This is a genomic window from Streptomyces bambusae, from assembly GCF_020532645.1.
GTDB lineage: Bacteria > Actinomycetota > Actinomycetes > Streptomycetales > Streptomycetaceae > Streptomyces > Streptomyces bambusae.
Genome location: NZ_JAJAUZ010000022.1, coordinates 1 through 57671, shown reverse-complemented (window position 1 = coordinate 57671; position 57671 = coordinate 1). Strand labels below are relative to the sequence as shown.

At 72.9% G+C, this 57671-nt stretch carries 46 protein-coding genes, 1 pseudogene and 3 riboswitches; of the genes and pseudogenes, 22 read left to right on the top strand and 25 right to left on the bottom strand.

Annotated elements, in window-relative coordinates; translation table 11 throughout:
- Positions 1 to 131: 131 nt before the first annotated feature.
- Both LG634_RS17480 and LG634_RS17475 read right to left on the bottom strand, forming a co-directional pair.
- Positions 132 to 3518 carry a S8 family peptidase gene (locus LG634_RS17480; protein WP_308072533.1) on the bottom strand — a complete coding sequence of 1129 codons (3387 nt, stop codon included), beginning with the start codon at positions 3516 to 3518 and terminating at the stop codon, positions 132 to 134.
- 131 nt (positions 3519 to 3649) lie between these two features.
- Positions 3650 to 4654, bottom strand: coding sequence for a GlxA family transcriptional regulator (locus LG634_RS17475; RefSeq protein ID WP_226734767.1), 1005 nt, complete (start codon positions 4652 to 4654; stop codon positions 3650 to 3652).
- Positions 4655 to 4819: 165 nt separating this feature from the next.
- Here LG634_RS17475 and LG634_RS17470 point away from each other — a divergent pair, with 165 nt between their 5' ends.
- Positions 4820 to 5743, top strand: a complete 924-nt coding sequence (locus LG634_RS17470) for an NADP-dependent oxidoreductase (RefSeq protein ID WP_226734766.1) — start codon at positions 4820 to 4822, stop codon at positions 5741 to 5743.
- A 74-nt stretch (positions 5744 to 5817) separates the two neighbouring features.
- On the opposite strand, the gene mnmA is transcribed toward LG634_RS17470, so the two are convergent.
- Positions 5818 to 6945 carry a tRNA 2-thiouridine(34) synthase MnmA gene (mnmA, locus tag LG634_RS17465; protein WP_226734765.1) on the bottom strand — a complete coding sequence of 376 codons (1128 nt, stop codon included), beginning with the start codon at positions 6943 to 6945 and terminating at the stop codon, positions 5818 to 5820.
- 115 nt (positions 6946 to 7060) lie between these two features.
- Here mnmA and LG634_RS17460 point away from each other — a divergent pair, with 115 nt between their 5' ends.
- The gene (locus tag LG634_RS17460; RefSeq protein WP_372482438.1) at positions 7061 to 7648 is read left to right on the top strand and encodes an N-acetylmuramoyl-L-alanine amidase; all 588 of its coding nucleotides are present in this window, start codon (positions 7061 to 7063) and stop codon (positions 7646 to 7648) included.
- A gap of 40 nt (positions 7649 to 7688) precedes the next feature.
- Here LG634_RS17460 and LG634_RS17455 read toward each other — a convergent pair whose 3' ends face one another.
- From LG634_RS17455 to LG634_RS17420, 8 genes are all read right to left on the bottom strand, one after another.
- On the bottom strand, positions 7689 to 8852 hold the full coding sequence (locus LG634_RS17455) for a cysteine desulfurase family protein (protein ID WP_226734763.1): 1164 nt from the start codon (positions 8850 to 8852) through the stop codon (positions 7689 to 7691).
- Between the two features lie 118 nt (positions 8853 to 8970).
- The gene (locus tag LG634_RS17450; protein WP_226734762.1) at positions 8971 to 9825 is read right to left on the bottom strand and encodes a thioesterase family protein; all 855 of its coding nucleotides are present in this window, start codon (positions 9823 to 9825) and stop codon (positions 8971 to 8973) included.
- Positions 9826 to 9915: 90 nt separating this feature from the next.
- A complete protein-coding gene (locus LG634_RS17445) occupies positions 9916 to 10572 on the bottom strand; it encodes a trimeric intracellular cation channel family protein (RefSeq protein ID WP_226734761.1) in 657 nt (218 codons plus the stop codon).
- Positions 10573 to 10672: 100 nt separating this feature from the next.
- Complete coding sequence (locus tag LG634_RS17440; protein WP_226734760.1) at positions 10673 to 11797, bottom strand: ABC transporter ATP-binding protein; 1125 nt, start codon at positions 11795 to 11797, stop codon at positions 10673 to 10675.
- Positions 11794 to 12891 carry an ABC transporter ATP-binding protein gene (locus LG634_RS17435; RefSeq protein WP_226734759.1) on the bottom strand — a complete coding sequence of 366 codons (1098 nt, stop codon included), beginning with the start codon at positions 12889 to 12891 and terminating at the stop codon, positions 11794 to 11796. The genes LG634_RS17440 and LG634_RS17435 overlap by 4 nt, the downstream gene beginning before the upstream one ends.
- Complete coding sequence (locus LG634_RS17430) at positions 12888 to 13886, bottom strand: ABC transporter permease (RefSeq protein ID WP_226734758.1); 999 nt, start codon at positions 13884 to 13886, stop codon at positions 12888 to 12890. The genes LG634_RS17435 and LG634_RS17430 overlap by 4 nt, the downstream gene beginning before the upstream one ends.
- Before the next feature lie 125 nt (positions 13887 to 14011).
- Positions 14012 to 15790, bottom strand: coding sequence for an ABC transporter substrate-binding protein (locus LG634_RS17425; protein WP_226734757.1), 1779 nt, complete (start codon positions 15788 to 15790; stop codon positions 14012 to 14014).
- A 65-nt stretch (positions 15791 to 15855) separates the two neighbouring features.
- Positions 15856 to 16851, bottom strand: a complete 996-nt coding sequence (locus LG634_RS17420; protein ID WP_226734756.1) for an ABC transporter permease — start codon at positions 16849 to 16851, stop codon at positions 15856 to 15858.
- Between the two features lie 653 nt (positions 16852 to 17504).
- Here LG634_RS17420 and LG634_RS17415 point away from each other — a divergent pair.
- A complete protein-coding gene (locus LG634_RS17415; RefSeq protein ID WP_226734755.1) occupies positions 17505 to 18485 on the top strand; it encodes an ArsR/SmtB family transcription factor in 981 nt (326 codons plus the stop codon).
- A 40-nt stretch (positions 18486 to 18525) separates the two neighbouring features.
- On the opposite strand, the gene LG634_RS17410 is transcribed toward LG634_RS17415, so the two are convergent.
- From LG634_RS17410 to LG634_RS17400, 3 genes are all read right to left on the bottom strand, one after another.
- A complete protein-coding gene (locus LG634_RS17410; protein ID WP_226734754.1) occupies positions 18526 to 19266 on the bottom strand; it encodes an enhanced serine sensitivity protein SseB C-terminal domain-containing protein in 741 nt (246 codons plus the stop codon).
- 98 nt (positions 19267 to 19364) lie between these two features.
- On the bottom strand, positions 19365 to 20132 hold the full coding sequence (locus LG634_RS17405; RefSeq protein ID WP_226734814.1) for an enhanced serine sensitivity protein SseB: 768 nt from the start codon (positions 20130 to 20132) through the stop codon (positions 19365 to 19367).
- Positions 20133 to 20222: 90 nt separating this feature from the next.
- Positions 20223 to 20930, bottom strand: a complete 708-nt coding sequence (locus LG634_RS17400; protein ID WP_226734753.1) for an AAA family ATPase — start codon at positions 20928 to 20930, stop codon at positions 20223 to 20225.
- 147 nt (positions 20931 to 21077) lie between these two features.
- Positions 21078 to 21189: riboswitch (glycine riboswitch) on the top strand.
- Positions 21190 to 21312, top strand: a riboswitch (glycine riboswitch).
- A 44-nt stretch (positions 21313 to 21356) separates the two neighbouring features.
- Between LG634_RS17400 and gcvT the strand changes: the two genes are divergently transcribed.
- The 10 genes from gcvT to LG634_RS17350 all read left to right on the top strand — a co-directional run bounded on the left by gcvT (position 21357) and on the right by LG634_RS17350 (position 30118).
- Entirely contained in the window at positions 21357 to 22472 is a 1116-nt protein-coding gene (gene gcvT / locus LG634_RS17395; protein WP_226734752.1) for a glycine cleavage system aminomethyltransferase GcvT, read from the top strand.
- 79 nt (positions 22473 to 22551) lie between these two features.
- A complete protein-coding gene (gene gcvH, locus LG634_RS17390; RefSeq protein WP_226734751.1) occupies positions 22552 to 22926 on the top strand; it encodes a glycine cleavage system protein GcvH in 375 nt (124 codons plus the stop codon).
- 19 nt (positions 22927 to 22945) lie between these two features.
- On the top strand, positions 22946 to 24202 hold the full coding sequence (gene glyA / locus LG634_RS17385) for a serine hydroxymethyltransferase (RefSeq protein WP_226734750.1): 1257 nt from the start codon (positions 22946 to 22948) through the stop codon (positions 24200 to 24202).
- Between the two features lie 276 nt (positions 24203 to 24478).
- Positions 24479 to 25861, top strand: coding sequence for an L-serine ammonia-lyase (locus LG634_RS17380; protein WP_226734749.1), 1383 nt, complete (start codon positions 24479 to 24481; stop codon positions 25859 to 25861).
- 132 nt (positions 25862 to 25993) lie between these two features.
- A complete protein-coding gene (locus tag LG634_RS17375) occupies positions 25994 to 26536 on the top strand; it encodes an AMIN-like domain-containing (lipo)protein (protein WP_226734748.1) in 543 nt (180 codons plus the stop codon).
- Positions 26537 to 26653: 117 nt separating this feature from the next.
- Positions 26654 to 26847: riboswitch (cobalamin riboswitch) on the top strand.
- A 30-nt stretch (positions 26848 to 26877) separates the two neighbouring features.
- Entirely contained in the window at positions 26878 to 27579 is a 702-nt protein-coding gene (locus LG634_RS17370; RefSeq protein ID WP_226734747.1) for an energy-coupling factor ABC transporter permease, read from the top strand.
- Positions 27576 to 27923: an energy-coupling factor ABC transporter substrate-binding protein gene (locus tag LG634_RS17365; protein WP_226734746.1), complete on the top strand. Its 348-nt coding sequence runs from the start codon at positions 27576 to 27578 to the stop codon at positions 27921 to 27923. The genes LG634_RS17370 and LG634_RS17365 overlap by 4 nt, the downstream gene beginning before the upstream one ends.
- A 3-nt stretch (positions 27924 to 27926) precedes the next feature.
- Positions 27927 to 28676, top strand: a complete 750-nt coding sequence (gene cbiQ, locus LG634_RS17360) for a cobalt ECF transporter T component CbiQ (protein WP_226734745.1) — start codon at positions 27927 to 27929, stop codon at positions 28674 to 28676.
- Complete coding sequence (locus LG634_RS17355) at positions 28667 to 29506, top strand: ATP-binding cassette domain-containing protein (RefSeq protein WP_226734813.1); 840 nt, start codon at positions 28667 to 28669, stop codon at positions 29504 to 29506. The genes cbiQ and LG634_RS17355 overlap by 10 nt, the downstream gene beginning before the upstream one ends.
- Before the next feature lie 42 nt (positions 29507 to 29548).
- A complete protein-coding gene (locus LG634_RS17350; RefSeq protein WP_226734744.1) occupies positions 29549 to 30118 on the top strand; it encodes a PadR family transcriptional regulator in 570 nt (189 codons plus the stop codon).
- A 58-nt stretch (positions 30119 to 30176) separates the two neighbouring features.
- Here LG634_RS17350 and LG634_RS17345 read toward each other — a convergent pair whose 3' ends face one another.
- Entirely contained in the window at positions 30177 to 30389 is a 213-nt protein-coding gene (locus tag LG634_RS17345) for an EF-hand domain-containing protein (protein WP_226734743.1), read from the bottom strand.
- 256 nt (positions 30390 to 30645) lie between these two features.
- Here LG634_RS17345 and LG634_RS17340 point away from each other — a divergent pair, with 256 nt between their 5' ends.
- Both LG634_RS17340 and LG634_RS17335 read left to right on the top strand, forming a co-directional pair.
- A complete protein-coding gene (locus LG634_RS17340) occupies positions 30646 to 31443 on the top strand; it encodes a tRNA-dependent cyclodipeptide synthase (protein WP_226734742.1) in 798 nt (265 codons plus the stop codon).
- Entirely contained in the window at positions 31424 to 32656 is a 1233-nt protein-coding gene (locus LG634_RS17335) for a cytochrome P450 (protein WP_226734741.1), read from the top strand. The genes LG634_RS17340 and LG634_RS17335 overlap by 20 nt, the downstream gene beginning before the upstream one ends.
- 77 nt (positions 32657 to 32733) lie before the next feature.
- Here LG634_RS17335 and LG634_RS17330 read toward each other — a convergent pair whose 3' ends face one another.
- The 8 genes from LG634_RS17330 to LG634_RS17295 all read right to left on the bottom strand — a co-directional run bounded on the left by LG634_RS17330 (position 32734) and on the right by LG634_RS17295 (position 42857).
- Entirely contained in the window at positions 32734 to 33927 is a 1194-nt protein-coding gene (locus LG634_RS17330) for a YncE family protein (protein ID WP_226734740.1), read from the bottom strand.
- A complete protein-coding gene (locus LG634_RS17325; protein WP_226734739.1) occupies positions 33924 to 34709 on the bottom strand; it encodes a polysaccharide deacetylase family protein in 786 nt (261 codons plus the stop codon). Before LG634_RS17325 ends, LG634_RS17330 begins: the two co-directional genes overlap by 4 nt.
- 398 nt (positions 34710 to 35107) lie before the next feature.
- Complete coding sequence (locus tag LG634_RS17320; protein ID WP_264203239.1) at positions 35108 to 35719, bottom strand: ATP-binding protein; 612 nt, start codon at positions 35717 to 35719, stop codon at positions 35108 to 35110.
- 142 nt (positions 35720 to 35861) lie between these two features.
- Complete coding sequence (locus LG634_RS17315; RefSeq protein ID WP_226734738.1) at positions 35862 to 36629, bottom strand: enoyl-CoA hydratase/isomerase family protein; 768 nt, start codon at positions 36627 to 36629, stop codon at positions 35862 to 35864.
- A gap of 89 nt (positions 36630 to 36718) precedes the next feature.
- On the bottom strand, positions 36719 to 37960 hold the full coding sequence (locus LG634_RS17310; protein ID WP_226734737.1) for a L,D-transpeptidase: 1242 nt from the start codon (positions 37958 to 37960) through the stop codon (positions 36719 to 36721).
- Between the two features lie 133 nt (positions 37961 to 38093).
- Positions 38094 to 38831 carry a L,D-transpeptidase family protein gene (locus LG634_RS17305; RefSeq protein ID WP_226734736.1) on the bottom strand — a complete coding sequence of 246 codons (738 nt, stop codon included), beginning with the start codon at positions 38829 to 38831 and terminating at the stop codon, positions 38094 to 38096.
- Positions 38832 to 38961: 130 nt separating this feature from the next.
- On the bottom strand, positions 38962 to 41478 hold the full coding sequence (locus LG634_RS17300; RefSeq protein WP_226734735.1) for a SpaA isopeptide-forming pilin-related protein: 2517 nt from the start codon (positions 41476 to 41478) through the stop codon (positions 38962 to 38964).
- Between the two features lie 158 nt (positions 41479 to 41636).
- Positions 41637 to 42857: a L,D-transpeptidase gene (locus LG634_RS17295; RefSeq protein WP_226734734.1), complete on the bottom strand. Its 1221-nt coding sequence runs from the start codon at positions 42855 to 42857 to the stop codon at positions 41637 to 41639.
- 152 nt (positions 42858 to 43009) lie between these two features.
- Between LG634_RS17295 and glgX the strand changes: the two genes are divergently transcribed.
- Positions 43010 to 45289, top strand: coding sequence for a glycogen debranching protein GlgX (gene glgX, locus LG634_RS17290; protein ID WP_226734733.1), 2280 nt, complete (start codon positions 43010 to 43012; stop codon positions 45287 to 45289).
- Positions 45290 to 45333: 44 nt separating this feature from the next.
- Here the strand turns inward: glgX and LG634_RS17285 are convergent, their stop codons facing one another.
- A complete protein-coding gene (locus LG634_RS17285; protein ID WP_226734732.1) occupies positions 45334 to 46578 on the bottom strand; it encodes a hypothetical protein in 1245 nt (414 codons plus the stop codon).
- A gap of 128 nt (positions 46579 to 46706) precedes the next feature.
- On the opposite strand from LG634_RS17285, the pseudogene LG634_RS38465 reads away from it, so the two are divergent.
- The 3 genes and pseudogenes from LG634_RS38465 to LG634_RS17265 form a co-directional block, all read left to right on the top strand.
- A pseudogene (locus tag LG634_RS38465) lies at positions 46707 to 50279 on the top strand (ABC transporter ATP-binding protein); the annotation flags it as partial.
- 419 nt (positions 50280 to 50698) lie between these two features.
- Positions 50699 to 51739, top strand: coding sequence for an RICIN domain-containing protein (locus LG634_RS17270; RefSeq protein ID WP_226734729.1), 1041 nt, complete (start codon positions 50699 to 50701; stop codon positions 51737 to 51739).
- A 97-nt stretch (positions 51740 to 51836) separates the two neighbouring features.
- Complete coding sequence (locus tag LG634_RS17265) at positions 51837 to 52559, top strand: CDP-alcohol phosphatidyltransferase family protein (RefSeq protein WP_226734728.1); 723 nt, start codon at positions 51837 to 51839, stop codon at positions 52557 to 52559.
- On the opposite strand, the gene LG634_RS17260 is transcribed toward LG634_RS17265, so the two are convergent.
- Complete coding sequence (locus LG634_RS17260; RefSeq protein WP_226734727.1) at positions 52540 to 53022, bottom strand: FAD synthase family protein; 483 nt, start codon at positions 53020 to 53022, stop codon at positions 52540 to 52542. The genes LG634_RS17265 and LG634_RS17260 overlap by 20 nt on opposite strands.
- A gap of 168 nt (positions 53023 to 53190) precedes the next feature.
- Here LG634_RS17260 and LG634_RS17255 point away from each other — a divergent pair, with 168 nt between their 5' ends.
- The 3 genes from LG634_RS17255 to LG634_RS17245 are packed head-to-tail and all read left to right on the top strand — an operon-like array spanning position 53191 to position 57433.
- Positions 53191 to 54399, top strand: coding sequence for a glycosyltransferase (locus LG634_RS17255; RefSeq protein WP_226734811.1), 1209 nt, complete (start codon positions 53191 to 53193; stop codon positions 54397 to 54399).
- The gene (locus LG634_RS17250; RefSeq protein WP_226734726.1) at positions 54396 to 56141 is read left to right on the top strand and encodes a lipopolysaccharide biosynthesis protein; all 1746 of its coding nucleotides are present in this window, start codon (positions 54396 to 54398) and stop codon (positions 56139 to 56141) included. Before LG634_RS17255 ends, LG634_RS17250 begins: the two co-directional genes overlap by 4 nt.
- Positions 56138 to 57433 carry an MATE family efflux transporter gene (locus LG634_RS17245; protein ID WP_226734725.1) on the top strand — a complete coding sequence of 432 codons (1296 nt, stop codon included), beginning with the start codon at positions 56138 to 56140 and terminating at the stop codon, positions 57431 to 57433. The genes LG634_RS17250 and LG634_RS17245 overlap by 4 nt, the downstream gene beginning before the upstream one ends.
- Positions 57434 to 57671 lie beyond the last annotated feature (238 nt).

Sequence of the window (57671 nt, the reverse complement as noted above, 5' to 3'; positions counted from 1 at the left end):
GATCCTGCCGGGGCGGGCCGGGGCGGTCGATTACTCCGGAGGTCATGGCCGGTGGCCGGCCCCGGCCGGCGGCGGACGTGGCGGAGCCCGCCGGAGCCCTGCTCCGGCGGGCCCGCGGGGTGCGGGAGGGGTCAGCCCGCGCAGTAGGCGTTGACGATGGTCACGTCGCCCTTGTTGCCGTTCCTGTCCTCGACCACGGCGCGCAGCGAGACCGCCTTGCCCTTGGCCGGGTTCTTCACGGACACCCTGCCGTCCTTCACGGTCAGCTTCTTCCAGGTGTAGCCGCCGTCCGTGGAGGCGTACACCGCGAGGGACTTCAGGCCCTTCCCGCCGGCCGGGCCCTGCACGGTCAGCGGGATGGCGACGGTGCGGCCGGCCGGGGAGGTGCCGTCCAGGGCGACCTCCGGGGCGAAGCGGACCACGGAGACCGGCAGCGGCGTCTCCTTGGTGGTCTTCGCCGAGCGGAACCACCAGGCGGCCTTGATCCGGGTGGAGACCATGGACAGCGCGGGGCTGCGGTCCACGGTGGTGGTCAGCTTGTACGCGGCGTCACCGGCCGGGACCTTGAACGAGCCGCCGGTCAGAGGGTCGTTGTTGCGCCCGACGGGCACGCCGTTGCGGTACAGGACCGTGTCGGCCTTGGTGACCTCGCTGCCGCCGAGGTGGCCGGCGCCGTCCGCGAAGAGCGGCAGGGAGGCGACGATCTCGTCGCGGACCCGGTTGATGCCGAACCCGCCCCCGACGAGGGGGCCGAACACCGCGGTGTTGAACGTCTCCCGGTACGTCTTCCCGCTCTGGTAGACCCGCGGCGCGATGGTCTGGTACGAGGCCTCCACCAGCGGGAAGCCCTCGGCGTCCTTGCCCCCGCTCTGGTCGAAGTAGGTGTCCCACTTCACGCCGTCCTGCGCGGACAGGTGCAGGGTGGTGGTCCCGGGCAGCGGGCGCGGGACCGAGGCCGAGGTGGCTCCGGCGGCCTGCGGCAGCCAGCCGAGGGAGGTGAGCACGCCCTGCTTTCCGGTGGCCGCGACGCCCTGGGCTACCTTGACGGTGGCCAGTTCGGCGGCCTTCAGGTGCTTGGTGTAGCCGTCCGCGAGCCGCCTGACCGGGCCGCCGAGCACCACGTGGTACTCGTCGGCCGCGCCCCGCATCCAGTGCCCGTCGAACTGCTGCGAGAGGCTCCCGGCCGGTACGTCGGGGCCCTGCTGGGTCATGCGGAAGTTCCGGTACGAGTCCAGCCACCAGCCGAACGACATCCAGCCGCCGCTCGTGGTCACGGTGTAGCCGGGCGCCGCGAAGGCGGACACGGCGTCGGCCGCGGGGACGGTGATGTCCACGGGCTTGGCGGTCCGGGCGTCCACGGTCAGGGTCGTGTTGCGGCTGATGTCGAGCCGGGGCCGGGCGATCCAGTCGATGCCGGGCTGGGCGGCTTCCGGGTCGTCGATCGCGGCGGAGTTCATCAGGTAGCCGCCGCGGGGGACGCGGAGGGTGCCGGTGCCGGACGGGTCGTAGATGCCGTAGCGGCGGTCGGCGGCGGGGCCGGACACGCCGATCAGGGTGGTGTCGGCGTACTTCGCGGGCTTGCCGTCGCGGCCGATGTGCTTGACCGTCACGTCGTACGACTCGACCTCGCGGTCCACGGCGGCCGCGGTGCGCACGCTCTGGCCGCCGCCGGTGGCGGTGACGTACGCGCTGTACGCGCCGTCCTTGGTGCCGCCGGGCCGGGTGTCGGCGGTCACCGGGACACTGGCGGTGCCGCCGGCGGGGACGGTGACCTGGCGGGCGCCGAGGGTGAAGAAGCCCTTGGGGGCCGGCTTGTTGTCGGGGCCGGTGGCCCGGACGGCCAGCGTGAGGGTGACCGGGGCGCTGCCGAGGTTGCGGTAGGTGAGGTTCTTGGTGACCGGCTTGTCGTCCTGGTGCGGCCACTGCCGGACGCCGAAGCCGAGGGAGACGGGTTCGGCGATCACCTGCTGCCCGAGGGCGCGGTCGACGGCGATCCGGCCGCTGCCCTGCTGGAAGGCGGTGTACGCGCCGCCCTTGGTGGAGGCCGTCAGCACGCCCTTGAGCCGGTCGGCCTTCCACTGCGGGTGCTGCTGCTTGAGCAGGGCGGCGGCGCCGGCGGCGTGCGGGGTGGCCATGGAGGTGCCGGAGATGGACAGGTAGCCGGGCGGGTTCTGGCCCACCTCGCGCTCGATGAGGCTGCCGGGGGCGGCGGCCGCGGTGATGTCCACGCCGGGTGCGGTGACGTCGGGCTTGAGGCCGCCGTCGCCGGTGCGCGGGCCGGTGCTGGAGAACGGGGCGAGCACGTCCTTGTCGTCGACGGCGCCGACGGTCAGGGCGGCTTCGGCGCTGCCCGGGGAGTCGACGGTGCCGGCGCCGGGGCCGCTGTTGCCGGCGGCGACGGCGAACAGGACGCCCTTGTCGGCGCTCAGCTTGTTCACGGCGGCTTCGAGGGGGTCGAGCTGCGGGGTGTCGCCGCCGCCGAGGCTCAGGTTGATGATGTCGGCGCCCTCGGCGACGGCCCATTCGAAGCCGGCGAGGATGCCGGAGTCGTCGCCGGACCCGCCGTCGTCGAGGACCTTGCCGGCGAGCACCTTGGCGCCGGGTGCGACACCCTTCAGCCGGCCTCCGGAGGCGGCGCCGGTGCCGGCGGCGATGGAGGCGACGTGGGTGCCGTGGCCGACGCGGTCCTTGGTGTCGGCGGACCGGGTGAAGTTCTTGGCGGCGAGCACCTGGCCGGCGAGGTCGGGGTGGGTGGCGTCGACGCCGGTGTCGAGGACGGCGATCTTGACGCCCTTGCCGTCGTAGCCGGCGGCCCAGGCCTTGTCGGCGCCGATCTGCCGGGTGCTCTTGTCGAGGCCGGCCTTGCGGATGCCGTCCAGCCAGATCCGGGCGATGCCGGCGGCCGCGGTGCGGCTGCCGGTGGCGCGCTGCCTGTCGGTGAGGGCTTCCCAGACGGCGGCCGCGCCCTGCGGACCGGCGCTGACGGCCTCGGCGCCCAGGGTGCGGAAGGTGTGCCGGACGTCGGTGTCGCCGGCGTTGCGCAGCGCGGCGCGGGCGGCCGGGGCGGCGCCCTGGTAGCCGATGATCAGCCGGAGCCGGTCGCCGTGGGAGGCGCGGTACTCGGGGCGGCTGAGTTCGGTGACGTCGAAGAGCCGGGCGTCGAGGGTGCCGTCGGCGATCAGGCGCCGGGCGTCGTAGGGCACGACGCGGGTGTGGGTGCCGTCGCGTTCGACGGACACGGGTATCCGGGCCCGGCCGGGGGCCCGCTCCAGCCCGACGGGCCGGCCCTGGCCGTCGACGACCACGCGGTCGCCGGTGACGAGGGTGATGCGGGTGAGCCCCTTGCGGGCGGTGCCGGTGTCTGCGGCGGCGGGGAGCGGATCGGCGGTGTGGACGGTCTGGGCCGCGGACGGGGTGGTCAGTCCCGCCAGCAGGGCCACAGCGGCGGCCGCGGCGACACCCGCCGCGGACGCCCTCTTCAGTTCTTTACGCAATTCATCCCCCGGATGAGAGGTCATCGCGCGGAGGGCGGGGATCGCCCCCCGGAAGCGGCAGTATCACCCTCACGGGGGAATTGCTCAACAACGTGTCCGAATAAGACAGTTGAGGAAGAAGGGACTCCGGTGCCCGGCTCGTACGGCCGTTCCGGTCAGGCCGCGGCCCGGGCCTGGAAGGTCCTGCGGTAGGCGACCGGCGACACGCCGAGCGCCGTACGCATGTGCTGGCGCAGCGAGTTGGCCGAACCGAACCCTGCCCGGTGGGCCACCAGGTCCACCGGCAGGTCGCTCGACTCCAGCAGCTGCCGGGCGAGTTCGATGCGCTGGGCGGTCAGCCACTGGACCGGGGTGAGCCCGGCCTCCTCGCGGAACCGGCGGGTGAAGGTGCGCAGGCTCATCCGGGCGTGCTCGGCGAGCTGCGCCAGCGACAGCGGCTCGCCGAGGTGCTCCAGGGCCCAGGCCCGGGTGGCGGCGGTGGTGGCCAGGACGGGCTCCGGCACCGGCCGGTCGATGTACTGGGCCTGGCCGCCGTCCCGCCAGGGCGGTACGACACAGATCCGGGCGGCCCGGTTGGCGACGGCAGCGCCGTGGTCGCGGCGGATGAGGTGCAGGCAGAGGTCGACGCCGGCCGCCACGCCAGCGGAGGTGAGCACATCCCCGTCGTCGACGAACAGGACCTCCTCGTCGACGTTGACCTTGGGGTAGGCGCGCCGGAACTCGGGGGCGAGGTTCCAGTGGGTGGTGGCGGGCCGGCCGTCGAGCAGCCCGGCGGCGGCCAGCACGTAGGACCCGGAGCAGATGGACACCAGCCGGGTGCCGGGCCGGATCGCCGCGATGGCGGCGGTGACCTCGGGGGGCAGCGGTCCGCCCTCCCCCAGCTCGGGCATGGCGTGGGTGGGCGGGACGATCACGGTGTCGGCGGCGGCGAGGGCCTCGGGGCCGGCCGCGGGCAGCACGGTGAACCCGGCGTCGCTGAGCACCGGCCCGCCGTCGGCGGTGCAGACGGTGACCTCGTAGAGCACCCGGCCGGTCGCGTCCATGGCACTGCCGAAGACCCGCGAGGGCATGCCCAGCTCGAAGGGCGGGACGCCGGGAAGGGCGAGGACGGCGACGCGATGGACGGCAGGTGCGGTGGTTTCGGCGGGCTCCGGGGTCATGGCCAGATTCTGTCACATAGTGGCCATCCGGCCAGTACCGCGCCGGGGCAGGCGCAGCCATGCTGGTCTCACCGCCGCGGAAAGCAGGGTGAAAGCCCCGAAAAACCGCGGAACGCTCGCAGGAAAACCCCTGCGGACCTTCGACTTCTTTTTGGGAGACCTGCCATGCGTGCCGTCGTCGTCAACCAGTGGGGCGGACCCGAGACCCTGACCGTGGCCGAGCTCGACCGGCCCGCCCCCGGCCTCGGCGAGGTCCTGGTCCGTGTCCACGCGGCCGGCGTCAACCCGGTGGACTGGAAGACCCGGGCCACCGGCGGCCTGATCGAGTGGGGCGCGGTCCCGGCCGTCGGCTGGGACGTGTCCGGCACCGTCGAGGCCGTCGGCCCCGGCGTGACCGTCTTCCGTCCCGGCGACGAGGTCTTCGGCATGCCGCTGTTCCCCCGCCAGGCGGGCGGCTACGCCGAGTACGTGGTGGCCCCGGCCCGGCACCTCGCCCCCAAGCCGGAGTCCCTGACCCATGTGGAGGCCGCGGCCCTGCCGCTGGCCGCGCTGACCGCCTGGCAGGCCCTGGTGGACACCGCCGGCGTGCAGCCCGGGCAGCGGGTGCTGGTGCACGCGGCGGCCGGCGGCGTCGGCCACTTCGCGGTGCAGATCGCCAAGGCCCTCGGCGCGTACGTGATCGGCACGGCCAGTGCCGGCAAGCACGACCTGGTGCGCTCGCTCGGTGCCGACGAGGTCGTCGACTACCGCACGGTCCGTTTCGAGGACGTGGTGTCCGACGTGGACGTGGTCCTGGACGGGCTCGGCGGCGAGACCGCGGAGCGCTCCCTGAAGGTGCTCCGCCCCGGCGGCCGCCTGATCGTCCTGCCCGGCCCGGACGACGTCCCGGCCGAGACCGGCGCGGTGCGCGCCGAGTGGATGCTGGTGGACCCCGACCACCTGGGCCTGCGGGAGATCGCGGCGCTGGTCGGGCGCGGCGCGCTGAAGCCGGTGGTCGAGGCGGTGCTCCCGCTCGCGGAGGCCGCGAAGGCGCACGAGCTGGGCGAGCAGGGCCGCACCACCGGCAAGATCGTCCTCTCGGTGGCCTGACCCGCTGCCCGCCCTGCGGGAACACGAACGCCGCTGCCGTCCGGAGCCCGGACGGCAGCGGCGTTCCGTGCGTCTCAGACCGCGGCCGCGGCCCGGGTGGTGGTGGCGATGGTGGCGGAGCCGACCACGCGGGTGCCGTCGTACAGGACGATCGCCTGGCCGGGGGCGACGCCGCGGACCGGCTCGGTGAAGGTGACCTGCAGCTCGCCGTCGACGACCTCGGCGTGCACCTCGGTCTCGCCGCCGTGGGCGCGCAGCTGCGCCGTGTACGTGCCGGGGGCCGCCGGGACGGCGCCGCACCAACGGGGCTTGATCGCGGTCAGCGCGGAGACGTCGAGGGCCTCGGCGGGGCCGACCGTGACGGTGTTGTCGACCGGCGAGATGTCCAGGACGTAGCGCGGCTTGCCGTCGGGGGCCGGGTGGCCGATCCGCAGGCCCTTGCGCTGGCCGATGGTGAACCCGTACGCGCCCTCGTGGCTGCCGAGCCGGTTGCCGTCCTCGTCGACGATGTCGCCCTCGGCCTTGCCGAGCCGCTTGGCGAGGAAGCCCTGGGTGTCGCCGTCCGCGATGAAGCAGATGTCGTGGCTGTCGGGCTTCTTGGCGACGGCCAGGCCCCGGCGCTCGGCCTCGGCCCGGATCTCGTCCTTGGTGGTGATCGTGTCGCCGAGCGGGAAGAGGGCGTGGGCCAGCTGCTTCTCGTCGAGGACGCCCAGCACGTACGACTGGTCCTTGGCCATGTCGGAGGCCCGGTGCAGCTCGCGCGAGCCGTCCGGGTTCTCGACGACGGTGGCGTAGTGGCCGGTGCAGACGGCGTCGAAGCCGAGGGCGAGGGCCTTGTCGAGCAGCGCGGCGAACTTGATCTTCTCGTTGCAGCGCAGGCACGGGTTGGGGGTGCGGCCGGCCTCGTACTCCGCGATGAAGTCCTCGACCACGTCCTCGCGGAACCGCTCGGCGAGGTCCCAGCAGTAGAACGGGATGCCGATGACGTCGGCGGCCCGGCGGGCGTCCCGGGAGTCCTCGATCGTGCAGCAGCCGCGGGCACCGGTCCGGAAGGACTGCGGGTTGGCGGAGAGCGCGAGGTGGACGCCGGTCACGTCGTGCCCGGCCTCGACGGCGCGGGCGGCGGCGACGGCGGAGTCCACACCGCCGGACATGGCGGCGAGGACGCGGAGGGGGCGGCGCGGCTGCGGGTTCTGAGTCATAGCACCCACCAGAGTACGGGGGGAACCGTGCGGCGGGCACGGGCGTTCTTATTCGGCGGAGGTGGTGGGGGTGGGCCGCAGCAGGCGGGGACGGCGCGTGGTGCTGATCACGGGCATGGGTGTGCTGGCCGGAGTGGCGGTGGCCGGGCGGGACGACATCTCCCGGGGCTACTGGATGCTGCCCGGGGTGTCCGTACCGCGCACCGAGGGCGAGCTCGACCACAAGGGCGCCCGCTGGACCGCCGCCTCGCCGGCGAACTGGCGGCTGGCCGACCGGCCGAGGGACTACCGGATCGACCGGATCGTGGTGCATGTCACGCAGGGCGGCTTCGCCGGCTCCGTGGACGCGTTCCGGAATCCCTGGCACAAGGCCTCGGCGCACTACATCGTGCGCGGGGACGGGCACGTCCGGCAGATGGTGCGCGAGCTGGACGTGGCGTTCCACGCGAACAACCGGAGCATGAACGAGCGGAGCGTCGGCATCGAGCACGTCGGCTTCGTGGACCGGCCGCAGGACTTCACGGCCGCCCTGTACGAGGCGTCGGCCCGGCTGGCCGCGGACGTCTGCCGCCGGTACGGCATCCCGGCCGACCGGCGGCACATCGTGGGCCACAGCGAGGTCCCGGGAGCCGACCACACGGACCCCGGCCCGCACTGGGACTGGGACCGCTACCTGGAGCTGATCCGGCGCCGGCTCGGCTGACGGCCGACGGACCCCGCCCGGTCCACACGGCCTGCGGGACTCAGCTGAGGCCCGCCGCCCGGGCCCGGTCCACGGCCGGGCCGATGGCGGCGGCCAGGGCGGCCACGTCCGCGCGGGTGGAGGTGTGGCCGAGGGAGAAGCGGAGGGTGCCGCGGGCCAGGTCGGGGTCGGTGCCGGTGGCCAGCAGGACGTGGCTGGGCTGGGCGACGCCGGCGGTGCAGGCCGAGCCGGTGGAGCACTCGATGCCCTGGGCGTCGAGCAGCAGCAGGAGCGAGTCGCCCTCGCAGCCGGGGAAGCTGAAGTGGGCGTTGGCCGGGAGCCGGTCGTGCGGGTCGCCGCCGAGGACGGCGTCCGGCACCGCGGCGAGCACCGCGGCGACCAGCTCGTCGCGGAGCGCGCCGATCTCGCGGGCGAACGCCTCGCGCCGCTCCGCGGCCAGGGTCGCGGCCACCGCGAAGGCGGCGACGGCGGGCACGTCGAGGGTGCCGGAGCGGACGTGCCGCTCCTGGCCGCCGCCGTGCAGCACGGGCACCGGGGTCTGGTCGCGGCCGAGCAGCAGGGCGCCGATGCCGTACGGGCCGCCGATCTTGTGGCCGCTGACGGTCATGGCGGCGAGCCCGCTGGCCTGGAAACCGACGTCGAGCTGCCCGAAGGCCTGGACGGCGTCGGAGTGCACGGGGATGCCGTACTCCCGGCCGGCGGCCGCGATGTCGGCGACCGGCAGCACGGTGCCGATCTCGTTGTTGGCCCACATGACGGTGGCCAGGGCCACGTCGGCGGGGTTGCGCTCGACGGCCTCGCGGAAGGCCTCGGGGTGCACCCGGCCGTACCGGTCGACGGGCAGGAACTCGACGGTGGCGCCCTCGTGGGTGGCCAGCCAGTCCACGGCGTCGAGGACCGCGTGGTGCTCGACGGGGCTGGCGAGGATCCGGGTGCGGGCCGGGTCGGCGTCCCGGCGGGCCCAGTACAGGCCCTTGACGCCGAGGTTGTCGGCTTCGGTGCCGCCGGAGGTGAAGACGACCTCGCTGGGCCGGGCGCCGACGGCCTCGGCCAGCGCCTCTCTGGCCTCCTCGACGGTTCGGCGGGCCCGGCGGCCGGCGGCGTGGAGGGAGGAGGCGTTGCCGGTGACCGCGAACTGGGCGGTCATCGCCTCGGCGGCCTCCGGCAGCATCGGAGTGGTCGCGGCGTGGTCGAGGTAGGCCATGATTACCGGATTCTACGGTCGCCGCCGCGCCGGGTGTACGGGCGGCCCGGCCAATCCGGGGCCGCCCGCGCGGGCCGGTCCGGGCGGCCGGGTCCCGGCGGACCCGGCCGACGGCCCGTCAGGTGCGCGGGGCGCGGGCCAGCTGGCGGGACTGGGCGACCAGGCGGTCGGCGGAGTCCCAGACCTCGGCGTCCTCCTCCAGGAACCCGCCGGCCAGGTTGCGGGTGGTGATCGAGACCCGCAGCGGGCCGGGCGCCGGCAGGGCGCGGATGTGGGTGGTCAGCTCCACGGTGGGGGCCCAGCCGATCAGGCCCATCTCGAAGGCGGTGGGCGGCAGCGCGTCGACCGCGAGCAGCAGGCTCAGCGGGTCGGCGTCGCGGCCGTCGGCCAGCGCGAACCAGGCGCGCATCTCGCCGCGCCCGGACGGGGCGCCGACGGCCCAGCCGGCCGTGGTGGGGTCCAGCCGCAGCCGCAGCCGGTCGACGATGGCGGAGCTGCCGGGGATCGGGGCCGGGCCGGCGTCCGCGCCCAGGCAGTGCTCGTAGGCCGGGATGTCGGGCTGCGCGGCGGTGGTGTGCACGTCGGCGGGCAGGGCGGTGAGGTCGCCGTACGAGGCGAGGACGCGGATGCGCTCGACCTCGGCGCCGTTCTCGTCGTACTGGAAGAGGGAGGCCTGGCCGGTGGAGAGGGTCTTGCCGGCGCGGACCAGCTCGGTGCGGATGACGGCGGGACCCGGCACGGAGGCGCTGAGGTAGTGGGCCGAGACCGTGATCGGGTCGCGGTGCGGCAGGTACTCGGAGAGCGCCCGGCCGACCAGCGCGAGCAGGTAGCCGCCGTTGACGGCGGTGATGATCGTCCACCCGGCGGACAGGTCCGCGTCGAAGACGCCGGGCTCGGCCGCGCCGCGCGGCCTCACGCTGGTGTCCCGGTCGAACTCGCTGTCGCCGATCGTTGCCTGGATTGCCTGGGTCATGGGAACGACGCTACACCCGCTTGCTACTAAGCGGTAGCTTTTCTTTGAGACCGACCGCCACCGGCAGCGACCGGGGCCGGCCCGGACCGCTCAGACCTCTTCGGCCACCGAGGAGCGGCGGTTCCACGCCAGCGGCGCCCGCCAGTGGTAGCGCATCGCCAGCAGCCGCAGCACGAACGTGGTCACGGCGGCCAGCCCGCCCGTGACGGCGTTCATCATGTCGAAGCCGATGAAGAGGGCCACCATGGTCGCGCCCACGATCGCGGGTACGGCGTACATCTCGCGGTCGCGCAGCAGCGAGGGGACGTCGTTGGCGAGCACGTCGCGCAGCACGCCGCCGCCGACCGCGGTGGCCAGGCCGAGGGCGGCCGACGCGGTCAGGCCGAGCCCGTACTCGTAGGCCTTGGTGGTGCCGGTGACGCAGAACAGGCCGAGGCCGGCCGCGTCGAAGACGTTGATGGCGCGGTTGATCCGCTGGACCTCGGGGTGCAGGAAGAAGACGATCGCGGCCGCGATGAGCGGGGTCACGAAGAAGCTCAGCTCGCTGAAGGCGGCCGCGGGCACGGCGCCGATCACCACGTCGCGGAAGAGGCCGCCGCCGAGGGCGGTGACGAGGGCCAGCACGGCGATGCCGAAGATGTCGAAGTTCTTGCGGACCGCCAGCAGGGCGCCGGCGGTGGCGAAGACGAAGATGCCCGCGAGGTCCAGCACGTGCTGGACGTCCGGAGGGAAGAGTTCCTGTACCACCCCCCAATTGTGCGGGCTGCGGACCGGGCCCCCGGACGACGGCGGCGGCGGGGCGGAATCGATCCGCCCCGCCGCCGGGTGCCGGGTGCGCAGCCCTGCGCTACGCGTCCTCGTCCGGGACCGCGGCGGCGGCCGCGGCCGCCTCCTGCACGCCCTCCGGCAGGGCCGGGTCGCCCGGCGCCTGGTCCGGCGCGTTCTCCGGGTGGTGGCAGGCCACCTGGTGACCGGTCTTCAGGGCCAGCAGCGGCGGCTCCTGCGTGGTGCAGATCTGCGTCGCCTTCCAGCACCGGGTGTGGAACCGGCAGCCGCTGGGCGGCTTGATCGGCGAGGGCACGTCGCCCTTGAGCAGGATGCGCCCGGTCTTGACCCCGCGGCGGCGCGGGTCCGGCACCGGCACGGCCGACATCAGCGCGTTGGTGTACGGGTGCATCGGACTCGTGTACAGCGAGTTCCGGTCGGTCAGCTCGACGATCTTGCCGAGGTACATGACCGCGATCCGGTCCGAGACGTGCCGGATGACCGACAGGTCGTGGGCGATGATCACGTAGGTCAGGCCCAGCTCGTCCTGGAGGTCGTCCAGCAGGTTGACCACCTGGGCCTGGATCGACACGTCGAGGGCGGAGACCGGCTCGTCCGCGATCACGAGCTTCGGCTTGAGGGCCAGGGCACGGGCGATGCCGATGCGCTGGCGCTGGCCGCCGGAGAACTCGTGCGGGTAGCGGTTGTAGTGCTCGGGGTTGAGGCCCACGAGCGACAGCAGCCGCTGCACCTCCGCCTTCAGGCCGCCCTCGGGCGTGACGCCCTGGAGCTTGAAGGGGGCGCTGACGATGGTGCCGACGGTGTGCCGCGGGTTCAGCGAGCCGTACGGGTCCTGGAAGATCATCTGCACGTCGCGGCGGAGCGGGCGCATGCCCGCGACCCCGAGGTGCGTGACGTCCGTGCCCTGGAACTCGATCTTGCCGCCGGTCGGCTCCAGCAGGCGCATGAGCAGCCGGCCCATGGTCGACTTGCCGCAGCCGGACTCGCCGACGACGCCGAGGGTCTCACCGGGGTAGACCTCGAAGTCGAGGCCGTCGACGGCCTTGACCGCGCCGACCTGACGGCGCAGCACCCCCTTGGTGATGGGGAAGTGCTTGGTCAGGCCGGTGACCTTCAGCAGCGGCTCCGGAGAGGAGGAGGCCTGCTCGGGGATGGCGGCGGCGGCCGCCTTGTGGGTGTCGGTCACAGCTTCGGCGCAATCTCTTCGGTCCAGATCCGGGTCCGCTCCTCCTGCGACATGTGGCAGGCGGACCAGTGCCGGGTGCCCTCTTCGGCGACGAGCTCCGGGCGCACCGTACGGGTGACGTTGTCCTTGGGGACGTCGGCGTACGGGCAGCGCGGGTTGAAGGCGCAGCCGCTGGGGATGTTGATGAGGCTCGGCGGGGAGCCCTTGACCGGGATGAGCCGTTCGGTCTGCTCGCGGTCGATGCGGGGCATCGAGCCGAGCAGGCCCCAGGTGTACGGGTGCCGGGGCTCGTAGAAGACCTTCTCGGCGCTGCCGCGCTCGACGCACCGGCCGCCGTACATGACGAGCAGGTCGTCCGCCATCTCCGCGACCACGCCGAGGTCGTGCGTGATCATGATGACCGCGGAGCCGAACTCCTTCTGCAGGTCCCGGATCAGGTCGAGGATCTGCGCCTGGACGGTGACGTCGAGGGCGGTGGTCGGCTCGTCCGCGATGAGCAGCTCGGGGTTGTTGACCAGCGCCATCGCGATCATCGCGCGCTGGCGCATGCCGCCGGAGAACTCGTGCGGGTAGTTGTCGACCCGCTTGTGCGGCTCGGGGATGCCCACCCGGTCGAGGAGTTCGACGGCCCGCGCGCGGGCGGCCTTCTTGTCGACCTTGTGGTGCACCCGGTACGCCTCGGCGATCTGCTTGCCGATGGTGAAGTACGGGTGCATCGCGCTGAGCGGGTCCTGGAAGATCATCGCGACGTCGCGGCCGCGGAGCCGGCGGACCTCGTCCTCGTCGGCCGACAGCAGTTCCTTGCCGTTCAGCCAGATCTCGCCGGAGATCTGCGCCCGCTGGCGGCCGTACTGGCCGACCCGGTGCAGGCCCATGATGCCGAGCGAGGTGACGGACTTGCCGGAGCCGGACTCGCCGACGATGCCGAGGGTCTTGCCCTTCTCCAGCGTGAAGGAGAGCCCGTCGACGGACTTGACCAGGCCGTCCTCGGTCGGGAAGTGCACCTTGAGGTCGCGGACGTCGAGGAACGCGGTGCCGGGATCGGCGGCGGCCACGGGCTCGTTCACGGCCCCGGTCTTGGTCATGTCGGTCATGACAGCCTCACTCGGGGGTCGATCACCGCGTACAGGAGGTCAACGATGAGGTTCGCGGCTACGACGAAGAAGGCGGAGATCAGCGTGATGCCGAGGATGACCGGCAGGTCGTGGTCGCTGATCGCCCGGACGGCGCTGTACCCGAGGCCGTGCAGGGAGAACGTGTACTCGGTGAGGACGGCGCCGCCGAGCAGGGCGCCGAGGTCCAGGCCGAGGACCGTGAGGATCGGGGTCATCGTGGAGCGCATGGCGTGCTTGCCGATGACGACCGGCTCGGTCAGGCCCTTGGCGCGGGCGGTGCGGATGTAGTCCTCGTTGAGGACCTCCAGCATCGTGGCGCGGGTGAGGCGGGCGTACATCGCCGCGTACAGGAACGCGAGGGAGACCCACGGCAGGACCATGCCGTTGAACCACTTCCCGGGATCCACGGCGAACTCGGTGTCCGGGCGGCTGAACCAGCCCATCGTGTCCGAGAACAGGGCGATGAAGAGCATGCCCGTGAAGTAGATGGGGAGCGAGACGCCGGCGAGGGCGACGCCCATGGCCGAGCGGTCGATCGCGGTGCCCCGCTTGAGGGCGGAGACGACGCCGGTGGCGACACCGCCGAGGACCCACAGGACCACGGCTCCGCCGGCGAGCGAGAGGGTCACCGGCAGCCAGTCCATCAGCAGCGGGAACACCTCCTGCTCGGTCTTGAAGGAGTACCCGAAGCAGGGAGCGGCGCAGTTTGTGACATCGGTGCCGTTGGCGTACGTACGGCCCGCCACCAGCCCGACGACGAACTTTCCGAACTGGACCAGGATCGGGTCATCGAGACCCATCTTCTGCCGGATGCCCTCGATGGCGGCGGGGTCGGACTGCTTGCCGACGAAGTAGAGCGCCGGGTCCGCACCGATCATCTTGGGGAAGAGGAAGAAGATTCCGAAGGTCATCAGGACGATGACCAACAGCATGACGACGACGGCGAAGATACGCCGGATGAGATATGCAAGCACTGCGCTCGGCCTGGCTGCGGCCCGGGGGTGCGCCCTTCTGGAGCGCACCCCCAAGCCGTCGCCGCGGCCATCACCTGCCCTTCGTGCCTAGCGGGTGTGGCACTGGAACTGGAACTGACTGGTGGTTACTTGACGACGCCGAGCGAGGCGTAGTCGTACCGGCCGTTGTAGGCGTCGGTGGTGTAGGCGTTCGTCAGGCGGTCGGAGCGCCACGAGATCGTCTTGTCGAAGACGAAGGGCAGGTAGACCGCGGCCTCGGAGACCTTCTGGTTCATCTGCTTGTAGATGGCGCCGGCCTTGTCGGCGTCCGTCTCGGCGATCGCGTCATCGAACAGCTTGTTGATGGCGGGGTCGTTGAGCTCGGAGAAGTTGTTGTTGCCGCTCTGCAGGATGAAGCGACCGTCGACCAGCGGCTGCGAGAAGCCCTGACCGGTCGGGAAGTCGGCGCCCCAGCCCATGATGATGATGCCGTAGCCCTTGTCCTTGACGACCTTCGGCGAACCGATGATGCCGGACGTCTGGGCGCCGTCGAACTGGTCGACGTCGGCCTCGATGCCGACCTGCTTCAGGGCGTTCTGGAGCGAGACGGCGGTGGCGATCTCGGCGGGCTTGTTGTTGCGGACCGCGATGGTGGTCTTGAAGCCCTTCTCCTGGCCGCAGGCCTTCAGGTGCTCCTTGGCCTTCTCCACGTTCGGCTTGCCGTCGTTCTGCAGCACGCCGTACGGGTCGTAGGAGCCGTCGGAGCCCTTGATGCCCAGCGGGAGCATGTTCGGGGCGATGTCGCCACCGGCCTGCGGGCCGCCGCGGGCGGTCTGCAGGGACTTCTTGTCGGCCGCGTAGATGACGGCCTTGCGGCAGTCGATGTTGTCGAACGGCTTGACCGTCTGCGGGAACACCGCGTAGCGGATGAAGCCGGTCTGGCCGTTGTCCAGGTTGCCCTTGTGCTCGCGGATGGCGGTGGCACGGGCGGCCTGGCCGATGCCGGTCGCGTTGATGTCGAGGTCGAACTCCCCGTTCATCAGGCGCTTGTCCATGTCGTCAGCGTTCGCCATGAACGTGACCGAGATGGTGTCCGGCAGGGCCTTGCGGATCTTGTCCGACTCGGGCTTGTAGTTGGTGTTGCGGGAGAGCTTCATGCTCTTGTTGGGCTCGTACGAGTCGATCTTGTACGGGCCGTTGGAGAAGGGCTTCAGGCCGTACTTGGCCGCGGTGTCCTTCTCCTTCTTGACCGGGGAGGCCGCCGGCATGGCCAGCATCTGCAGGAAGTCACCGTTGGCCTTCGGAAGCTTGAAGACGATGGTCTTCGCGTCCGGGGTCTCGATGGCCTTCAGGCCGAGCTTGTCGGCAGACTTGTCCTTGTAGGGGCCCTTGTACTCGGACTTCGGGTCCAGGACCTGCATCAGGTAGACCGGGCCGCCGGAGATGACGTCCTGGGCCCAGGTGCGCTCGATGCCGTACTTGATGTCCTGGGCGGTGACGGGCGAGCCGTCCTCCCAGGTCACGTTGTCCTTGAGGGTGAACTTGTAGGACTTGCCGTCCGGGGAGATCTCCGGCAGGGCGGCCGCGAGGTCCGGAACCAGCTCGGTGCTGCCCTGGCCGGGGGCCGGCGCGAAGGACACGAGCTGACGGGTGTAGTAGCGGGAGAAGTCCCACATGAAGCCGTAGTAACCGCGCTGCGGGTCCCACGAGTCGGCGTCCTGGGTGCCGACGAACTTCAGCTCGCCACCCTTCTTGTCCGACGGGTTCGACACCTTGTTGATGCCGGCGTTGAAGGTGCCCTTGCCCTGCGGCTTGTTGCCTTCCTTGCCCTCGTCGCCGCCACAGGCGGTCGCCGTCAGCATGGCCGCGAGCACGACTGCCGTGCCAGCGGCAAGCCTGCGCTTGGACGTGCGGTGGGTAGTCACGATGCTCGCAACCTCCGTTGTAGTTCCGGCCTCTGGAGCCGATGTTCCGGTTTTCCTGCGGTGTGCTAGCGCGAGCCCTTGGGGTCGAGGGCGTCCCGGACGCCGTCGCCGAAGAGGTTGAACGCCAGCACGGTGATGAAGATCGCCACGCCAGGGAAGATCATGAAGAGCGGATCGTCCTGGTACGTGCGCACGGCCGTCGCGAGGGTCTCCCCCCAGGACGGAGTCGGCGGCTTGACGCCGACACCGAGGAAGCTGAGCGCGGCCTCGGTCAGCACGTTGGTGGGGATCATCAGCGTCGTGTAGACGGTGATCGGCGCCACCAGGTTGGGAAGCAGCTCACGGAAGAGGATGTACGCCCGGCCCGCACCGAGGCTCCGTGCGGCCTCGACGTACTCGCGCTCGCGCAGCGACAGCGTCTGGCCGCGGACGATGCGTCCGATGTACGGCCAGCCGAAGAAGCCGATGACCAGCACCAGGACGCCGATCCGCAGGCCCGAACCCTCGAAGCCCCACAGCCGGCTCGGGATGACCGAGATCAGCGCGATGATGAAGAGGAGCTGCGGGAAGGCCAGGAGCAGGTCCATGACCCGGCTGATGGCCGCGTCGACCCAGCCGCCGAAGTAGCCGGCCATGACGCCGAAGACGGTGCCGAGGCTGACCGCGACGAAGGCGGACAGGAAGGCCACCAGGAGCGAGATCCGGGCGCCGTAGACGATCCGGCTGAAGACGTCGCGGCCGTTGACCGGCTCGATGCCCAGCAGGAAGTCCTTGCTGATGCCGCCGTAGTCGCCCAGCGGGAGACCCAGCAGCGGGTCCAGCAGGTCCTCGTGCAGTTCCTCCGGCGGGTGGCCGAAGGCCTTGACGATCAACGGCGCGAAGATCGCGACGAGGATCAGCAGGAGCACGACGACACCGCCCGCCAGCGCGACCTTGTCACGCTTCAGCCGGGTCCACGCGATCTTCCACGGGGAACGTCCCTCGATCGCCTTCTGCGGCTTGTCGGCGGCAACGACGGCTGCGGGCTCGTCCGTGTTCGTGTCGTCCAGTGATGCCGTCATCGTGGTGGGGACCCCTCTCGGCCGACGATGGCCGGCCCATGCCCGCCGCTGTAGCGGCTTGGTTCACATCGGTGTCGCTATGGTGCGAATTGCTTCTGAAGTGCACCGGAAGAGCTGGTGGTTACGGGATTGACCGGCCTTCGGTGGGGGGAGTCTTCAACGGGCTCCGGATCACCCGCCAGACCTGCCGGGGAATGGATGCGCAACCGTGATGTGGCCTGATGTCTTCCGTTATCCGAACGCGACGATCGGCTCAGCGGTGCAAGAGCGGCCGTTCGGCGCGGATCGGACATTGACCCCAACCCGTCTTTTGCCGAGGTGAATTGGGGGGTGCGGACATTTCGCCGCCCATTCGTTTTGAGACACTCTGCCCACGATCCGGACCCTGCCCGGCGGGTCCGCGGGGCGGCGCGTACGGGGTGCATCGGTGTTCCTCCCGGTCGGCTGCGGTGGTGCTCCAGAGGCGGTACGGCCGCCCGCACGGCCCGCACCGAGTGGTGCGGCTCCGTACGGCTGTGCGAGCCCGTCCCGACCGAAACCATGCGGCGGCGGCCCGCCGCGGCACCACGATTTCGCCACCGCTTAATCCACGGCCGCCGCCCGCACCCCGCGCAGCCGTTGCCCGGCCGGGCGGCGCGGCCTATGCTCCGCCGGTGATCGAGATACGGCTCGCCGCCAGCGATCTCTCCCGCATCCGGTTCGCCCGCTCCCCGATGGAGGAGCTGGTGCACAGCATTCCCGTGCTCGCCGGCACCCGGCGGCCGGCGGTGCACCGGCCGTGGGTGGCGCTGGCCCGGCCCCGGGTCGAAGGCCTCGACCTGCGGGTGCTGACCGCCCTCGCCGGCGGCCCGCGCTTCCTGCCGGACTTCCTCGCGCCCCCGCCCGAGCGGCTGACCGGCGTCTTCGCCGACGAGCTGGCCGCGGTCGCCGCCACCGGGCCCGAGCAGGTCCGCCGCTCCCTCGACGAACTCCGCGACGGCCGCCCCGAACTCCCGGAGCCGCTGCGCCCGCTGTACGAGGACCCCGCGGCCGGCCTGGCCGCCCTCGCGGAGTCCCTCGCCGCGTACTGGGAGGCCGCCCTGGCGCCGGTGTGGCCGCGGATCCGGGCCCTGCACGACGCCGACCTCGCCCACCGCTCCGCGCTGCTGACCGCGGGCGGGCTGGACCGGGTCTTCGCCGACCTGCACCCGCAGGCCTCGTTCACCGGCGACCGGCTGCTGATCGACAAGCCGGGCCACCGGGCGTTCCGGGACGCCAGCGGCAGCGGACTGGTGCTGGTGCCCTGCGTGTTCGCCTGGCCGCACCTGTCGGTGCTGCACAACGAGCCGTACCAGCCGGCCCTCGGCTACGCGCCGCGCGGCATCGGCACGCTGTGGGAGGGCACCGCGCAGGCGGACACCGAGCCGCTCGGGGACCTGCTCGGGCGCAGCCGTGCGGCCCTACTGGCCCATCTGGACCTGCCGGCGTCCACAACCCAGCTCGCCGCCTACCTGAACATGAGCGCGGCGGCGGTCAGCCAGCACCTGGGGGTGCTGCGCCGGACCCGGCTGGTCACCTCGCAGCGCTCGGGCCGCTGGATGCTGCACCGGCGCACGGCCCTGGCGAGCCGGCTGCTGTCGGCGGCCGACGACTGAGTCCTGTCCGGCCATGCGCGCCGGATCAGGGCGCGCCGGGTCAGTACGCCGGGGCGTGTGCCTCGCGGTCGTAGAACGGACGGGCCTGGGAGCGCAGCCACATCGCGACCGGGTCGTGCTCGTCGGCGAGGGCCACGGTGGACACCGGCAGCCCTTCGGGCACGGCCCCGACGGCCTGCCGCATCATCTCGCGGGCGGACTCCACGGCCGCGCCGGAGCCGTCGTAGAGGTCCAGCCCGATCGCCAGGTACGGGGTGCCCACCGAGGGCTGCACCCAGGCGCGGCGCAGGGCGCGTACGGCCGGGGTGCGGTGCGCGTGCTGCGAGAGCAGGGCGTAGAACTGCGGGAGCTCGATGGCCGGCTCGGACAGCCGCAGCGGCCCGGCGGGCATCCGGTCCAGGCCGGTGGCGATGCGCCGCAGGTCGGCCCACGGGATGCCGACGCCGCCGCCCTGGGCGTGCGGGTTCAGCCAGATGCCCCAGCGGTCGGGGTAGAGGGCGCGGGCGACGTCCCGGCCGCCGGCCACCTCGACGGCGCGTCCCCAGCCGCTCGCGGACAGTTCCTGCGGGGAGGTCACGCACGGCACGTAGCCGAGCCCGTCCACCTCCATGCCGCCGTACTGGGCCTCGGGCGAGCCGGGCTGCCCGTGCCACAGCAGCATCCACAGCCGGCCCTCGGCGAGGGCGTGCAGCAGCGCCTCGTAGCTGTCGTAGCGCCCGGGCGTCACCTGGCGCAGCATGTGCTCGACCTGCCCTGCCGCGGCCGTGCCTGACGCACTCACCCGGTACCCCTCTTCGTCCTCGTCCGCCCGTCGTCCCGCATGCCCGACCGTCCGCAGCATCGAGGTGCGGCCAGGAAATGTAACCAGCTTAAAGGCGGCTACGGCAGGTAGAAGGGGCGGACGTGTTGCGTCATCCAGTCGGCCACCGGGTCCTGGGCGGCGTCGAGCAGCAGCAGGTTGACCGGCCAGGGCGGCTGTGTCCGGCCCAGGGCCCGGGAGAGGGCCTCCATCGGGGCGTTGGTGTCGGCGGACTCCCAGCCGGTGAAGCGGACGCCGACGAACAGGACCGGGTCGCCGCCCTCGACGCTGGCGAGGCAGCGGTGGGCGGCGGCGACCACGCCGGTGGCCCGGAACTCCTCCGCGGCGGCGGTCAGGAAGTCCACCGGGTCCTCCTGCCAGTCCGGCTCGAAGAGCCGGACCCGGCCTCCGGTGGCGGGGCCGTCGAGCGCGGTGCGGCCGGCCCGGCACAGCTCGGCCACGGCCTCCGGCGGCAGCGGCAGGCCGATGGTGCCCTCCGGGTTGACGGCGATGCCCAGCTGCGGGGGCAGCCCGCGGGCGAACTCGACGGCCGGGGCGACGGCGAACGCCATGTGCGGGCCCGCGCAGCCGGCGAGCTGCTGCCGGGAGCTGAAGACGGGCACGTACGCGGCGCCGCCGATGTCCATGGTGGGCAGGTCCAGGTCGGTGCTGTCGGGGCTGCCGCCGCCGGGCAGCGGGATCCAGACCTGGCTGCGGCCGAGGACCTCCAGCAGCCGGCCGCCCGCGGCCGGGTTCCCGAGGGAGGCGGCGAGGGCCTCCTCCAGCTCGTTCGAGGGCCAGCCGTCACCGAGGACCTCCGCCCCCGTGCCGTACGTCCCGTCCTGCATGATCACCGCGCCCTTTCCCCGCTTCCGGTCCGATGATCCTAGGGCCTGTCGTCACGCGCCTGTCGTCGCCCGGAGGGCGGCCCCTCGGCGTCAGACGGCGGGGCGTCCGGTGAACTCCAGGGCGGTCAGCCGGCCGGCGGCCGGGCGGTCGACGAGGACCGCGGAGGCGCAGCCCGCGGGCAGCCGGCCCTGCTCGGCGGCGCCGAGGAGCCGGGCCACGGTGGTGCGGTGGCGGTGGAAGGCGTAGCCGGAGACGCCGCGGCCGCGGGCCGCCTGGCCGGACAGCGCCTCTTCGGGGGTGGCGTCGAGGAGCAGGAGGTGCAGGTCGCGGCCGCGGCGGCGGGCGGCGCGGGCCAGCAGGCCGCGGACCCAGGCCTGGGTGCCGCAGTCGTGCACGACGAGGCTCTCGCCGGAGCGCAGGGCCCGCCACAGGCCCGCGTAGTGGGCGAACCGCACCAGGGGCCGGTAGGCGCCGTACGGCAGGCCGGCGGGCATCCGGCGCTCCCACCGCTCGCGGACGTCCTGGGAGTCGATGCCGCGGACCTGCACGGTCCGCTTGATGAGGGTGCTCTTGCCGCTGCCGGGCAGGCCGGACACGACGACGACGTCGCCGGCGCCGAAGTGCAGCCGGGCCGGACCGCGGCCGCCGAGCCCGCGCAGGTCCCGGACGCGTCCGGGCACGGCGGGGGCGGCCCTGGGCGCTGCCAGGGCCTCGCGCTCGCGGGCGCCCGGCTGGGCCGGTACTCCGCCCGCGGCGCCCGTACTGCTCGTACCCGTGAGAACTCCGAATCTCCGCATGGTCTTCGCCTCCCCCGGATCGGGTCGTCCGACCCATGCCCGTTGAGTGTAAAGAGACGGTAATGCGCCGCCCGTGGTTCCGGCCCGGATGGGGCCCGTGCAATGATGTCCGCGCCACGCTGTGGGACCAACTGCATAAAGGCCGCTTGAATCTGCGCGGGAGAGTTCCCCGGACGCCGTGTGTCACACGGTCGGCCGCGGACGCCGAAGGAGCAAGTCCCTCCCTTGAATCTCTCAGGCCCCGTACCGCGCGGGCGAGGCACATCTGAAAAGCGGGCCGCCCGGCCGCCAAGGCCGCCGGCTCCACCCAAGGTGCAAGTCACTTCCGTACGCATGTTCGGTCGTGATGAACCTCTCAGGTTCCGATGACAGATGGGGAGGAAAGTCCTTCGCCCCGCCCGGGACCTGCCTTGGAGAGCCAGCCTTATGACGAACACCCCGCGTCTGACCGCCCTTGACGCCGTGCACCGCGCCCTCGGCGCGACGATGACCGACTTCGCCGGCTGGGACATGCCGCTGCGGTACGGCAGCGAGCGCGACGAGCACAACGCCGTCCGCACGAAGGCCGGCCTCTTCGACCTGTCGCACATGGGCGAGATCACCGTCACCGGCCCGGAGGCCGTGAAGGTCCTGGACTACGCGCTCGTCGGCAACATCGGCACCATCGGCGTGGGCCGCGCCCGCTACACGATGATCTGCCAGGAGGACGGCGGCATCCTCGACGACCTGATCGTCTACCGCCTCGGCGAGACCGAGTACATGGTCGTGGCGAACGCCTCCAACGCGCAGGTCGTGCTCGACGCCGTCACCGAGCGCGCGGCGGGCTTCGACGCCGAGGTCCGCGACGACCGGGACGCGTACGCGCTGATCGCCGTGCAGGGTCCGGAGTCCCCCGGCATCGTGAAGTCGCTGACCGACGCCGACCTGGACAACCTGAAGTACTACGCGGGCCTGCCGGGCACCGTCGCGGGCGTGCCGGCGCTGATCGCGCGCACCGGCTACACCGGCGAGGACGGCTTCGAGCTGTTCATCAAGCCCGAGCACGCCGTGGAGCTGTGGGAGGCCCTGACCAAGGCCGGCGAGGCCGCCGGTCTGGTCCCGGCCGGCCTGTCCTGCCGCGACACGCTGCGCCTGGAGGCGGGCATGCCGCTGTACGGGCACGAGCTGACCACCTCCCTGACCCCGTTCGACGCGGGTCTGGGCCGGGTCGTGAAGTTCGAGAAGGAGGGCGACTTCGTGGGCCGTGCGGCCCTGGAGGCGGCCGCCGAGCGCGCCGCGACCAACCCGCCGCGCAAGCTGGTCGGTCTGATCGCCGAGGGCCGCCGCGTCCCGCGCGCCGGCTTCTCCGTCGTGGCCGGCGGCGAGGTCGTCGGCGAGGTCACCTCCGGCGCCCCGTCCCCGACGCTGGGCAAGCCGATCGCCATCGCCTACGTCGACGCGGCCCACGCCGAAGCGGGCACCTCCGGCGTCGGCGTCGACATCCGCGGTACGCATGAGGCGTACGAGGTCGTCGCCCTGCCGTTCTACAAGCGGCAGAAGTGACGCCGGCGCCGCCGGCCGCCGTCTCACCCTGCAAGACCACTGTTCATCAGCACGCCACCGCATCCAGGAGAATCAGGCCATGAGCAACCCCCAGCAGCTGCGTTACAGCAAGGAGCACGAGTGGCTGTCGGCCGCCGAGGACGGCGTCGCCACGATCGGCATCACCGAGTTCGCGGCCAACGCGCTCGGTGACGTCGTCTACGCCCAGCTCCCCGAGGTCGGCTCGACCGTGACCGCCGGCGAGGAGTGCGGCGAGCTGGAGTCGACCAAGTCCGTCAGCGACCTGTACTCCCCCGTCTCCGGTGAGGTCACCGAGATCAACGAGGACGTCGTCTCCGACCCGTCCCTCGTGAACTCGGCCCCCTTCGAGGGCGGCTGGCTGTTCAAGGTGCGCGTCACGGACGAGCCGGCCGACCTGCTCTCCGCCGACGAGTACACCCAGCTCGCGGGCTGACCGAGACCAGGGAGAACCCATGTCCGTTCTGAACACTCCGCTGCACGAGCTGGACCCGGACGTCGCCGCCGCCGTCGACGCCGAGCTGCTCCGCCAGCAGTCGACCCTGGAAATGATCGCGTCGGAGAACTTCGCTCCGGTCGCCGTCATGGAGGCCCAGGGCTCGGTCCTGACCAACAAGTACGCCGAGGGCTACCCGGGCCGCCGCTACTACGGCGGCTGCGAGCACGTCGACGTGGTCGAGCAGATCGCGATCGACCGCATCAAGGCCCTCTTCGGCGCCGAGGCCGCCAACGTGCAGCCCCACTCGGGCGCGCAGGCCAACGCCGCCGCGATGTTCGCGCTGCTGAAGCCGGGCGACACGATCATGGGCCTGAACCTGGCCCACGGCGGTCACCTGACCCACGGCATGAAGATCAACTTCTCCGGCAAGCTCTACAACGTGGTCCCGTACCACGTCGGCGAGGACGGCCAGGTCGACATGGCCGAGGTCGAGCGCCTCGCCAAGGAGTCCAAGCCGCAGCTGATCGTCGCCGGCTGGTCCGCGTACCCGCGCCAGCTGGACTTCGCCGCCTTCCGCCGCATCGCGGACGAGGTCGGCGCGTACCTGATGGTCGACATGGCGCACTTCGCCGGCCTGGTGGCCGCGGGCCTGCACCCGAACCCGGTGCCGCACGCCCACGTCGTCACCACCACCACGCACAAGACCCTCGGCGGTCCGCGCGGCGGTGTCATCCTGTCCACGCAGGAGCTGGCCAAGAAGATCAACTCTGCGGTCTTCCCGGGCCAGCAGGGCGGCCCGCTGGAGCACGTGATCGCGGCCAAGGCGGTGTCCTTCAAGGTCGCCGGCTCGCCGGAGTTCAAGGAGCGCCAGGAGCGCACCCTGGCCGGCGCGAAGATCATCGCCGAGCGCCTGGTCCAGGACGACGTCAAGGCCGTGGGCGTGGACGTCCTCTCCGGCGGCACCGACGTGCACCTGGTCCTGGTGGACCTGCGCAACTCGGAGCTGGACGGCCAGCAGGCCGAGGACCGCCTCCACGAGATCGGCATCACGGTCAACCGGAACGCCATCCCGAACGACCCGCGGCCCCCGATGGTCACCTCGGGCCTGCGGATCGGCACCCCGGCCCTGGCCACCCGCGGCTTCGGCACCGAGGACTTCACCGAGGTCGCCGACGTCATCGCCGAGGCGCTGAAGCCGTCGTACGACGGCGAGGCGCTGAAGGCCCGCGTGTCCGCGCTGGCCGCGAAGCACCCGCTGTACCCGTCGCTGTAGGCAACGGCCCGAAGGAGGGTCCGGCCGTGTTCCACACCCGGCCGGACCCTTTTTCACGCGCGGACGGCAGCGGCGTCCACATGCCGGGACGCGGGTCCGCCCCCGCCTCCGGAACGTGACTCCGCACACGTTGTCACCGGTAATCCGCCGCCTCTCGACCTCCGTCCGACCGCCTGTTCACTTCGGCAGGTTAGGCTCGTCTGTCGGACAAAATCCGTACACATCCCCTCTCCTGCCCTCCCCTCTCCACCCCACGCAACGACAAGGGAGTCCGACGTGGCCATCTCCGTATTCGATCTCTTCTCCATCGGCATCGGCCCGTCCTCCTCCCACACCGTGGGCCCGATGCGGGCGGCGCGCATGTTCGTGAACCGCCTCAAGAAGGACGGGGCGCTCGCGCAGACCGCCTCGGTGCGGGCCGAGCTGTTCGGCTCGCTCGGCGCCACCGGGCACGGCCACGGCACGCCGAAGGCCGTCCTGCTGGGCCTGGAAGGCCACTCCCCCCGGACCGTGGACGTGGAGAAGGCCGACGAGGAGGTCGAGCGGATCCGGCAGAGCGGCCGGCTGCGGCTGCTCGGCGCCGAGATAGGGGACGCTCACGAGATCGCGTTCGACGAGTCGAGCCAGCTGATCCTGCACCGCCGCCGCTCGCTGCCGTACCACGCCAACGGCATGACCCTCTTCGCGTACGACGAGACCGGCGCGCCGCTGCTGGAGAAGACGTACTACTCGGTCGGCGGCGGCTTCGTCGTGGACGAGGACGCGGTCGGCGAGGACCGGATCAAGCTCGACGACACCGTGCTGAAGTACCCCTTCCGCACCGGTGACGAGATGCTGCGCCTGACCCAGGAGACCGGCCTGTCGATCTCCTCTCTGATGCTGGAGAACGAGAAGGCCTGGCGGACCGAGGAGGAGATCCGCGAGGGCCTGCTGGAGATCTGGCGGGTCATGCAGGCCTGCGTGCAGCGCGGCATGTCCCGCGAGGGCATCCTCCCCGGCGGCCTGCGCGTCAAGCGCCGCGCCGCGGCCACCGCGCGCCAGCTGCGCACCGAGGGCGACCCGCTGCTGCACCGCAGCGAGTGGACGACGATCTACGCGATGGCCGTGAACGAGGAGAACGCGGCCGGCGGCCGGGTCGTGACGGCCCCCACCAACGGCGCCGCGGGCGTCCTGCCGGCCGTGCTGCACTACTACGTGAACTTCGTGCCGGGCGCCGACGAGGACGGCGTGGTGCGCTTCCTGCTGGCCGCGGGCGCGATCGGCATGCTGTTCAAGGAGAACGCGTCCATCTCCGGCGCCGAGGTCGGCTGCCAGGGCGAGGTCGGCTCGGCCTGCTCGATGGCGGCGGGCGCCCTCGCCGAGGTGCTGGGCGGCACCCCGCAGCAGGTGGAGAACGCGGCCGAGATCGGCATGGAGCACAACCTGGGCCTGACCTGCGACCCGGTCGGCGGCCTGGTGCAGATCCCGTGCATCGAGCGCAACGGCATGGCCGCTGTGAAGGCCGTGACCGCGGCCCGCATGGCGATGCGCGGCGACGGCAGCCACAAGGTCTCCCTCGACAAGGTCATCAAGACCATGAAGGAAACCGGCGACGACATGAAGGTCAAGTACAAGGAGACCGCCCGCGGCGGTCTCGCGGTCAACGTCATCGAGTGCTGAGCCCGCGCGGGGCCCGGGCCGCCGCCCGGGCCCCGCGCCGTTTCCTCACCCGTTCGGTGCAACCGTCCGGGTTCGGCGGGTGTCTCCCTTGGTGACAGCACTGTCCCCGCCTCAGGAGATCCGGGGGTCGACATGACTCACCGTTCCATCCGCCGCCAGCGCCTCGTGGCCGTCGCCACGGGCGTGCTGCTCACCGCCGGCGTCGCACTCGCGGCCCCGGCCTCCGCCGCCGCTCCGGCCGCGGCACCGCGCGCGAGCGGACCCGTCGCGCAGACCCAGACCCCGCTCGTGGTGAACGCCCGGTACGGCGGCCACTGCACCTTCGACCGGGTCGTCGTCGACATCAAGGGCTACATCCCGACCGTCACCGTCAAGCGGGTGGCCAAGCTGGTCTACGACGGCTCCGGCAAGCCGGTGCCGCTGCCCGGCCGCTACTTCCTGGAGATCCGGCTGAACCCGGCTCAAGCCCACAACGACGAAGGCCAGTCGGTCTACAAGGGTCCCAGGCTCAAGAAGATCAACCTGCCCAAGCTCAAGGGGCTGGCGCTCACCGGCGACTTCGAGGGGTACGTGACTTTCGGGGCCGCCTTCAACACCAGGCCCGAGTTCAAGACCTTCAAGCTGCACAACCCGGAGCGCTGGGTCATGGACGTCAAGCACGCCAACGTCTGCTGACACCCGCGCCCGGACCCGTACGCACGGGCGGAAGGGGCGGCGGACCGGTCCGGTCCGCCGCCCCTTCGGCGTTCCTGCCCCGGCACAGGCCGGGTTGTATCCGGCGGACGGGGGCGACTAGGGTCATCTGGCCTTGGTGTACGGGAAACCGGTGGGAAACCGGTGCGGCCCTCGCCACTGTGATCGGGAAGTCCGGCTCCACTCCTGCGGGAAGCCACTGGGCCGATGCGGGAGACCGCGCGGCCCGGGAAGGCGGAGCCAGGGCGGCAGCACCCGTGAGCCAGGAGACCGGCCGGGGCGCGTCGTCCATCCACGAGGTGCTGGAGAGGTCTCCCCCACTCATGCATATAGCCGAGGGCTTCCTGCCCCCGCTGCACGCGGCCGCCTGGGGCGCCGCGTCCGCCCCCTTCGTCGTCCACGGGGTACGCGCCCTGACCCGCGAGGTCAGGGAGAACCCGGAGAGCACCCTGCTGCTCGGCGCGTCGGGCGCGTTCACGTTCGTCCTGTCCGCCCTGAAGATCCCGTCGGTGACGGGCAGTTGCTCGCACCCCACCGGAACGGGCCTGGGCGCCGTGCTGTTCCGGCCGCCCATCATGGCGGTGCTGGGCACCATCACCCTGCTGTTCCAGGCCCTGCTGCTCGCACACGGCGGCCTGACCACCCTCGGCGCGAACGTCTTCTCGATGGCGATCGCCGGGCCCTGGGCGGGATACGGGGTCTACCGGCTGCTGCGCCGCGCCGGCGCCCCGCTGATGGTGTCGGTGTTCTTCGGCGCGTTCTTCGCCGACCTGGTGACGTACTGCGTCACCAGCGTCCAGCTGGCGATGGCGTTCCCGGACCCGGGCAGCGGGTTCGCGGGCGCGCTCGCCAAGTTCGGCGGCATCTTCGCGGTGACCCAGATCCCGCTCGCGGTCAGCGAGGGCCTGCTGACGGTCCTGGTGATGCGGCTGCTGACCCAGTCCAGCAAGGCGGACCTGACCCGGCTCGGGGTGCTCGCCCCGAAGGCCGCCGGCACCAACGGCACGGAGGCGGTGGCCCGATGAGCCGTAACGCGAAGATCAACACCCTGCTCCTGCTGCTGGTTGCGGCGCTCGCGGTGCTCCCGCTCGCGCTCGGCCTGGGGGAGGGCAAGGAGGAGCCGTTCGCCGGCGCCGACGCGCAGGCGGAGGCGGCCATCACCGAGCTGGACCCGGATTACGAGCCGTGGTTCTCGCCCCTGTACGAACCGCCGTCCGGCGAGATCGAGTCGGCGCTGTTCGCACTCCAGGCGGCGCTGGGCGCGGGCGTCCTCGCGTACTACTTCGGGCTGCGGCGCGGCCGCCGCCAGGGCGAGGCGCGGGCGGTGGCAGCCGTGGCGGCGCCGGAGCCCGCCGATCCGGAGCAGTAGCCGGTGCTGCCCATCGACGCGGCCGCCCACGGCAGCCGCTGGCGCGGCCGGCACCCGCTGGAGAAGGCCCTGCTGGGGCTGGGCCTGACGGTGGCCGCGCTGTGCCTGCCGCCGTGGCCCGGCGGCCCGGTCACCGCGGCCGCCACCCTGGTGGTCCTGCTGGGCCCGGCCGGGGTGGCGCCGCGGCAGCTGTGGCGGGCGTTCCGGATCCCGCTGGGCTTCTGCTTCACGGGCGCGCTGCCGCTGCTGGTGCAGGTCGGCGGCCCGGGCGGGCTGTTCGCCCTGGCGCCCGGCGGGCCCCGGCAGGCGGCCGAGCTGCTGCTGCGGACCTCGGCCGGTTCGCTGGGCGTGCTGCTGTTCGCGTTCACCACCCCGGTGTCGGACGTGCTGCCGCGGCTGGTGCGGGCCGGGGTGCCGGCGCCCGTGGTGGACGTGGCGCTGGTGATGTACCGGATCGGCTTCCTGCTGCTGGACTCGCTGGCGCAGGTCCGGCAGGCGCAGGCGGCCCGGCTGGGCACCACCGGCCGGGCCGCGGTCTGGCGCTCGCTGGCCGGTCAGGGCGCCACCGTGTTCGTCCGGGCCTTCGACCGCGCCGGACGGATGCAGGCGGGTCTGGCGGGCCGCGGTTACGACGGCACCCTGCGCGTGCTCCTGCCGCCCGCCGCGGTCTCGGGCCGCTTCCTGGCGGCGTCCGGGGCCCTGCTGGCCGCCGTGGTCACCCTCACCCTCGTACTGAAAGGCCTCTGGTCGTGAAACCGCTCGTGGAACTGGTCGGGGCGGGGTTCGCCTACGAGGACGGGCCCGAGGTGCTCTCCGGGGTGTCGTTCGGGATCCCGGCGGGGCGGTCGCTGGCGCTGCTGGGGCGCAACGGCGGCGGCAAGACGACGCTGCTGCGGCTGCTGAGCGGCGGGCTGCGGCCGGGCTCGGGGCGGCTGCTGCTCGACGGGGAGCCGGTGCGGCACGACCGGAAGGGGCTGACGCGGCTGCGGACTTCGGTCCAGCTGGTCGTGCAGGACCCGGACGACCAGCTGTTCGCGGCCTCCGTCGAGCAGGACGTGTCGTTCGGGCCGCTGAACCTCGGGCTGCCGGACGGGGAGGTGCGGGAGCGGGTCGACGGCGCACTGGCGGCCCTGGACATCACGGAGCTGCGGGACCGGCCCACGCACCTGCTGTCGTACGGGCAGCGCAAGCGGGCGGCGATCGCGGGCGCGGTGGCGATGCGGCCGCGGGTGCTGATCCTCGACGAGCCGACCGCCGGGCTGGACCCGGACGGCCAGGAGCGGCTGCTGGCGGCCCTGGAAGGGCTGCGGGCGCTGGGGACCACGGTGGTGATGTCCACGCACGACGTGGAGCTGGCGGTGCGCTGGGCCGACGACGCGGCGGTGCTGGGCCCGGACGGGCTGCGGGTCGGGCCGGCGCGGGAGCTGCTGGCCGATGCGGAGCTGCTGGCGGCGGCCCGGCTGCGGCCGGCCTGGGCGCCGGCGGTGGCCGCGTTCCTCCGGGCCCGCGGCCTGCTGGCGGCGGACGCCCCGGGCCCGGCCACTCCGGAGGCGCTGGCGGCATGGGTGACGGCGGGGACCTGAGGGCCCGGCGGGGCGGCGGGGGTGCGCCCCTACGATGGCGGCATGTCGCTGCCGCACGCCATCCTCACCGCCCTGCTGGAGAAGCCCTCGTCGGGGCTGGAGCTGACCCGGCGGTTCGACAGGTCGATCGGTTACTTCTGGTCGGCCACGCACCAGCAGATCTACCGCGAGCTGGGGAAGCTGGAGGAGGCCGGGCTGATCCGGGTGCTGCCCAGCGCGCAGCCGGCGCGCGGGCAGAAGAAGGAGTTCGAGGTGCTGGCGGCGGGACGGGCGGAGCTGCGCCGGTGGGTGGGCGAGAGCCAGGACCCCAAGCAGATCCGGGACCCGCTGCTCCTGCGGCTGCGGGCGGCGGGCGTGGTGGGCCCGCAGGGACTCGGCGCGGAGCTGCGGCGCCATCTGGAGCTGCACCGGCGGCAGCTGGCCGAGTACGAGGCCATCGAGGAGCGGGACTTCCCGCCGGCCCGCAACGCGCCCGAGGACCGGCTGCGGCGGCTGGTGCTGCACGGCGGGACGGCGCTGGAGTCGTTCTGGCTGCACTGGCTGGAGGAGGCGCTCACCGAGGTCGAGGCGCTGGAGGCGGCGGAGGCCGCCGGGACGCGGGAGACGGCCTGAGGGGCCGGGCGTGCCGGAGCCCCCGGCGGCCTCCGCCGCCGGGGGCTCCGCGGGCGCGTCACTTGTTCAGCGCGGCCCAGAACTCGTCGAAGCTCAGCAGGCCGTCGTGGTTCGCGTCCTTGGACGCGATGACCGCCTCGGCCACGGGGCCGGTGACGAACGGGTCGCCCATCTGAGCCATGGCCTTCTTGAACTCGTCGGCCGTCACGAACCCGTCGCCGTTCTGGTCGAACCGGCCGAAGGTCTCACGCGCGCTCTCGATGTCCGCCACTGGGATCCACCCCTTCTTGGTGCTTGCTGACCGGCTCAGGGTAGCGGCGCCGCGGCGCGCCGGGTGCCCGGGGGTGCGGCCGAGCGTCCGACCGGTATTCCCATTACCCGCGCGTAATGCGGAACAGGTAATTCCGGCCAAGAAATCGGAACCCCACTTGTCACCCTCCGGCGCCGCGCGATAACTTATCGGCATTGCCGCCACACCAGGAGCGCAGGGCTCCCAGGGACAAGCGGCAACAAGGGCGATCACCTACGTGACGATCAATAACGACACTTCGTTTGAGCCATCATTCGAGGTCCTGCCCTTCACCCGTACCTGCCGTCATATCTGGGAAGACGGCGACCATGTGCTGATCGGCGTGAGCCCCGGCAACAGCTACTTCAGTGCCGACCGGATAGCCGGGCTCGCCCAGTGGGCCACCGAACGCTTCGCACAGGTCGACTTCGTCTACGCAGACCTCCACGTAGACCGGATGTTCGCGGCATTCGGCTACACCCGCGAGCACGCCGGCAAGCGTGCCGCCAAGGAGATCAAGGCGGTACGGCGCAGGATCCTCAAAGGCGTGGAGGAATCGGGCAGCCCGCACGCCGAGATCCGGGTGAGAGCACTCTCGGAATTCCAGGACAACGAGGTGTACAAACTACTGCACCGCCGCGTGCTGCATTTCCTGGAATCCGATGACGAATTCCGCAAGGGCTGCGAGAGGATGGCCTTGCACTTCGTCGGGTCCAAGGTGCCGGACGGTGAATCCATCACGGACGAACAGCTACAGGTCTGTTTCGATTACATTGCCGCCGAGCTGCCTTTCTTCCTGGACACCCCGAGCATTCTGGACGTGCCCTCCTCGGTGTCGGCGTACCACGTCACCATGCCGCTGACCGAGGTGCTCTACGCCCGCGGCGGCGGCCTGCGCGCCACCCGCAACCAGGCGTACGCCGTCGTACGCCCCGAAGCCCCGGATGCCTCCGCAGGCTCCGCGGCGGCCACCGCAACCGCAGCACCCGCAGCACCCGCACGGGAAAGGACCGCCGATGAGCGTCGAGCAGCTTGAGACCGCGGGGGCCGACGCGCCCCTCGTCGACTTCCCCCTCTCCCGCCGCGGCGACGTGCTCCCCGCGGAGTGCTCCTGGCTGCGCGAGAAGGCCCCGGTGGCCCGGGTCCGCACCCTGACCGGGGACTCCGCCTGGCTGGTGAGCAGCCATGCGCTGGCCAAGCAGGTGCTGGAGGACGAGCGGTTCAGCCTCAAGGACACCGCGAACGCGGGCGTCCCCCGGCAGTACGCACTGACGATCCCGCCCGAGGTCGTCAACAACATGGGCAACATCAACAGCGCGGGGCTGCGCAGCGCGGTCATGAAGTCCCTGAACCCGCGGCAGCCGGGCCTGCAGGACTTCCTGCGGACCGCCGCGCACGGCCTGCTCGACGCCCTGGAGGCCGAGGGCGGTCCCGCCGACCTGCGCGCCGGCTTCGCCGACCCGTTCTCGGCGGCCCTGCACTGCGAGGTGCTGGGCTCGCCGTTCGAGGACTGGCGGCGGCTGATGGCGGGGCTGGACGTCGCGTTCATGACGGCGGCCGAGCCGTTCGCCGACTCCACGCTCAACTGGTACAAGGACGTCGGCTACTTCGCCGCGCAGCTGAACGCGCAGCTGGCCCGCCCGGAGGCGGAGCGGACCGGGCTGCTCGGCCGGTTCGCCGGGCTGAAGGAGGCGGACCCGGAGTCGGCGCACCTGACGGACGACATGTTCGCCACCGTCGCCGTGTCGCTGTTCGGCGCGGGCGCGATCTCCACCTCGTCGTTCCTGGTGCTCGCGGTGCTCGCGCTGCTGCAGCGGCCGGAGCTGATCGGCTACCTGCGGGCGCACCCCGAGCGGATGGGCCGGGCCGTCGACGAGCTGCTGCGCTGGAACCTGTCCATCGGCGACGCGCTGCCGCGGCTGGCGATGGCCGACGTGCAGGTGGGCGAGGTGCGGGTGAAGGCGGGTGAGCTGGTCCTCGTGCTCGTGGAGGGCGCCAACTTCGACCCCGCGGTGTTCGAGGACCCCGACCGGCTCGACCTGGAGCGGGAGGCCGGTCCGCACCTGTCGTTCGGGGCCGGCCGGCACTTCTGCCCGGCGTCCGCGCTGGGCCGGGTGCACGCCGAGATCGCGCTGGAGGTGCTGGTCGAGCGGCTGCCCGGGCTGCGGCTCGCGGTGCCGGCGGAGAACCTGGTCTGGCGTACGGGCTTCATCAAGCGGCTTCCGGAGCGGCTCCCGGTCGCCTGGTGAGGAACGGGCGGCGCCCCGGGGACGGGAATCCCCGGGGCGCCGCCGTGCACCGCCCGGCCGGCGGTGCCGTGGCCGGGTCAGCGGAAGATGCCGGTGTGGCCGAGCGAGTAGCGGCCGGGCTGCGGGTACACGGCCAGGCCGTGCGGGCCGCCGCCGACGGGGATCCGCGCCAGCTGCTTCCCGGTCCGGGTGTCGATCGCGTACACCTCGGAGTCGTAGCGTCCGGAGAGCCACAGCACCTTGCCGTCGGCGGAGACGCCGCCCATGTCGGGGCTGCCGCCGTCCGGCAGGTGCCACTTCTTCGTCAGCCGGTTCGCCCCGAAGTCGAAGACGGAGACGGTGCCCTCGCCGCGGTTGGAGACGTACATCTCCTTCGAGTCACGGCTCACGTAGAGGCCGTGGCAGCCCTTGCCGGTCGGCAGCAGCGTCGGGGTGGTGAACCGGGCGCCGTCGAGGACCCACATGCCGTGGGCCATCATGTCGGCGATGTAGAACGTCTTCCCGTCCGGGGAGATCTTCACGTCCTGCGGCATGGCGCCCTTGAACGGCAGCTTCTGCTGGCCGACGACCTCCATCTTCTCCGTGTCGACCTTGAGCAGTTCGCCGGAGAACTCGCACGAGACGACGAAGTACCGGCCGTCCGCGGAGAAGTCGGCGTGGTTGACGCCGAAGCAGGACACCGGCACGGTCTTGACCCGGTCCATGGTGTGCGGGTCGCGGAACACCAGCTCCTTGTCCATCGAGGCCATGACCACCGCGTACTTGCCGTTCGGCGTGAAGTACAGGTTGTACGGGTCGTGCACCTCGACCGGCTTGCCGGCCTTGCCGGTGGCCGGGTCGATGGGGGTGAGGGTGTGGCCCCGGTTGTTGTTGACCCACAGGGTCTTCAGGTCCCACGACGGCACCACGTGCTGCGGCTGGACGCCGACCGGGATGGTCTCGACGACCTTGTACGTCACCGGGTCGATGACGGAGACGGTGTTCGAGTTGGTGTTGGGGACGTAGACCCGGGACGGGAAGTCCTTGACCACGGGCGACAGCCGGTTCGGCCGGTCGGCCGCGTACACGTCCTTCGGGTCGAGCACCGGGGGCATCCCGGGCAGCCCGGGCGGGGCGGCGGGCACGGCCTCGGCGCGGGCCGGGCGGGCCGCGCCGCGGGTGCCCGCGGCCTCGGGGGCACCCTTCTCGGCGGCCCCGCAGCCGGCCAGGGCGGCGAGGACCAGTCCGGCGAGGAGCACGGTGGCCTTCCGGGGAAGGCGGGTGGTCGTCATGAGGTCAGCAGCTCCGTGGTGGTCACCGCGCGCAGTCCGCGGCGCGCGAGTTCGTCGAGCAGGGCGGGCATGGCGTCGACCGTGTCGGTGTAGCCGAAGTGCAGGCTCACCACCGACCCCGGGCGCACCGCGGCCGTGGCGTTGCGGACGACGGCCGCGGCGCCGGGCGAGGTGAAGTCGAGGGAGTCGACGTCGTACGACAGCACGTGCGGGTAGCCGGCCCGCCGGGCCAGGGTCCGCACGAGCGGGGTGGCGTGCTGCGCGCGGGACGGCCGGAACCAGGTGCCGATGGAACCGGTGAGGGTGCGCAACCGCCGGGCGCAGGCGGTGATCTCGGCGTACGCGTCGGCCTCGGGCATCGCGGAGATGTCGAGGTGGCGCTGGGTGTGGTTGCCGAGTTCGTGGCCTCCGTCGAGGATCCGGCGGGCCAGCTCCGGGTGGGCGTCCAGCCAGCTGCCGACGGCGAGGACCGTCAGGCGGGCCCCGGCCCGTTCGGCCTCGGCGAGCACGGCGCGGGCGGTGGCCGGGTCGCCGTTGCCGTGGCAGGTGAGGGCCACCCGGGGGCGGTCGCGGGGGCCGTGGGCGATCTCCGCGGGCTGCCCGGGGAAGGCCCGGGGAGCGGGCGCGGCGGGCGGCGGACCGGAGGCGGCCGGACGGGCCGGGCCGGTGGCGGCGGGCGGGGCCGCGGTGCGGCGGCCCGGGCCGCAGGCTGCGGCGAGGGCCCCGGCGGCGACCGCCGCACCGGCACGCAGGGCGGCCCGGCGGTCCGGGTAACAGAGCACCGTCCCATTTAAGGGGCGGGTCACCCAAAAGGTAATGATTGACCCAATTCGGGACCATCATCCGAGTCTTTCGACCGGACCGTCACCCCTCATTCGATCAACGATTCACGCACCCGACCCCATAGTTATTCATCGAAAGCGAGGCCAGTGGTCCATCTCACCTAGATTTTAGCTAGAAACTCTTACTATATGCACACTTATGTCCGAGTAGGGACTTTTGGCGTCATGCCGGTCTTCTGCCATAGTCGGAGGCACGACTTCCCGTTGACCCGAGCGAGGTCGCCTCAGCCGCCGAGGACCACACCCCCCCCAGGTCCTCGGCGCACTCACGAAGCCCCCGCAGCGCCCCACCACGGCGACAGGGGGCTTCTGCGTATCCGGCAGCGCGGCAGCGGGCCTCAGGGGCGGTCGGCCACCCGCATCTCGAACCAGGTGAGCTTGCCGCGGGGCAGCAGATCGGCGCCCCACCGGTCGGACAGCTTGTCCACGAGGAACAGGCCCCGCCCGCTGATGTCCAGCTCGTGCACGGGCAGCAGGCAGGGCAGCCCGCGGGAAGGGTCGCGCACCTCGACGCGGATCCAGCCGCGCCGGCGCCTCATCTGGAGACCGAAGGAGCGCGCGCCGGTGTGCCGGACGGCGTTGCCGACGAGTTCGGACACGAGTAAGACCGCGTGCTCGGCGATCTGGACGCCCAGCCCCCACTGCCGGACCACCACGAACTGGGTGAGCCGGCGGGCGGTCCGCGCGGACTCCGGGCGGGACGGCAGCGTCACCTCCGCCTCGGCCGGATTGCCGTGCAACTCGATTGCCTTCAGGCCCTGTTCGTCCTCAAGGGCCGCCGTCAGCCGTACGGCGGAAGCGCTGCTGCGCTGCCGCGGTTGCTCCACACCCTCCAGGCCCGCCATGCACCCATCATGGAGGGCGGACGGGCCCGCGCGGGCCGTTCCGCACGAAATCGCCCCCCGGAACCACCGGCTCCGAGGGGGCGATTTGTCATATGCCGTCGGCAATCTTCACAGACCGAAACGAGGGTTGAGCTGCGGTGACCCACCGTTCACAGATCATTACCGCGAGTGGATCTCCACCGTTCCTTAAGGTTCCTTTAAGTCTGAGATAAGCCACCCACAGGGGGGAATCAGAGGGCCGCGGCCGTCAGACGAACTTGGCCTTGCCCGGACCCTCTTCGACGAAGCTCCGCATGCCGCGCTCGCGGTCCTCGGTCGCGAACAGGCCCGCGAACCAGTTGCGTTCGATGGCCAGACCGGTGTCGATGTCGGCCTCCAGACCGGCGTCCACGCACTCCTTGGCCGCCCGCAGGGCGATCGCCGGACCCTGCGCCAGTCCGGCCGCCCAGGCGTGCGCCTGCTCGTACACCTCGGCGGCGGGGACGACCCGGTCCACCAGGCCGAGCGCCAGCGCCTCGTCCGCCTTGACCATGCGGCCCGTGAAGATGAGGTCCTTGGCCTTCGAGGGGCCGATCAGGCGGGACAGCCGCTGAGTGCCGCCGGCGCCGGGGATCAGGCCGAGCAGGATCTCCGGCTGGCCGAGCTTGGCGTTGTCGGCGGCGATCCGGTAGTCGGCGCACAGGGCCAGCTCGCAGCCGCCGCCCAGGGCGTAGCCGGTGACGGCGGCGACGACCGGCTTGGGGATGCGGGCCACCGCGGTGAAGGAGTCCTGCAGGGCGCGGGACCGGGCGATCATCGCCGCGTGGTCCATGACCTGCATCTCCTTGATGTCCGCGCCCGCCGCGAACACCTTCTCGCCGCCGTAGAGGATCACGGCGCGCACGTCGGCGCGCTCGGTCGCCTCTACGGCGAGTTCGCGCAGCCGGTCCTGGGTGGCGATGTCCAGCGCGTTCATGGGCGGCCGGTCCAGGCGGATGGTGCCGACGCCTTCGGAGACTTCGAGAGAGATGGTCATGCCGGAAGGTTAGTACCGGTTAACGCGGACGGGCCCGGTGCTGTGGGTCACAGCACCGGGCCCGCTCGTACCACCGTTCCGTCGGAGGCCTACGCCTTCCACTCCGACCAGGGCATGTTCCAGCCGTTGAGGCCGTTCTCCGGGGCGATCTGCTTGTCCTTGGAGTTCTTCACGACGACCACGTCGCCGATGAGGGAGTTGTCGAAGAACCAGGCCGCCGGGGCGTTCGGGTCGCCGCCGCCGCGCTGGTCGCGCAGACCGACGCAGCCGTGGCTGACGTTGTCCGAGCCGAACGTGGACGGGTCGGCCCAGTAGTTGCCGTGCACGAAGGTGCCCGAGTTCGACAGCCGCATCGCGTGCGGGACGTCCTCGATGTCGTACTCGCCGCCGAACCCGACGGTGGCCCCGTTCATTCGGGTGACCTTGTACTTCTCGCTGATCACCATCTGACCGTTGTACGTGGTCGTGGCCGGGGCGCCGGCGGTGATCGGGAGGTTCTTGATGACGGCGCCGTCGCGGACGACCTGCATCCGGTGGGTGCTCGCGTCGACCGTGGAGACCTGCGCGCGGCCGATCTTGAACTTCACCGTGCGGGTCTGCTTGCCGTAGACGCCCGGCCGGCCCTCGACGCCGTCGAGGTTGAGCTTGACGGTGACCTCGGTGCCCGCGGCCCAGTACTTCTCGGGGCGGAAGTCGAGGCGGTCGTTGCCGAACCAGTGGCTCTCGATCGGCACGGACGGCTCGGCCGTGACGGTGATGGCCTTCTCGACCGCCTCCGGGGCGGTGATGCCACGGGTGAAGTTGATGGACACCGGCATGCCGACGCCGACGGTCGAGCCGTCCTCGGGCGTGTAGTGGCCGATGAAGGTGTTCTTCGGGGTGAGCGTGGTGAAGGTGATGTCCTTCGCGGACTCCCGGCCGGCCGAGTCCTTGGCGACCGCGTGCACCTTGTACTCGGTGGCGGCGCCGAGGTGGCGGGCGGGCTCCCAGCTGCTGCCGTCGGCGGCGAGCTTGCCCTCGACGGCATTGCCCTTGGTGTCGGCCACCGTGACGGTGGTCAGCTTGCCGTTGGCGGCGCTGATCTTCAGGACGCCGCTGGTGGCGACCTCCTTGGCGCCGTCGGCGGGCGCGATGGTCACGACGGCCGTCGAGGCCTCCGTACCGCCGGCCTTGCCGCCCCTGGCCTTGCCGTCGTCACCGCCGGTACCGCCGCCACCGCCGCTGCAGGCGGAGGTGAGCAGCAGGGCCGCGCCCAGCAGAAGGGCGGCCGCTCCGGTACGGGCACGGCCGCGCCGCGCGCGCGGCGCGGCCGGTATCGGCTGCACGTTCACGTTGTCTTGTCTCCCCATGTCCCCCGCGCGCGGACAGTCGCGCGCATGTCGACAGGTAATCACACGGGAGGACCACTGTCGGCAACGGAGTTGTCACCGTTCCGTCCCAACTGGGCCGGTGGGGAGGGGGGCGTCAGTCCTCGGTGCCGGTCCGGGTGCCCCAGACGTACACCGCGTCGCCTTCGGTCAGCAGGTTCCACAGCCGGGCCGCGTCCGGCACCGTGAGGTTGACGCAGCCGGCCGAACCCCCGTTGTCGAACATGTCGCCCGGCCGGCCGTGGATGGCCTGGCCCCCGTCGAAGAACTGGGCGTACGGCATCGGGGAGTCCGGGAAGAGGGAGGAGACGTGGTCGCGGTTGCGCCAGTAGATCTCGTGCCAGCCGGGCCGGGTCTCCTCCTCGTCGCGGCCGGTGCGGACCGGGACCGGCGGGAAGACCACCTTGGAGTCCCGCTGCACCCACAGCAGCTGACGGTCCATGTCCACGCAGGTCACCCGGTGCGGGCGGACCGGGCAGCGGCCGGCCGCGTTGGGGTTGGCCCGGGCCCGGAGGGCGACGAGCGTGCGGTAGGTGAGCAGGTCGGGGTAGCCGTCGGCGGGTTCGATGCGGTGGGTGCGCTGGAAGGTGCGGATGGCGGTGCAGTCCGCTTCCGAGTTCCGTCCGTCCACGGGCCGCTTCAGGTGCTCCTCCAGCTCCCGCTGGTACGGGCCGGTGCGGGCGGTGCACGGAGGTTCGGCGGCGGCCGCCGGGCCGCCGGCGGGGCCGAGCGCCAGCAGCGCGAGCGCCCCGGCGAGCAGGTACGGGCCGGTCCCGCGGGACCGGCGGCGTACGGGGGCGGACGCGGGGTCCGGGGATCTCGGCGGTACCGCCATGCTGGCCTCCTCACGGCCCGCGGGGCCGGGCTCCGTTGCGTCCAGCCAACATCGCCCGGCCCCGCGCGGCGCGCCCGCGTGCGCCGATCCGGTGACACCGCCACTCACCCGGCGGACGCGCGGCGCCGGGTCAGCGGCGCGGCGCCGTCGCCGAGGCCGCGGCCGGCTTGGGCTTGCCCTTGCCGTCCTTGCCCTTGCCTTCCTTCCCTTCCTTGTCCTTGCCGTCCTTGCCGCCCTTGCCGTCGTGGTCGCGCTGGTTCTTCACGTACGCGGTCACCTGGCGGTCCGGGCTGCCCGGGAAGACGTGCAGCGGGCCCGTGACGGGGTTGGCCGGCAGGTCGTAGCCCTCCGGTACGGCGGTCTCGCGGAGGTAGTAGTAGCCCTCGGGCAGGTCCTCGTAGGTGCAGACGCCCTGGCGGTCGGTGGCGCAGCCGTTGTCGACTCGGGTGTCGCGGCCGTCACCGGCGGTCTGGAGGCCCCGCACGCCGTTGGTCTCGCGCCACAGCTCGAACACGGCCCCGCGCAGCGCCCGGCCGGTCTTGGCGTCCTTCTTCACGACCTTGACCGAGCCCTTGTAGGACGGCTCGGCGGTCTTCTTGTTCCGCGCCTGCACGGTGACGCCGGCCTCGGCGTTCTCCCGGGTGAGCACCAGCGGGGCCGACACCGCGGCGGCGGGCAGGTCGTAGCCGTCGGGGGCCTGGGTCTCCTGCCAGTAGTAGGTGCCCGGCGGGACGCTCGCGGAGCAGCGGCCGTCGGCGTCGGTGGCGCAGCCGGCACTGACCTCGGTGTCGGGGTTCGCGCCGTCGGTCTGCAGCCCGGTGCTGCCGTTGGTCTCCTGCCAGAGCGTGAACAGGGCGCCGCGCAGCGGGGCTCCGGTGTCGGTGTCGGTCTTGACGACGGTGACCTCGCCGGTGACCGGCTGCGGCGGGGTGACCGTGTTGGCGGCCCGGACCGTCACGCCGGCGGTCGCGTTCTGCCGGGTGAGGACGAGCGGGCCGAAGACCGGGTCGGCGGGCAGGTCGTAGCCCTGCGGGGCCGCGGTCTCGTACCAGTAGTAGGTGCCGAGGCGCACGGTGTCGCTGCAGATGCCGTCGGTGCCGGTGGTGCAGTCGGCGACCACCCGGGTGTCCGCGTTGATGCCGGTGCGCTGGAGGCCGCGGGTGCCGTTGGTCTCGCGCCACAGCTCGAAGCGCGCGCCCTGCAGGGCGGCTTCCGTGGCGGCGTCGTGCTTGACCACGCTCACGGCACCGGTCACGGCCCGGTTGCGGGCGGTGACCGTCGCTGTGTCCCGGCCGTTGGCGGGGTCGAGGAGCAGCGGGCCGAACACCGGGTCGGCGGGCAGGTCGTAGCCCTCCGGGGCGCGGGTCTCGCGCCAGTAGTAGCTTCCGGCCTCCTGGGTGCCGGCACAGGTGCCGTCGGCGGCGGTGGTGCACTCGTCACCGACCCTGGTGTCGGCGTTGATGCCGGTCGGCTGGAGGCCGGCGGTGCCGTTGGTCTCGCGCCACAGCTCGAAGCGCGCGCCGGTCAGCGCGGTTCCGGTCTCCGCGTCGACCTTCCGTACGGAGACCGTGCCGGTCGGCGCGACGCTGCCGCATTCGGGGAGGTCGCCGGTGAACGGGTAGGAGTGGAACTCCTGGCCGCCGCCGCCCATGGGGGCGCTGGTGTGGGTGAGGCTGCCGGAGGTGAAGAAGCGGCCGTTCATGCCGGGGAGCTGGACGACAGTCTCGGAGTCCGGCTCGGCGATCAGGGTGGCGCCCTGGAACTGGCCGCTGCCAATGAGCCGTACGGTCTCGGCGTCGGGGAAGTTCCACAGCAGCTTGTCGCGGGTCACGTTGGCGAGGACGCCGCTGGAGGTGTGCACGATCGGGTCGGTGCCGAGCACGTTGACCAGGACGGTGGCGCCCGCCGGGATGCGTTCGAACCGGAGGGACTGCTGGACGTCGCGGGCGCCGGCGAGGTTGCCGGTGACGTTGAAGACCTGGAGCGGCGAGGTGTTGTCGCCGGTGAGCACCGTCTCGTAGCCGAGGTTCTGCACGGTGCCGGTGGCCGGGCGGGGCTGCCCGTCGACGCGGGCGTAGCACTTGCTCGCGGCGGTCAGCCGGGCCGCCAGCGGCCGGTAGCTGTCCACCGCGTTCGGGTCGTTCTCCAGGGTGCCGGTGACGTTGCCGGTGAGGGTGCCCGCGTAGCGGACGGTGCCGCCGTCGGCGAGGAGGGTCTGGCCGGCGGCGACGCTGACGTTGCCGCCGGTGGCGAGGAAGTCGGAGCCGGCGGGCGGCGGGACGCGGGAGCCGACGCCGACGATGCCGATGTTGTAGACGCCGGAGGTCTTCGCCATGTCGAAGCCGCCCATGACGATGACCCGGCCCTCGGCCTCGGCGGCCCGTTCGCGGACCCGGAAGTCGCCGCCGACGAAAATGTTCACGGCGTTGTCCCGGCCCTGGATCGCACCGTTGTGCGGCTCCAGCCAGCTGTCCGGGCAGTCCCCCGGGATGCAGGGACCGAGGCCGCCGGGCAGCGGGGCCGCCGCCCGTACGGCCGCCGATGCGGGGGCCGGGCCCGCGTGCGCCGGAGCGGCGGGCAGCACGCCCGCCAGCACTCCGCCGACCGCCAGGCCGAGGGCCACCGCCCTCGCCGTCCTTCCTGTCATGACACTCCGTCCGTCGCCTGAGGCTGTTGCCCTGACAGGCTGGACGGCGGGGTGCGGGAGACCGCCGGGCGACACTCGCCGCTACGGCATTGAGGTCACACAATCACCCCGGTGCTGCACCCGTCCGGGCGACAGCCCCCGGCCCCCGGCCCCGGGCGTCAGGTGAGGGAGGAGCCGGCGGTCCAGTCGGCCCAGCTGAGGTTCCAGCCGCCCAGCCCGTTGTCCGGGGCGACGGTCTTGTCCTTCGAGTTGACGACCTCGACCACGTCGCCGATGAGGGTGCGGTCGAAGAACCAGCCGGCCGGGGTGTCGGAGCCGCCGCCCTTGTCGTCGCGCAGGCCGATGCAGCCGTGGCTGGTGTTCTGCGAGCCGAAGGTGTCCGGGGAGGCCCAGTAGTTCCCGTGCAGGAAGGTGCCGGAGGCGGTCAGGCGCATGGCGTGCGGCACGTCGGGGATGTCGTACTCGCCGCCGAAGCCGACGGTCTGCCCGTTCATCCGGGTCACGTCGAACAGCTCGGAGACCACCATCTTCCCGTTGTACGTGGTGGTCTTCGGCGCGCCGGCGCTGATGGGGACGGTGGACAGCAGCTTCCCGTCGCGGCGGACCTCCATGGTGTGCGCCTCGGCGTCCACGGTCGAGACCTGGTGCCGGCCCACGGTGAAGCGGACCGTCTTGCTCTGGATGCCGTACGAACCGGGTGCGCCCTCGACGTCCCGGAGGTTCATGGCGATGGTGACCTCGGTGCCGGGCTTCCAGTAGCGGCGGGGCCGGAAGTCGAGACGGTCCTTGCCGAACCAGTGGCCGGCCACCTCGGTCTCGGGGTCGGCGGTGACGGTGATGGCCCGCTCGACGTCGGCGCGGTTCTCGATGGACCGGTTGAACTTGAACGAGACGATCATGCCGGTGCCGACGGTCGAGCGGTTCTCCGGCTTGAAGTAGCCGATGAACCGCTCCTCGGGGACGTACGTGGTGAAGGTGGTGTGGCGGGCCTGGCGGCGCTCGTGGCCGTCGAGGGCGACGGCGTCCACGGTGTACTTGGCGGCCAGCGCGAGCTTCCCGGCGGCCGGGTCGGGGCTCCAGCTGAGCCCGTCGGGGGCGATGCTGCCGGGCACCTCCTCCGTCTGGGCGTCCTCCACCTTGGTGACGAGGACCCGCTCCAGCCGGCCCTCGGGCACGGTGACGGTCAGCGGTCCGCCGGCCGGCACCCCCCGGGCGCCGTCCTCGGGGGTGATCCTGATCGCGTCGCGCGGCGCCCTGGGTTTGCCGGGCAGCGCCACCTCGATGCCGGGAGCGCTCTGCCCGGTGCATCCGGCCGCCCCCGCGGCCAGCCCCGCCCACACCACCGCGGCGGCCAGCAGCCGCCTCTTCACATAGCTCACGCCCCTGCAACGAGTGCGCCCCTCCGGGGGAAACGTGAGGGCGGGCCCGGTTGGGGGCAGAACAGGGGGAAGGACCAGACGGGGGCGGGCCGTGGCCGGGACGCCGCGGCCCCCGGGCCCCGCAGGTACCGAGAGCCGCGGGAGGCCGGACGGTGTCGAGCGCAGCAGAGCAGCAGGCCGCGGGTGCGGTGCGGGCGGGGCCGGCCGCGCCCGCCCCGCGTACGGCGGACGGAGCGCGGGGGGCGGGCGGGCCGGTGCCGGCGGGGCCGCCGGTGTGGCCGGGGGCCCCGACCCCGCTGGGAGCCCGGTTCCGGGTGGGCCCGGACGGGGTGGCGGGTACGAACTTCGCGCTGTGGGCGGGCGGCGGTGCGGAGCGGGTCGAGCTGTGCCTGTTCGACGAGCAGAGCCCGGGCAGCGGGGCGGTGGTGGAGACCCGGCTGCCGCTGCCGGAGCTGACGCACGAGATCTGGCACGGCTTCGTGCCGGGGGTGCGGCCCGGGCAGCGGTACGGGTTCCGGGTGCACGGGCGCTGGGACCCGTGGACGGGCGCCCGGTTCAATCCGGCGAAGCTGCTGCTGGACCCGTACGCACGGGCCGTGGACGGCGACTTCGCCCTGCCCGCCGAGGTGTACGGGCACGTCCGGGACTGGCCGCAGCAGTACATCGCGGACACCGTGCGCGACGACCGGGATTCGGCGCCGTACGTGCCCAAGGGGGTGGTCGTCCACGATGACGACGACTGGGCGGACGACGTGCGGCCGAAGACGCCGTGGGCCGACTCGGTCATCTACGAGCTGCACGTGCGCGGGTTCACCATGCGCCACCCGGAGGTGCCGCCGGAGCTGCGGGGCACGTACGCCGGGCTGGCGCACCCGGCGGCGGTCGGGCACCTGACCCGGCTGGGGGTGACGGCGGTGGAGCTGCTGCCGGTGCACCAGTTCGCGCACGAGGACCACCTGCTGCGGCGGGGGCTGCGCAACCACTGGGGCTACAACTCGATCGGCTACTTCGCGCCGCACGCCGGCTACTCGTCGTCGGGTACGGCCGGGCAGCAGGTGGGCGAGTTCAAGCGGATGGTGCGGGCGCTGCACGCGGCGGGCATCGAGGTGATCCTCGACGTGGTCTACAACCACACCGCGGAGGCGGGCGAGCTGGGGCCGACGCTGTCGCTGCGGGGCATCGACAACCGGGGCTACTACCGGCTCCAGTCGGACCAGCGCCGGTACGCGGACTACACGGGCTGCGGGAACACCCTGCACGCGGGCCGCCCGCACGTGCTGCGGCTGATCACCGACTCGCTGCGGTACTGGGTGACGGAGATGGGGGTGGACGGCTTCCGTTTCGACCTGGCGGCGGCGCTGGCCCGGTCCATGCACGACGTGGACATGCTGTCGCCGTTCCTGGCGGTGATCGCGCAGGACCCGGTGCTGCGGCGGGTGAAGCTGATCGCGGAGCCGTGGGACGTGGGCTCGGGCGGCTACCAGGTGGGCGCGTTCCCGCCGCTGTGGACGGAGTGGAACGACCGCTACCGGGATGCCGTACGGGACTTCTGGCGGGGCGCGCTGCCGGACGTGCGGGACCTCGGGTACCGGCTGTCGGGGTCCAGTGACCTGTACGCGTGGGGCGGGCGGCGGCCGTACGCGTCGGTGAACTTCGTGACCGCGCACGACGGTTTCACGCTGCGCGACCTGGTGTCGTACGAGCGCAAGCACAACGAGGCCAACGGGGAGGGCAACCGGGACGGCAGCAACGACAACCGGTCGTGGAACTGCGGGGCGGAGGGCGAGAGCGACGATCCGCGGATCCGGGCGCTGCGCCGCCGCCAGCTGCGGAACCTGCTGACGACGCTGCTGCTGTCGACGGGGGTGCCGATGCTGGTCGCCGGGGACGAGCTGGGCCGCACCCAGGGCGGCAACAACAACGCGTACTGCCAGGACAACGAGACCGGCTGGGTGGACTGGTCGCTGGCCGGGGATCCGCAGTGGCGGCCGCTGCTGGAGCTGACGACGCGGCTGATCGCGCTGCGGCACGCGCATCCGGTGCTGCGGCGGCGGGCGTTCTTCTCGGGGCGGGCGCAGGGCGCGGACGGGCTGCGGGACCTGGCGTGGTTCACGCCGGCGGGCGCCGAGATGACGGAGCGGGACTGGTACGCGCCGGCGGCGTCGCTGGGCCTGTACCTGTCGGGCCGGGACATCCCGGGGCGGGACGCGCGGGGCGAGCCGGTGGTGGACGACAGCTTCCTGGCGGTGCTGCACGCGGCGGACCGGCCGGCCGCGTGGGTGCTGCCGGGGCCGCCGTGGGCGCAGGAGTACGAGCTGGTGCTGGACACCTCGCAGGAGGAGCAGGCGGCGGCGCCGGGCACCGTGCACCGGGGCGGGTCCACGGTGACGGTCCCGGCCCGGTCGGTGCTGCTGCTGCGGGTGCGGAACTGAGGCGGGTGCGGAACCGGGCCGGGTGCGGAGCAGGGCCGGGCGGCTCAGCGGGTGCCGGTGGCGGGGGTGCGCACGTAGCAGACGACGTCCATGGCGAGTTTGGGCTCGGGGCCGGTGACCTTGCCGGAGGAGTCGAAGCGCATCCGGAACGAGCTGCTGCGGATGGCGACCAGGTGGCCGTACGGCTCCTGTGCGCCGCGCTTCCAGGCGGCGGGCAGCCTGCGGTAGGGGGCGTCGCAGGTGTCCGCGAGGTACCGGGCGGGGGTGATGCGGCCGGCGTCGGAGGTGCCGGTGGTCTTGAACACCCGCATGGTGTGCGGGCGGTCGCAGCCGACGACGCGGACCCGGGCGGCGTCGGCGAGGCCGGCGGTGGGCACGGCGCAGGTGCCCCTGGGCCGGGTCTTGACGTCGGCGGCGGACCGGCGGGCGTCGGCGGTGCGGGCCCGGTCGGGGGTGCGGATCCCGGCGGGCTCGCCGTGCTCGGACAGGGTGAGGGTGGCGTGCAGGCCGGTGACGCCGGGCATGCCCTGCATGCTCTGGTGGCGGCTGCCGTTGACCTGCTCCAGCAGGGTCACCAGGTCCACGTCGGCGGAGAGCAGCCGGCCGTGGGCGTCGAGGACCACGGTGAGCGGCAGCTGTTCGTCCACGTACGCCTTGCTGTCGGTCTTCGGTCCGATGCGGGACGGCAGCAGGTCCTGGGCGCGGCCGAGCGGCACGGTGGCGGCGTACTCGCGGGCGCCGCCCTCGCGGCGGAGGGGTTCCTGGCGGGGCACGGCGGCGGCGACGAGTTCGGCGAGGGTGCCGCCGAACGGCAGGACCCGGCCGGGGGCGTGGGCGGAGACGGGGGCCTCGCCCTTGGGGTCGAGGGCCTTGCGGGCGGCCTGCGGCCAGTGCAGCCAGACGCCGTCGTCGCCGCGGGCGTACACGTCGGTGCCGGCGGTGGCGAGGGTGAGCGGGTAGGCGGCGCCGTTGCGGTCCAGCCGCGGGGCGGCGTCCACGGGGAAGTCCGAGGGGATCTCGCGGGTGAGTTCGGCCCGGGAGGTGCCGTGGGCGAAGTCGAGGGTGCCGGTGGTGACGTGGCGGGCGGTGCTGGTGGGCGCGTTGTACTCGACGGTCGCCGTGAAGCGGGCGGAACCGGCCGCGCGGGTCTCGGCCACGGCCGCCTTCAGCTGCTCGGCGAGGGGCTTGCCGTACACGGCGGCACCCCGGTCGTCGTCGCCCCAGCAGCCGGTCAGCGCGGGTGACAGCAACAGCATCAGGACGGGCACGGCATGCCGGATCCGCTTCATGGTTTCCCCCCGGAAGTCCACCGAATATTCGCTGGGCAGCGTCAGGAGCGAATCGTAAGCTCACGCCTGATGTCCTCCATAGATGCACCCTCCACTCATCCGTCCGCGGTGCGGACGCTGCTGCGGCTGTGGCCGTACGTCCGCCCGGTGCGCGCCCGGTGGTTCGGGGCGGCCGTCATCGCGGTCGTCGCGTCCTGCCTGAGTCTGGTGATCCCGCTGGTCCTGAAATGGATCGTGGACGGGCCGGTGGCCTCCGGGGACACCGCGGGGGTGTGGCTGGGGGCGCTGTACCTGCTGCTGCTCGGGGTCGCCGAGGCGCTGCTGTTCGGGTACCGGCGGTGGCTGGTGGCCCGGCCGCTGTCGCGGGTCGAGGCGGACATGCGCGGCGACCTGTACGGGCACCTGCAGCGGCTGCCGGTGGCGTTCCACGACAAGTGGGCCTCGGGGCAGCTGCTGTCCCGCGCCACCGCGGACCTGATGCTGGTGCGGCTGTTCCTGGTGTTCCCGCTGACGTTCCTGGTGGTCAACGGGGTGACCATCCTGGTCGGCGCGGTGATCCTGCTGATGCAGAAGTGGACGCTGGGGCTGGTGCTGCTGGTGCCGGTGGTGCCGCTGCTGCTGCTCGCGGGCGCTTTCGAGCGGAAGTACGCGGTGGCCTCGCGGCGGTCGCAGGACCAGGCGGGCGATCTGACCACGGTGATCGAGGAGAGCGTCCTCGGGATCCGCATCATCAAGTGCTTCGGCCGGCACCGCAGCCAGGCACGGGCCTTCCGGGAGCTGGCCGGGGAGCTGCGGGGGACCGAGCTGCACAAGGCGCGGCTGCTGGCGGGCATTTCGGCGGTGATGACCACGCTGCCGGAGCTGGCGATCGGCACGGCGCTGGTGCTGGGCACCGTGCAGGTGGCGGACGGGGACCTGTCGGCGGGCACCCTGGTGGCCTTCCTGTCGACGGCGCTGGCGCTGCGCTGGCCGGTGGACTCGCTGGGCTATCTGCTGGCGCTGTGCCAGGAGGCGGCGACGGCGACCCAGCGGTACTTCGAGGTGCTCGACGAGCACCGGGAGGACACGGGGGCGCAGGCTTCCTCGGAACCGCAGGCGTCTTCGGAACCGCAGGAGGGACGGCCGGAGAAGGACGGCGGGCTCCGGTTCGAAGGGGTGCGGTTCCGGTACCCGGACGCGGATCCCGGCAGCCGGCCGGTGCTCGACGGCATCGACCTGCACGTGCGGCCGGGCGAGACGATGGCGCTGGTCGGCGCCACCGGCAGCGGCAAGACCACGCTGACGGCGCTGGTGCCGCGGCTGCACGAGCTGACGGCCGGGCGGATCACCCTGGACGGCCGGGACATCCGCGAACTGCCCCGGGAGCGGCTGCGGTCGATGGTGTCGGTGGCCTTCGAGGAGCCGACGCTGTTCTCGGCGACGGTCGCGGAGAACGTGCGGATGGGCGGGCCGGAGCTGGACCGGGCCCTGGAGACGGCGCAGGCGGGCTTCGTGTCCGGGCTGCCGGACGGGGTCGACACGCAGGTCGGCGAGCAGGGGCTGAGCCTGTCCGGCGGGCAGCGGCAGCGGCTCGCGCTGGCCCGGGCGGTGGCGGGCAGCCCGCGGTTCCTGGTGCTCGACGACCCCCTGTCGGCGCTGGACGTGCACACGGAGGCGCTGGTCGAGGCGTCCTTGCGGGAGGTGCTGGCGGACACCACCGCGCTGGTGGTGGCGCACCGGCCGTCGACGGTGCTGCTCGCGGACCGGGTGGCGCTGCTGTCGGAGGGCCGGGTGACGGCGGTCGGCACGCATCAGGAACTGCTGCGGGACAGTGCGGAGTACGCGTGGCTGATGTCGGGGCTGTCGGCCTCGGCATCGGCTGCGGCTTCGGGGGAAGAGGACGGACGGTGAGTACGGTGGCGCAGGCTCCGGACGCGATCGAGCGGGACGAGCTGGCGGCGCCGGCCGGGGCGACCCGCGGGCTGCTCGGCTCGCTGCTGCGCGAGCGGCGCGGCGGGGTGGTGCTGGCGGCGGTGCTGCTGGTGCTCCAGCAGGCGGCGGCGCAGGGCGGGCCGCTGCTGGTGGCGTACGCGATCGACCGCGGGGTGCCGGCGTTCCGGGACGGCCGGCACGGGCCGCTGGTGGCGGTCGCGGTCGGCTACCTGCTGTGCGCGGTGGGCGCGGGCGCCTTCCAGTACGGCTACATCCGGGCGTCGGCGCGGGTGAACCAGGACGTGCTGCTCGACCTGCGCGGGCGGATCTTCCGGCACGCGCAGGAGCTGAGCCTGGACTTCCACGAGCGGTACACCTCGGGGCGGCTGATCGCCCGGTCGACGACGGACGTGGAGTCGCTGCGCGAGCTGCTCGGCGAGGGCCTCCAGGAACTCCTCGCGGTGGTGCTGTCGTTCGGGCTCATCTGTGCGCTGCTGGTGTGGCTGGACCTCGGGCTCGGCGCGGTGGCGGTGCTGTCGTTCGTACCGCTGTACCTGCTGGTGCGGGGGTACCGGCGGCGCTCCGGGGAGATCTACTCGGAGCGTTCCACGGCGATGGCGTCGGTGATCGTGAAGTTCGCGGAGACCATGAACGGCATCCGCCCGGTACGGGTGTTCCGGCGCGAGCGGGCGAACGACGCGGAGTTCCTGGGGCTGAACCGGACGCACGAGCGCACCAACGGGGACGCGCTGATCGAGATGGCCCGGTACGTGGTGGGCTCCCGGCTGGTGGCCAACACCGCGGTGGCCGCGATCGTGCTGTGGGGCGCGTACCGGGTGGCGACCGGCTCGCTGGAACTGGGCGTGCTGGCGGCCGCGGTGCTGTACCTGCGGCGGCTGTACGACCCGATCGACCGGCTGGCGATGTTCCTCAACTCGTACCAGTCGGCGGTGGCTTCGCTCGGGAAGATCGCCGGACTGCTGGCGCAGGTGCCGTCGGTTCCGGAGCCGGCCGCGCCGCGGGAGCTGCCGGTGCAGGAGCGGGAACTGCCGGGCCGCGAGGTGGTGTTCGACGACGTGCGGTTCGCCTACCGGGAGGGCGGGGCGGACGTGCTGCCGCGGTTCCGGCTGACGCTGGCGGCCGGGCGGACGGTGGCCGTGGTGGGGTCGACCGGCGCGGGCAAGTCCACGCTGGCGAAGCTGCTGGCGCGCTTCTACGACCCGACGGACGGGCGGGTGCTGCTGGACGGGACGGACCTGCGCGACCTGCCGGTGCCGGAGCTGCGGCGCGGGGTGGTGATGGTGACCCAGGAGGCGTTCCTGTTCTCGGGCAGCGTCGCCGAGAACATCGCGCTGGGGCGGCCGGACGCGACCCGGGCGGAGATCGAGCAGGCCGCGAAGGCGATCGGCGCGCACGACTTCATCGCGGCGCTGCCGGACGGCTACGACACGGACGTGCGCAAGCGCGGCGGGCGGATCTCGGCCGGCCAGCGGCAGCTGGTCGCGTTCGCGCGGGCGCTGCTGGCGGATCCGGCGGTGCTGATCCTGGACGAGGCGACGAGTTCGCTGGACGTGCCGGGGGAACGGGCGGTGCAGCAGGCGATGCGCACGGTGCTGCGGGGGCGGACGGCGGTGGTGATCGCGCACCGGCTCTCGACGGTCGAGATCGCGGACCGGGTGCTGGTCATGGACGCGGGCCGCATCGTCGAGGACGGTGCCCCCGCGGACCTCATCGCGGGCACGGGCCGCTTCGCGACGCTGCACCGGGCCTGGCGCGACAGCCTGGTCTGACCCCGGGGGCGGAGCTCCGATCTTTCAGCCCGTCCGGCGTTTGAGGACCGGGGTCCGGGGCGGAGCCCCGACCTTTGAGCCCCGCCGGAGGGGGTGGCTGGGGCCGGGCGGCAGGGGAAGCCGCCCGGCCCGGGTCGCCGCGGCCCCCCGTACCGCGACGACGGCGACGCCCCCGGCCCGCGCGGTGACGGGCGGGATCCGGCCGGTCGGCCGTGGGGCGGCCATAACCGGCGATCGTCGCGCAACCGACATTCGCACGCCCGTCCCGATCCGCGCACGCCCCTGCCGTGTCCCGGACAACGGACAGCTGTCCGTGCTGGTCAGCGCCTGTCCGGAATTGCGATCCGGCGCCGCCGGAGCGTACCGGCGTCTCGAAATCACCCTTCGCCGGCGGGTCCTCGCGCGGCAGGATGGCGCGCATGGCGGACATCCAGGGGGAGCTTGCGCCGGGCCGGGCCCGGGACGCGGCGGAGTTCATCGCGCTGATGCGGCTGCTGAAGGAGCGGTCGGGGTTCACGTACCGGCAGTTGGAGGAGCGGGCGGCCGCCGGGGGCGGGGTGCTGGCGCGGAGCACGCTGGCGGGGGTGCTGGGCGGGCGGACGCTCCCCCGGCCCGAGCTCCTCGCCGTCTTCGTCCGTGCCTGCGGTGACGGTGAGCGGGTCGCGGACTGGCTCGCCGCCTGGACGGCGGTGGCCTCCGCCGAGGACCCTGCGAGACCTTCCCCCGCCCCGCCCCTTCCCGAAGCGGGGGCTCCGCCCCCACACCCCCACGCCCCAAAGGCCGGCGGGGCCGGGGTTGCCTCGGGGCAGCCGACGGCCGGGCAGGGGGAAGATCCGGCCCGTCCGGCGATTGAGGACCGGGGTCCGGGGCGGAGCCCCGTGGGCGGGCGGCGCCGGCGGTGGTGGGTGGTTACGGGCGCGGCGGCAGCGCTGGCGGCGGTGGCGGCCACCCTGGCGGTCGCCACGAAGGAGGACGCCGAGCAGCCCGCGGGAGCGCGGAAGGCACCCGCCCTCCCCACCGGCTGGGTCAACATCGTCCCGCTCACCGGCGACGGTCTCTGCCTCACCGACGGCCGCGTCGCAGACGGCCGGTACACCCCGCTCGTCGCCGTGCAGCGGCCCTGCGCGCGGGCCGGCCCGCAGACGACCCTGCTGGAGCCGATGGGCCGCGACCTGTACCAGATCCAGTGGCACCACCCCGACTACGGGAAGGGCTGCCTGCGCGCCCTGCCCGACGGCGCCGGCAAGGGCCTCCTGGAGCCCATGGACGACTGCACCCTCGGCAGCCGCTTCCACGTGGAGCCTTCGGGCCCGCGCGGCAGCGGTCGCTACGTCCTGCGCGTCGACGGCCAGGGCTGCGTCGGCATCAAGGGTGACGCCGAGTCCTCCGGCACCGAGGCCGTCATGGGGCAGTGCGTCGGCCGCGACGGCCAGCTCTTCGCCATCGAACCGGCCAACTGACCCCGATCGCGGACCGGCGCCGGCCGGAGCCCTGCAATGATGTCCCCCTTGCGGGCGAACGGTCGTACCCGCGTTCCATGAGGGGATCTGGTGGCGCATGGGCAGAGTCGGTGACGCACTTCGCGAGCTGCGCGGGGCGCAGAAGTCCGCGAAGGGGGTGTCGCTCTACTCCCGGTACGTGAACCGGCCGGCCGGGCGTTACCTGGCCGCCGGCTCGCACGTACTGGGGCTCACCCCCAACCAGGTCACCCTGGTCAGCGCCGCGTTCAGCTTCGCCGCCATCGCCGCGGTGGCCCTGGCCGCGCCCTCGTGGCCGCTGGGCGTCGCGGTGTGGGCGGCCCTCGCCGTCGGCTTCGCCTTCGACTCGGCCGACGGCCAGCTGGCCCGGCTCCGCGGCGGCGGCAGCGCGGCCGGCGAGTGGCTGGACCACGTCGTGGACTGCGCGAAGGTCACCGCCCTGCACGCCTGCGTGCTGATCGCCTTCTACCGCTTTCCGGAGGAGTACGGGCTGTCCGGCGACGGCTGGCTCCTGGTCCCGCTCGGCTTCCAGTTCGCCTCGGTGGTCACCTTCTTCGGCGGCCTGCTCACCGAGAAGCTGAAGCCGAAGCCGGAACCGGGGAGCCCCGCCGCCGCCCCCTCCACCCTGCGCGCGGTGGCGCTGCTGCCGGTGGACTACGGGGTGTTCTGCCTGGTGTTCCTGCTGCTGGGCGGCGGGGACCTGTTCCGGTGGGCCTACACGGGCCTCGGCGCTGCGGCCGGGCTGTTCCTCCTCGCCTTCCTGGCGAAGTGGTTCCGCGAGGTCAGTGCCGTTCGGCGGTGAGCTGGTCCGGCAGCGGCCCCGCGAGCGCGTCCAGGGCCCGGCGCAGCTGGGTGCTGGACGTGTGCACGGTGTACGGGAAGTAGACGACGTCCACCCCGACGGCCGCGAAGTCGGACTCCAGCCTGTCGCCCTTGGGGGTGCCCCGCCAGTCGTCGCCCTTGAAGATCACGTCGAAGCGGACCTGCTTCCAGGTCTCGACCTTGTCCGGAACCGTCTCGACGAACGCGGCGTCCACGTACTGGACGCTGCGCACGATCTCCAGCCGCTCGACGAGCGGGATCATCGGGCGGCGCCCCTTGGCCAGTTCGGCCATTTCGTCCGAAACCACCCCGGCGACCAGGTAGTCGCACTGGCTGCGGGCATGCCGGAGGATGTTGAGATGTCCGATATGGAACAGGTCGTACGCACCCGGCGCGTAGCCGACTCGGTACGGCTTGCGCGCGGGTGCTTGGTGCTCGGACATGGTTCGCTCCGTCATCGGTACCCCCCACAGGCCGCACTCCCCAGTGCGGCGGATTATCAGACGATAGCGTGCACGTTCCGCGCCGTGTTGGTGAACGATTAGGGTGGCCTGCGCACCACCCAGGGGGGAAGGGGACGCTCCGTGTCCAGATCCGGCCGCAAGAGGCTGCTGCTCGTATCCACGAATTACGCTCCTGAGCACGCCGGGATCGGTCCGTACGCGACCCAGATCGCGGAACATTGGGCGGAAATCGGCCACGACACGCACGTGTTCGCCGGTATGCCCCATTACCCGTCCTGGTCGCTCGACCCGGCGTACCGGGGAGCGCTCCGGCGTACGGAACAGCGCGCGGGTGTGACCGTGCACCGGCGCAGGCACACCGTGCCCGCCACCCAGACCGCCGTGAAGCGGGCCCTGTTCGAGGGGTCGATCCTGCTGCACGGCGCGGTGGCCCCGCCCCGCATGCCGAAGCCGGACGCCGTGCTCGCGCAGATGCCGAGCCTGGCCGGCGGCGTGCTGGCCGCCCGGATGGCCGCCCGCTGGAAGGTCCCGTACGTCCCGGTGGTCCAGGACCTGATGGGCGCCGCGGCCGCACAGAGCGGGATCAGCGGCGGCGACAAGGCCGCCGTGCTCGCCGCGAAGGCCGAGGCGTACGCGCTGAAGCGGGCCACGCTGGTCGGTGTGATCCACGAGACGTTCGTCGACCGCGTCGTCGCCATGGGCGTCGACGAGAAGAAGATCCGGCTGGTCCCGAACTGGTCGCACGTGCCCGGCCCCAGCCAGCCCCGCGGCGAGACCCGGCACCACCTGGGCTGGGCCCCGGGCCAGACCGTGGTCCTGCACTCCGGGAACATGGGCCTCAAGCAGGGCCTGGAAGTCCTCGTCGGTGCGGCCCGGCTGGATCCCGATGTCCGGTTCGTCCTGATGGGAGACGGCAGTCAGCGGGCCGCCCTGGAGGCGATGTCCGCGGATGTGCCGAATCTGGACATCATCCCCCCTGCCGCCGACGGACAGTTCCCGGATATCCTCGCGGCGGCGGACGTACTCGCCGTCACCCAGCACGCGGCGGTGCTCGACATGAGCGTGCCTTCCAAACTCACCTCCTACTTCGCGGCCGGCCGGCCGGTCGTCGCCTCCGTGGCGGCCGAGGGCGGCACGGCCCAGGAGGTCGAGCGGTCGGGAGCCGGCGTCCTCGTGGCACCGGAAGACCCGGAGGCACTGCTGAAGGCCGTACGGACGCTGGCCGAAGACCCGGCGGCGGCCGACGCACTGGGTGCGGCCGGCCCCCGCCACGTGGCGGCACACCTGAGCCGCGACGCGGGCCTGGCCCGTATCGACGCACTCATAGACGAAGCACTTGGGGGTCCCCGGCCGTGACGGAGACGAATCGCCCCGCGGCGACGGCGGGCGAAGACGAACCGGATCTCCTCAGGGACCAGTTCCGCCAGCTCCTGCGGTACCGCAGACTGCTCGCCGCCGGCGTCGGCGTCGGCCTGCTGGGCGGCGCCTGGCTGGGGATCAGCACGGCGGACACCTACGTGGCCACCGCCGACGTGGTGCTGCGCACCCCCACCGACGACCCGTTCAACCCCAGCATCTCGCCGGACAAGGCGATCAACGTCGGCTCGGAGCGGCAGACCGCGCTGAGCAACTCGGTGGCCAAGGAGGCCGCGGAGAAGCTCGGCATCCCGGCGTCCGGCCTGTCCGGGCTGCGCTCCGGCCTCCAGGTCACCAACCCGCCGCAGAGCCTCGTGCTGCGCTTCACCTACACCGCGGACTCCCCCAAGGAGGCCGCCCGGCGCGCCAACGCGATGACGGAGGCGTACCTCACCAAGCGACAGCAGTCGATCGAGAACATCCGCGACAAGATGGTGAAGGGGTACAAGGACCAGCGCGACCCCATCGCCAAGGACCACGACGAGCTGGTCAAGGAGATATCCCGGCTGCCCGACGGCCCCTCGCGGGACTCCGCGTACGCCACGAAGAGCGATCTGCTCAGCCGGATCAGCCAGCTCCAGGGCAGCATCACCAAGCTCGAGGCCCTCGACATGAGCCCGGGCCGGGTCACCAGCACGGCGACTCCCCCGACCATCCCCGACGGCCCGGGCCTGCCCATGTCCCTCGCCCTCGGTGCCGCCGTCGGCCTGGCGATGGGCCTGCTGGCCGCCTGGGTGCGGCTGGTCTTCGACCCGTCGCCGCGCTCCGACGGCGACGTGGCGCGTGCGCTGCGCGCCCCGGTGCTCGGCACCCTGCCGCGGGACAAGACCGGCGGCGGTCCGCTGCTCGCGGCCGGCGAGGCCGACCCGCGGCTCGCGGAGGAGTACCGGTCGGTGGCCTTCCGGCTGGCGTACGACTCCCGGTTCGCGGACCGGCGCCGGCTGCTGGTGGTGGCCCCGCGCGGCTCCAGCGAGACCGCGGCCGCGGCCGCCGTGAACCTCGCCGCCTCCTTCGCCGAGACCGGCAAGGACGTCCTGCTCATCGAGGCCGACCTGCGGACGCCCGTGCTGGCCAGCCAGCTGCGCACCGACACCGGCGCCCGGCCGCGCTGGAGCCAGATGACCGGTGTCACCGAGACCGAGTGGCCCGACGGCCGCCAGCTCGCGGTGGACGCCGGCGAGTCGGGCTCCTTCGACCTGATCCCCGGCGAGCGGGTGCGCAACGTGCCGCGCGCGCTCACCTCGCAGCGGGCCTCCCGCCTGATCTCCGAGGCCGACTCCCCCAACTCCACGGTGGTCGTCCTCGCCCCGCCCGTCCTCTCCTACGCGGACGCCCTCGCGCTCGTCGACCGCGTGGACGGCGTGCTCGTGGTCTGCGACCCGCGCGCGGTGCACCGCACCGACCTGGTCCGGATCCGCGAGCTGATCAGCGGTGCGGGCGGCACGGTGCTCGGCGCGGTGCTGCACGCCTCGCTGACCAAGGAGGCCAAGAAGGGCGGCGGCGGCCGCAGCAAGTCGAAGAACCGCCGCGGCGGCGGTGGCGGTGGCGGCAACGGGGGCGGCGAGCCCGCCCCGCGGCCGCAGCCGCAGCCCGGCCCCCGGATGCCGGACCCCGACCAGCACATCCCCGGCGACGGCTCCGACACCGTCGCCCTGCGCACCGTCCGCACCGGCCAGCGGTGACGGACCCCGACGGCGCGGCCCGGATCCCCGGGCCGCGCGACGCATCCTCCGGCCTGCCGCGCGAGCCGCGGCGGGCCGTCGCGCTGCTGGCCTCCGTCGGCGACCAGGCCGCCTCCAGCCTCACCAACATCCTGGTGCTGGTGCTGGCCGCCCGGCTGTCCACCGCCGACGGCTTCGCCGCCTTCTCGATGGTCTACGTGGCCTTCAGCGTGCTGCTCGGCCTGAACATGGCGTACGTCGGGCAGACCGTGGTGCTGGAGCGCGGGCCCGCCGTCGGTCCGGCCTGCCGTTCCGCGCTCGTCTTCACCGGGCTGGGCTCGCTGGCCGCCGGCGCGCTCCTCGCGGCCTGCGGCCTGGTCGTGCCGGGCACCGGCGGACGGGCGTTCCTCGCGCTGGGCGCAGTACTGCCGCTGGTGCTGCTCCAGGACGGGCTGCGGTACTGCTTCTCCGCGGTGCGCCAGCCGCAGCGCGCGTTCGCCGCGGACCTGCTGCGGCTGCTGTGCGTGGTCGCTGCGCTCGCCGTCCAGCCGCAGGGCGCCGGGCCGGGGCGGCTGGTGCTGGTGTGGGGGCTGTCGGCGCTGCCCGCGCTGGCCCTCGGGCTGGTCCTGCTGCGGCCGTTCACGGCCGGGCACCAGGCCCGGCCGCGCCGGCTGCTGGCCCGGGACCACCTCGGGCGGCGCTTCGTCGTCGAGTTCGCGGTGGGCAACGGCTCCAGCCAGCTGGCCGTGCTCGGCCTCGGCGTGTTCGCGACCCCGCTCGCGGTCGGCGCGCTGCGCGGCGCCACCACTCTCTTCGGGCCGCTGAACGTGCTCTTCAACTCGGCGAACGCGTTCGGCCCGCCGGTGCTCGGCCGATTCGCCGGCCGGCGCAGGGTGGTGCGGGCCACCGCCCTGCTGGGCCTGGTCCTCGCGGCCGTCGGGGCCAGCTGGGGAGCGGTGCTGTACGCCCTGCCGGAGCGGCTGGGCCGGGAACTGCTCGGCGACACCTGGACGGCTGCCGCCGCCCTGCTGCCCGCGACGGGCGCCCAGTACGCGGTGATGGGCCTGGGCACCTGCGCGCTGCTGACCCTGCGCGTGCTGTCTCCCAAGGCCACCCTGTCGGTGCAGGTGGTCTTCTCGCTGCTGTCGGTGGTCTTCCTGCTGGCCGGCTACGCCCTGTGGGGCGCCGCGGGCGCCGCCTGGGGCCTGGCCGCCGGCTCCGCCCTCAAGGCCGTGGCGGCCTGGTGGCGGGTGTCCCGGCTGCCGGAGCCCGAGCCCGACGCCCCGGACCCGGCGGCCGCCCGCGCGGCCTGAGCCGCGTACCGCCCGCCCAAGCCGCGGAGTCCGGGCTCCGCGGCAACTTCCAGCCCGTCCGGCGTTTGAGGACCGGGGTCAGCCCCCGGCCCGTCCGGCGCCCGAGGCGCGAGGCCCGGGCTGCGCGGCAACTTCCAGCCTGTCCGGCGTTTGAGGCGCGGGGTCACCTTTCAGCCTCGCCGGGGGGGGGGGGGGGGGGGGGGGGGGGGGGGGGGGGGGGGGGGGGGGGGGGGGGGGG

Coding starts and splice junctions, on each gene's coding strand:
- LG634_RS17480 (WP_308072533.1), bottom strand. CDS start 3,518: ATGACCTCTCATCCGGGGGATGAATTGCGTAAAGAACTGAAGAGGGCG.
- LG634_RS17475 (WP_226734767.1), bottom strand. CDS start 4,654: ATGACCCCGGAGCCCGCCGAAACCACCGCACCTGCCGTCCATCGCGTC.
- LG634_RS17470 (WP_226734766.1), top strand. CDS start 4,820: ATGCGTGCCGTCGTCGTCAACCAGTGGGGCGGACCCGAGACCCTGACC.
- mnmA (WP_226734765.1), bottom strand. CDS start 6,945: ATGACTCAGAACCCGCAGCCGCGCCGCCCCCTCCGCGTCCTCGCCGCC.
- LG634_RS17460 (WP_372482438.1), top strand. CDS start 7,061: ATGGGTGTGCTGGCCGGAGTGGCGGTGGCCGGGCGGGACGACATCTCC.
- LG634_RS17455 (WP_226734763.1), bottom strand. CDS start 8,852: ATGGCCTACCTCGACCACGCCGCGACCACTCCGATGCTGCCGGAGGCC.
- LG634_RS17450 (WP_226734762.1), bottom strand. CDS start 9,825: ATGACCCAGGCAATCCAGGCAACGATCGGCGACAGCGAGTTCGACCGG.
- LG634_RS17435 (WP_226734759.1), bottom strand. CDS start 12,891: ATGACCGACATGACCAAGACCGGGGCCGTGAACGAGCCCGTGGCCGCC.
- LG634_RS17420 (WP_226734756.1), bottom strand. CDS start 16,851: ATGACGGCATCACTGGACGACACGAACACGGACGAGCCCGCAGCCGTC.
- LG634_RS17405 (WP_226734814.1), bottom strand. CDS start 20,132: ATGCAGGACGGGACGTACGGCACGGGGGCGGAGGTCCTCGGTGACGGC.
- LG634_RS17400 (WP_226734753.1), bottom strand. CDS start 20,930: ATGCGGAGATTCGGAGTTCTCACGGGTACGAGCAGTACGGGCGCCGCG.
- gcvT (WP_226734752.1), top strand. CDS start 21,357: ATGACGAACACCCCGCGTCTGACCGCCCTTGACGCCGTGCACCGCGCC.
- gcvH (WP_226734751.1), top strand. CDS start 22,552: ATGAGCAACCCCCAGCAGCTGCGTTACAGCAAGGAGCACGAGTGGCTG.
- glyA (WP_226734750.1), top strand. CDS start 22,946: ATGTCCGTTCTGAACACTCCGCTGCACGAGCTGGACCCGGACGTCGCC.
- LG634_RS17375 (WP_226734748.1), top strand. CDS start 25,994: ATGACTCACCGTTCCATCCGCCGCCAGCGCCTCGTGGCCGTCGCCACG.
- LG634_RS17370 (WP_226734747.1), top strand. CDS start 26,878: ATGCATATAGCCGAGGGCTTCCTGCCCCCGCTGCACGCGGCCGCCTGG.
- LG634_RS17365 (WP_226734746.1), top strand. CDS start 27,576: ATGAGCCGTAACGCGAAGATCAACACCCTGCTCCTGCTGCTGGTTGCG.
- LG634_RS17350 (WP_226734744.1), top strand. CDS start 29,549: ATGTCGCTGCCGCACGCCATCCTCACCGCCCTGCTGGAGAAGCCCTCG.
- LG634_RS17335 (WP_226734741.1), top strand. CDS start 31,424: ATGAGCGTCGAGCAGCTTGAGACCGCGGGGGCCGACGCGCCCCTCGTC.
- LG634_RS17330 (WP_226734740.1), bottom strand. CDS start 33,927: ATGACGACCACCCGCCTTCCCCGGAAGGCCACCGTGCTCCTCGCCGGA.
- LG634_RS17315 (WP_226734738.1), bottom strand. CDS start 36,629: ATGACCATCTCTCTCGAAGTCTCCGAAGGCGTCGGCACCATCCGCCTG.
- LG634_RS17305 (WP_226734736.1), bottom strand. CDS start 38,831: ATGGCGGTACCGCCGAGATCCCCGGACCCCGCGTCCGCCCCCGTACGC.
- LG634_RS17300 (WP_226734735.1), bottom strand. CDS start 41,478: ATGACAGGAAGGACGGCGAGGGCGGTGGCCCTCGGCCTGGCGGTCGGC.
- LG634_RS17285 (WP_226734732.1), bottom strand. CDS start 46,578: ATGAAGCGGATCCGGCATGCCGTGCCCGTCCTGATGCTGTTGCTGTCA.
- LG634_RS17270 (WP_226734729.1), top strand. CDS start 50,699: ATGGCGGACATCCAGGGGGAGCTTGCGCCGGGCCGGGCCCGGGACGCG.
- LG634_RS17265 (WP_226734728.1), top strand. CDS start 51,837: ATGGGCAGAGTCGGTGACGCACTTCGCGAGCTGCGCGGGGCGCAGAAG.
- LG634_RS17260 (WP_226734727.1), bottom strand. CDS start 53,022: ATGTCCGAGCACCAAGCACCCGCGCGCAAGCCGTACCGAGTCGGCTAC.